The 54721-nt window shown below is 73.6% G+C and carries 55 protein-coding genes and 1 pseudogene (1 of these 56 running past the window's edge); 24 read left to right on the top strand and 32 right to left on the bottom strand.

Annotated features, from left to right (window positions below; translation table 11 throughout):
* Window positions 1–212: 212 nt before the first annotated feature.
* Together ACZ6EM_RS14370 and ACZ6EM_RS14365 are read left to right on the top strand one after the other, a co-directional pair.
* A complete protein-coding gene (locus ACZ6EM_RS14370) occupies window positions 213–1217 on the top strand; it encodes a 1-aminocyclopropane-1-carboxylate deaminase/D-cysteine desulfhydrase (protein ID WP_465772482.1) in 1005 nt (334 codons plus the stop codon).
* A 364-nt stretch (window positions 1218–1581) separates the two neighbouring features.
* On the top strand, window positions 1582–2730 hold the full coding sequence (locus ACZ6EM_RS14365) for a hypothetical protein (protein ID WP_465772481.1): 1149 nt from the start codon (window positions 1582–1584) through the stop codon (window positions 2728–2730).
* A 602-nt stretch (window positions 2731–3332) separates the two neighbouring features.
* On the opposite strand, the gene ACZ6EM_RS14360 is transcribed toward ACZ6EM_RS14365, so the two are convergent.
* Window positions 3333–3641 carry a hypothetical protein gene (locus tag ACZ6EM_RS14360; RefSeq protein ID WP_465772480.1) on the bottom strand — a complete coding sequence of 103 codons (309 nt, stop codon included), beginning with the start codon at window positions 3639–3641 and terminating at the stop codon, window positions 3333–3335.
* Window positions 3631–4395 carry an SPDY domain-containing protein gene (locus ACZ6EM_RS14355; protein WP_465772479.1) on the bottom strand — a complete coding sequence of 255 codons (765 nt, stop codon included), beginning with the start codon at window positions 4393–4395 and terminating at the stop codon, window positions 3631–3633. The genes ACZ6EM_RS14360 and ACZ6EM_RS14355 overlap by 11 nt, the downstream gene beginning before the upstream one ends.
* A 348-nt stretch (window positions 4396–4743) precedes the next feature.
* Here ACZ6EM_RS14355 and ACZ6EM_RS14350 point away from each other — a divergent pair, with 348 nt between their 5' ends.
* A complete protein-coding gene (locus tag ACZ6EM_RS14350; protein WP_452180474.1) occupies window positions 4744–5268 on the top strand; it encodes a P-loop nucleotide/nucleoside kinase family protein in 525 nt (174 codons plus the stop codon).
* Window positions 5269–5338: 70 nt separating this feature from the next.
* Here the strand turns inward: ACZ6EM_RS14350 and ACZ6EM_RS14345 are convergent, their stop codons facing one another.
* Both ACZ6EM_RS14345 and ACZ6EM_RS14340 read right to left on the bottom strand, forming a co-directional pair.
* Window positions 5339–5917: a hypothetical protein gene (locus ACZ6EM_RS14345; RefSeq protein WP_465772478.1), complete on the bottom strand. Its 579-nt coding sequence runs from the start codon at window positions 5915–5917 to the stop codon at window positions 5339–5341.
* Complete coding sequence (locus ACZ6EM_RS14340) at window positions 5914–6231, bottom strand: recombinase family protein (RefSeq protein WP_465772477.1); 318 nt, start codon at window positions 6229–6231, stop codon at window positions 5914–5916. Before ACZ6EM_RS14340 ends, ACZ6EM_RS14345 begins: the two co-directional genes overlap by 4 nt.
* A 41-nt stretch (window positions 6232–6272) precedes the next feature.
* Between ACZ6EM_RS14340 and ACZ6EM_RS14335 the strand changes: the two genes are divergently transcribed.
* Window positions 6273–6536, top strand: a complete 264-nt coding sequence (locus tag ACZ6EM_RS14335) for a hypothetical protein (protein WP_465772476.1) — start codon at window positions 6273–6275, stop codon at window positions 6534–6536.
* Between the two features lie 28 nt (window positions 6537–6564).
* Here the strand turns inward: ACZ6EM_RS14335 and ACZ6EM_RS14330 are convergent, their stop codons facing one another.
* Entirely contained in the window at window positions 6565–7086 is a 522-nt protein-coding gene (locus ACZ6EM_RS14330; RefSeq protein WP_401054671.1) for a hypothetical protein, read from the bottom strand.
* A gap of 208 nt (window positions 7087–7294) precedes the next feature.
* Window positions 7295–8518 (bottom strand): ROK family transcriptional regulator, encoded by a 1224-nt coding sequence (locus ACZ6EM_RS14325; protein ID WP_401054677.1) that lies wholly within the window; start codon window positions 8516–8518, stop codon window positions 7295–7297.
* 293 nt (window positions 8519–8811) lie between these two features.
* Between ACZ6EM_RS14325 and ACZ6EM_RS14320 the strand changes: the two genes are divergently transcribed.
* Window positions 8812–10569 (top strand): SpoIIE family protein phosphatase, encoded by a 1758-nt coding sequence (locus tag ACZ6EM_RS14320; RefSeq protein ID WP_465772475.1) that lies wholly within the window; start codon window positions 8812–8814, stop codon window positions 10567–10569.
* Window positions 10570–10687: 118 nt separating this feature from the next.
* On the opposite strand, the gene ACZ6EM_RS14315 is transcribed toward ACZ6EM_RS14320, so the two are convergent.
* Both ACZ6EM_RS14315 and ACZ6EM_RS14310 read right to left on the bottom strand, forming a co-directional pair.
* Complete coding sequence (locus tag ACZ6EM_RS14315; protein ID WP_465772474.1) at window positions 10688–11896, bottom strand: trans-sulfuration enzyme family protein; 1209 nt, start codon at window positions 11894–11896, stop codon at window positions 10688–10690.
* A gap of 200 nt (window positions 11897–12096) precedes the next feature.
* Window positions 12097–12504, bottom strand: coding sequence for a hypothetical protein (locus tag ACZ6EM_RS14310; protein ID WP_465772473.1), 408 nt, complete (start codon window positions 12502–12504; stop codon window positions 12097–12099).
* A gap of 224 nt (window positions 12505–12728) precedes the next feature.
* Between ACZ6EM_RS14310 and ACZ6EM_RS14305 the strand changes: the two genes are divergently transcribed.
* On the top strand, window positions 12729–14387 hold the full coding sequence (locus ACZ6EM_RS14305) for an LCP family protein (RefSeq protein WP_465772472.1): 1659 nt from the start codon (window positions 12729–12731) through the stop codon (window positions 14385–14387).
* An 82-nt stretch (window positions 14388–14469) separates the two neighbouring features.
* Here ACZ6EM_RS14305 and ACZ6EM_RS14300 read toward each other — a convergent pair whose 3' ends face one another.
* The 4 genes from ACZ6EM_RS14300 to ACZ6EM_RS14285 form a co-directional block, all read right to left on the bottom strand.
* Window positions 14470–15129, bottom strand: coding sequence for a double zinc ribbon domain-containing protein (locus ACZ6EM_RS14300; RefSeq protein ID WP_401052789.1), 660 nt, complete (start codon window positions 15127–15129; stop codon window positions 14470–14472).
* 93 nt (window positions 15130–15222) lie between these two features.
* Complete coding sequence (locus ACZ6EM_RS14295) at window positions 15223–15516, bottom strand: hypothetical protein (RefSeq protein WP_401052792.1); 294 nt, start codon at window positions 15514–15516, stop codon at window positions 15223–15225.
* 170 nt (window positions 15517–15686) lie between these two features.
* Window positions 15687–16676, bottom strand: coding sequence for a signal peptidase I (lepB, locus tag ACZ6EM_RS14290; RefSeq protein WP_401052795.1), 990 nt, complete (start codon window positions 16674–16676; stop codon window positions 15687–15689).
* A gap of 63 nt (window positions 16677–16739) precedes the next feature.
* Window positions 16740–17336 (bottom strand): helix-turn-helix domain-containing protein, encoded by a 597-nt coding sequence (locus tag ACZ6EM_RS14285; RefSeq protein WP_359900727.1) that lies wholly within the window; start codon window positions 17334–17336, stop codon window positions 16740–16742.
* Window positions 17337–17457: 121 nt separating this feature from the next.
* Here ACZ6EM_RS14285 and ACZ6EM_RS14280 point away from each other — a divergent pair, with 121 nt between their 5' ends.
* Window positions 17458–17814: a hypothetical protein gene (locus ACZ6EM_RS14280; RefSeq protein ID WP_359900724.1), complete on the top strand. Its 357-nt coding sequence runs from the start codon at window positions 17458–17460 to the stop codon at window positions 17812–17814.
* Between the two features lie 3 nt (window positions 17815–17817).
* Here the strand turns inward: ACZ6EM_RS14280 and ACZ6EM_RS14275 are convergent, their stop codons facing one another.
* Both ACZ6EM_RS14275 and ACZ6EM_RS14270 read right to left on the bottom strand, forming a co-directional pair.
* On the bottom strand, window positions 17818–17979 hold the full coding sequence (locus tag ACZ6EM_RS14275; RefSeq protein WP_452180789.1) for a hypothetical protein: 162 nt from the start codon (window positions 17977–17979) through the stop codon (window positions 17818–17820).
* A gap of 199 nt (window positions 17980–18178) precedes the next feature.
* Entirely contained in the window at window positions 18179–19342 is a 1164-nt protein-coding gene (locus ACZ6EM_RS14270; protein WP_401056163.1) for a magnesium and cobalt transport protein CorA, read from the bottom strand.
* Between the two features lie 540 nt (window positions 19343–19882).
* Between ACZ6EM_RS14270 and ACZ6EM_RS14265 the strand changes: the two genes are divergently transcribed.
* Window positions 19883–21217 (top strand): NAD(P)/FAD-dependent oxidoreductase, encoded by a 1335-nt coding sequence (locus ACZ6EM_RS14265; RefSeq protein ID WP_465772471.1) that lies wholly within the window; start codon window positions 19883–19885, stop codon window positions 21215–21217.
* 84 nt (window positions 21218–21301) lie between these two features.
* On the opposite strand, the gene ACZ6EM_RS14260 is transcribed toward ACZ6EM_RS14265, so the two are convergent.
* Window positions 21302–22222: an ATP-grasp domain-containing protein gene (locus tag ACZ6EM_RS14260; RefSeq protein ID WP_401053773.1), complete on the bottom strand. Its 921-nt coding sequence runs from the start codon at window positions 22220–22222 to the stop codon at window positions 21302–21304.
* 271 nt (window positions 22223–22493) lie between these two features.
* On the opposite strand from ACZ6EM_RS14260, the gene ACZ6EM_RS14255 reads away from it, so the two are divergent.
* Complete coding sequence (locus tag ACZ6EM_RS14255; protein WP_465772470.1) at window positions 22494–24095, top strand: ABC-F family ATP-binding cassette domain-containing protein; 1602 nt, start codon at window positions 22494–22496, stop codon at window positions 24093–24095.
* 57 nt (window positions 24096–24152) lie between these two features.
* Here the strand turns inward: ACZ6EM_RS14255 and ACZ6EM_RS14250 are convergent, their stop codons facing one another.
* The 4 genes from ACZ6EM_RS14250 to ACZ6EM_RS14235 all read right to left on the bottom strand — a co-directional run bounded on the left by ACZ6EM_RS14250 (window position 24153) and on the right by ACZ6EM_RS14235 (window position 28451).
* Window positions 24153–24914, bottom strand: coding sequence for a class I SAM-dependent methyltransferase (locus ACZ6EM_RS14250; RefSeq protein WP_465772469.1), 762 nt, complete (start codon window positions 24912–24914; stop codon window positions 24153–24155).
* Between the two features lie 163 nt (window positions 24915–25077).
* Window positions 25078–25809, bottom strand: a complete 732-nt coding sequence (locus ACZ6EM_RS14245) for a pyridoxamine 5'-phosphate oxidase family protein (protein WP_465772468.1) — start codon at window positions 25807–25809, stop codon at window positions 25078–25080.
* Window positions 25806–27218 (bottom strand): S10 family serine carboxypeptidase-like protein, encoded by a 1413-nt coding sequence (locus ACZ6EM_RS14240; protein WP_465772467.1) that lies wholly within the window; start codon window positions 27216–27218, stop codon window positions 25806–25808. The genes ACZ6EM_RS14245 and ACZ6EM_RS14240 overlap by 4 nt, the downstream gene beginning before the upstream one ends.
* 27 nt (window positions 27219–27245) lie before the next feature.
* Entirely contained in the window at window positions 27246–28451 is a 1206-nt protein-coding gene (locus ACZ6EM_RS14235) for a phosphatidylserine decarboxylase (protein ID WP_401052551.1), read from the bottom strand.
* Between the two features lie 1361 nt (window positions 28452–29812).
* On the opposite strand from ACZ6EM_RS14235, the gene ACZ6EM_RS14230 reads away from it, so the two are divergent.
* Window positions 29813–30586 carry a class I SAM-dependent methyltransferase gene (locus ACZ6EM_RS14230; protein WP_465772466.1) on the top strand — a complete coding sequence of 258 codons (774 nt, stop codon included), beginning with the start codon at window positions 29813–29815 and terminating at the stop codon, window positions 30584–30586.
* A 259-nt stretch (window positions 30587–30845) separates the two neighbouring features.
* Here the strand turns inward: ACZ6EM_RS14230 and ACZ6EM_RS14225 are convergent, their stop codons facing one another.
* The 4 genes and pseudogenes from ACZ6EM_RS14225 to ACZ6EM_RS14210 form a co-directional block, all read right to left on the bottom strand.
* Complete coding sequence (locus ACZ6EM_RS14225) at window positions 30846–32063, bottom strand: glycosyltransferase (RefSeq protein ID WP_465772465.1); 1218 nt, start codon at window positions 32061–32063, stop codon at window positions 30846–30848.
* 76 nt (window positions 32064–32139) lie between these two features.
* Window positions 32140–32910, bottom strand: a pseudogene (locus ACZ6EM_RS14220) (MerR family transcriptional regulator); the annotation flags it as partial.
* 114 nt (window positions 32911–33024) lie between these two features.
* A complete protein-coding gene (locus tag ACZ6EM_RS14215) occupies window positions 33025–34143 on the bottom strand; it encodes a DUF6745 domain-containing protein (protein ID WP_452180567.1) in 1119 nt (372 codons plus the stop codon).
* Between the two features lie 127 nt (window positions 34144–34270).
* Complete coding sequence (locus ACZ6EM_RS14210; RefSeq protein WP_401050442.1) at window positions 34271–34597, bottom strand: hypothetical protein; 327 nt, start codon at window positions 34595–34597, stop codon at window positions 34271–34273.
* 201 nt (window positions 34598–34798) lie between these two features.
* On the opposite strand from ACZ6EM_RS14210, the gene ACZ6EM_RS14205 reads away from it, so the two are divergent.
* The 7 genes from ACZ6EM_RS14205 to ACZ6EM_RS14175 all read left to right on the top strand — a co-directional run bounded on the left by ACZ6EM_RS14205 (window position 34799) and on the right by ACZ6EM_RS14175 (window position 41695).
* Complete coding sequence (locus tag ACZ6EM_RS14205; protein WP_401050436.1) at window positions 34799–35776, top strand: STM4015 family protein; 978 nt, start codon at window positions 34799–34801, stop codon at window positions 35774–35776.
* Window positions 35777–35872: 96 nt separating this feature from the next.
* Window positions 35873–36808, top strand: a complete 936-nt coding sequence (locus ACZ6EM_RS14200) for an STM4015 family protein (RefSeq protein ID WP_452180566.1) — start codon at window positions 35873–35875, stop codon at window positions 36806–36808.
* A 15-nt stretch (window positions 36809–36823) separates the two neighbouring features.
* Entirely contained in the window at window positions 36824–37948 is a 1125-nt protein-coding gene (locus ACZ6EM_RS14195; RefSeq protein WP_465772464.1) for an STM4014 family protein, read from the top strand.
* Between the two features lie 89 nt (window positions 37949–38037).
* Window positions 38038–38880 carry an STM4013/SEN3800 family hydrolase gene (locus ACZ6EM_RS14190; RefSeq protein ID WP_465772495.1) on the top strand — a complete coding sequence of 281 codons (843 nt, stop codon included), beginning with the start codon at window positions 38038–38040 and terminating at the stop codon, window positions 38878–38880.
* Window positions 38877–40211 carry an STM4012 family radical SAM protein gene (locus ACZ6EM_RS14185; protein ID WP_465772463.1) on the top strand — a complete coding sequence of 445 codons (1335 nt, stop codon included), beginning with the start codon at window positions 38877–38879 and terminating at the stop codon, window positions 40209–40211. Before ACZ6EM_RS14190 ends, ACZ6EM_RS14185 begins: the two co-directional genes overlap by 4 nt.
* On the top strand, window positions 40208–41122 hold the full coding sequence (locus ACZ6EM_RS14180) for an STM4011 family radical SAM protein (protein WP_380544834.1): 915 nt from the start codon (window positions 40208–40210) through the stop codon (window positions 41120–41122). The genes ACZ6EM_RS14185 and ACZ6EM_RS14180 overlap by 4 nt, the downstream gene beginning before the upstream one ends.
* 192 nt (window positions 41123–41314) lie before the next feature.
* Window positions 41315–41695 carry a VOC family protein gene (locus ACZ6EM_RS14175; RefSeq protein ID WP_401053424.1) on the top strand — a complete coding sequence of 127 codons (381 nt, stop codon included), beginning with the start codon at window positions 41315–41317 and terminating at the stop codon, window positions 41693–41695.
* A 75-nt stretch (window positions 41696–41770) separates the two neighbouring features.
* On the opposite strand, the gene ACZ6EM_RS14170 is transcribed toward ACZ6EM_RS14175, so the two are convergent.
* On the bottom strand, window positions 41771–42481 hold the full coding sequence (locus tag ACZ6EM_RS14170; RefSeq protein WP_465772462.1) for a rhomboid-like protein: 711 nt from the start codon (window positions 42479–42481) through the stop codon (window positions 41771–41773).
* A 289-nt stretch (window positions 42482–42770) separates the two neighbouring features.
* On the opposite strand from ACZ6EM_RS14170, the gene ACZ6EM_RS14165 reads away from it, so the two are divergent.
* The 3 genes from ACZ6EM_RS14165 (at window position 42771) to ACZ6EM_RS14155 (ending at window position 45961) form a co-directional block, all read left to right on the top strand.
* On the top strand, window positions 42771–43430 hold the full coding sequence (locus ACZ6EM_RS14165; RefSeq protein ID WP_465772461.1) for a rhomboid-like protein: 660 nt from the start codon (window positions 42771–42773) through the stop codon (window positions 43428–43430).
* A 211-nt stretch (window positions 43431–43641) separates the two neighbouring features.
* Window positions 43642–45054, top strand: coding sequence for an argininosuccinate synthase (gene argG, locus ACZ6EM_RS14160; RefSeq protein ID WP_401054475.1), 1413 nt, complete (start codon window positions 43642–43644; stop codon window positions 45052–45054).
* 238 nt (window positions 45055–45292) lie between these two features.
* Window positions 45293–45961: a GAP family protein gene (locus tag ACZ6EM_RS14155; protein ID WP_401054474.1), complete on the top strand. Its 669-nt coding sequence runs from the start codon at window positions 45293–45295 to the stop codon at window positions 45959–45961.
* 130 nt (window positions 45962–46091) lie between these two features.
* On the opposite strand, the gene ACZ6EM_RS14150 is transcribed toward ACZ6EM_RS14155, so the two are convergent.
* The 3 genes from ACZ6EM_RS14150 to ACZ6EM_RS14140 form a co-directional block, all read right to left on the bottom strand.
* On the bottom strand, window positions 46092–46895 hold the full coding sequence (locus ACZ6EM_RS14150) for a hypothetical protein (RefSeq protein ID WP_465772460.1): 804 nt from the start codon (window positions 46893–46895) through the stop codon (window positions 46092–46094).
* Complete coding sequence (locus tag ACZ6EM_RS14145) at window positions 46892–47464, bottom strand: RNA polymerase sigma factor (RefSeq protein WP_465772459.1); 573 nt, start codon at window positions 47462–47464, stop codon at window positions 46892–46894. Before ACZ6EM_RS14145 ends, ACZ6EM_RS14150 begins: the two co-directional genes overlap by 4 nt.
* Window positions 47465–47854: 390 nt before the next feature.
* Window positions 47855–48328, bottom strand: a complete 474-nt coding sequence (locus tag ACZ6EM_RS14140) for a MarR family winged helix-turn-helix transcriptional regulator (RefSeq protein ID WP_380630784.1) — start codon at window positions 48326–48328, stop codon at window positions 47855–47857.
* Between the two features lie 169 nt (window positions 48329–48497).
* Between ACZ6EM_RS14140 and ACZ6EM_RS14135 the strand changes: the two genes are divergently transcribed.
* Window positions 48498–48908 (top strand): organic hydroperoxide resistance protein, encoded by a 411-nt coding sequence (locus ACZ6EM_RS14135; RefSeq protein WP_380544811.1) that lies wholly within the window; start codon window positions 48498–48500, stop codon window positions 48906–48908.
* A gap of 153 nt (window positions 48909–49061) precedes the next feature.
* Here ACZ6EM_RS14135 and ACZ6EM_RS14130 read toward each other — a convergent pair whose 3' ends face one another.
* Window positions 49062–49415: an SHOCT domain-containing protein gene (locus ACZ6EM_RS14130; protein ID WP_465772458.1), complete on the bottom strand. Its 354-nt coding sequence runs from the start codon at window positions 49413–49415 to the stop codon at window positions 49062–49064.
* A gap of 172 nt (window positions 49416–49587) precedes the next feature.
* Between ACZ6EM_RS14130 and ACZ6EM_RS14125 the strand changes: the two genes are divergently transcribed.
* A complete protein-coding gene (locus ACZ6EM_RS14125; RefSeq protein WP_465772457.1) occupies window positions 49588–50133 on the top strand; it encodes a hypothetical protein in 546 nt (181 codons plus the stop codon).
* 99 nt (window positions 50134–50232) lie between these two features.
* On the opposite strand, the gene ACZ6EM_RS14120 is transcribed toward ACZ6EM_RS14125, so the two are convergent.
* From ACZ6EM_RS14120 to ACZ6EM_RS14105, 4 genes are all read right to left on the bottom strand, one after another.
* Window positions 50233–50883: a LamG domain-containing protein gene (locus tag ACZ6EM_RS14120; RefSeq protein ID WP_465772456.1), complete on the bottom strand. Its 651-nt coding sequence runs from the start codon at window positions 50881–50883 to the stop codon at window positions 50233–50235.
* A 140-nt stretch (window positions 50884–51023) separates the two neighbouring features.
* A complete protein-coding gene (locus ACZ6EM_RS14115) occupies window positions 51024–51650 on the bottom strand; it encodes a CBS domain-containing protein (RefSeq protein WP_465772494.1) in 627 nt (208 codons plus the stop codon).
* A 239-nt stretch (window positions 51651–51889) separates the two neighbouring features.
* Window positions 51890–52144 (bottom strand): hypothetical protein, encoded by a 255-nt coding sequence (locus tag ACZ6EM_RS14110; protein WP_401050857.1) that lies wholly within the window; start codon window positions 52142–52144, stop codon window positions 51890–51892.
* 178 nt (window positions 52145–52322) lie between these two features.
* A complete protein-coding gene (locus tag ACZ6EM_RS14105; protein ID WP_465772455.1) occupies window positions 52323–53522 on the bottom strand; it encodes an FAD-dependent monooxygenase in 1200 nt (399 codons plus the stop codon).
* A 121-nt stretch (window positions 53523–53643) separates the two neighbouring features.
* Between ACZ6EM_RS14105 and ACZ6EM_RS14100 the strand changes: the two genes are divergently transcribed.
* Both ACZ6EM_RS14100 and ACZ6EM_RS14095 read left to right on the top strand, forming a co-directional pair.
* Window positions 53644–54357, top strand: coding sequence for a TetR/AcrR family transcriptional regulator (locus ACZ6EM_RS14100; RefSeq protein ID WP_401050852.1), 714 nt, complete (start codon window positions 53644–53646; stop codon window positions 54355–54357).
* Window positions 54358–54458: 101 nt separating this feature from the next.
* Window positions 54459–54721, top strand: the 5' portion of a protein-coding gene (locus tag ACZ6EM_RS14095; RefSeq protein WP_465772454.1) for a HEAT repeat domain-containing protein. It continues 538 nt past the right edge of the window; 263 of the gene's 801 nt are visible here — the first part of the coding sequence; its start codon is at window positions 54459–54461; its stop codon lies beyond the right edge, outside the window.

Genomic DNA, 54721 nt, shown 5'->3' with positions numbered 1-54721 from the left:
GCCGCCCGAACACCGACACGGTCACCTCAGAAGCGGAGCGGTGGATCCGGGCTGGGTCGGTTCGACCTCGACATCACCGGGCTGAGAAGCGTCATCGGCGCGTTCACCCCGCAGTTGGTCAACGCTGCCGGTGCTCAACGTTGCCGGCGAACGTGGCGTGGCCGACTTGATCACCCTCCTCGGCGGGCCGCTGCTCCCGTATCGTCGGTCGTATGACGCGTCCGCTGCTGCACCAGCGTTGGCCTGAACTGGCCGAGTCGCTGCCGCACCTCCCGCTGGGCGACGTGCCGACGCCGGTGCGGCCTCTGGCCGGGCTCGGCTGCCAGTCTCCGCTCTGGCTGAAGGACGAGAGCGGCTACGGGCACAGCGGATGGGGCGGCAACAAAGTCCGCAAGCTGGAATGGCTGCTACCCGAAGCCCACCGGCGCGGTGCCCGGACGCTCCTCACCGTCGGCGGTCTCGGAACCAACTGGGGCCTGGCAGCGGCACTCTACGCCCCCGAACAGGGCCTCACCGTCGCCCTCGCCCTGATCGACCATCCGGTCGACGGTCACACCCGGGCCCAGCTCCGGCGCCTTCGTGCATCCGGCGCCACCTTGCACTTCCTACACACCAAGACCCGCCTGATCCTCGCCGCCCCCTGGCTCTTCGCACGCCATTCCTCGATGCGAGGCCCCACCCTCCCATACTTCCTCCCGGCCGGCGGATCCTCGCCGCTCGGCACGCTCGGGTACGTCGAAACCGCACTGGAGCTGGCCGCGCAGGTGTCGAACGGGCTGCTGCCCGAGCCCGGCTGGGTCGTGACCGCGGTCGGCTCGGGAGGCACCGCCGCCGGCCTGGCCCTGGGGCTGCGGTTGGCCGGCCTGCGCACCCGCGTCCTCGGGATCGTCGTCAACGACACCCTGCGCCTGGACAGCACAGTGCTCAACGCGCTGGCCCGCAAGTCCGAGGCGCTGCTCCGCAATCGGGGCGCCGCCCTGCCCCCACTCGGCCTCAGCTCGGACGACATCCGCCTCGACCGCGGCTGGCTCGGTCCCGGCTATGCCCACCCAACTGCCGAAGCCACCGCAGCACTCAACCGCGCCGCCTCCGACGCGGGGCTGGCACTCGAACACACCTACACCGCCAAGGCCCTCGCGGCGCTCCTCGACCTCGACGCCTCCGGGCGCTTCGGCGCCGAGCCGGTGCTCTTCCTCAACACCTTCGGCCCCAGATAGAAGGCATCAGACCGACCAACGCCCGCGAGTACGGGGCGCCGGCCGATCCGGCAAGCATCGGTGACGATGCCCCGGCAGGGAACGGATCGCCCAAGGAGTCATCCGAACCGGTTACGTCCCAGGATCACCGCGAGAAGTGGCGATCCAGGCTCTCACCGGCTGCATGTTCACGTGATCATCTCGCCGGTGAACGGCAACGGCAGGCAAGCGCCGGCCCCGCCGCCCCGCCGCCGACGCGGCCCCGCACATCAATCGGCACACACCGCGCGGGCCCTCCGACCCCCTCTTCGGATGGAAACCCGTGTCCGCGCCCACCCCGCCGATCACAGGTGATAGGACGTAGTCGAGCTGGAGGTGGTCCGTCATGACCCGCTACTGCGTCGACCCTGCTCGACACGAACTCATCGCCACCTGGGGAACCGGCCAAGGCGACCTTGCCTCACGGATCGCCACCGTCCCGGCCGGCACGGATCTCGCCGCGCTGTCCCGCCTGACTGCGGCCCTTACCCAACTGTCGGCGGCGGTCTGGCGCGCCTACACCCACCCGGCCGGCGCCGCCGACTCATTGGAGGTGAACAGCGAGGGCTGGCGTCGGGAAGAGGAACGCAAGGCGTTCGCCGGGGTCGCCGCAGCCGTGACCACGCCGAACCTTCCCCAGGGCGGCTCGGTGATCGTCGAGTACAGCCCGGTGCTGGAGAACGCGCACCGCGTCGGCCGCGCCCTCATCGCCCTGGACAACCCCGCGTTGACCGAGGCGATTCGCGCCGAGACCACGGTGGAGCTGGCCGCCGTCGAAGGCGCCGAGCTCGGCAACCTCACCGGACGGGCGCAGCAGGCCGTGCTGCTCAGCCGCGAAGGCGCCTCCCCCGTCCAGGTCGCCGCCGCCGACCAGCTGCTCCAGGCGGACCCGTTCGGCCCGGCCGCGCTCTACTCCGACATCGACCCCACCGCAGCGGCCGTGGCAGCCGCCCACTGGCTCTACGCCGCAGCCGAAGCCGTCTCGGAGGCGTCCGGGTACGCGCCCACCGAGGTGATCCGGGAGGCGGACAACATCGAGGCACTCCCCCACGCGACACCCACGCTCGTCCTGGAACTCCTTGAGGCCGGTGTGTCCCCCTACGACGCGGTCACCGGGCTCGTGCGCCACGCCATGCGGATCGGGGACGGCGTGCTGCCCGACCCGGCCGCTCTCCGCGAGCAGTTGGAGGAGGCCGAGGAGGTGATCACCGAGTACGCCGACGACGATTCGGAGGAGGCGGACGCCGCGCTCACCGGCATCCGCCTCACCCCGCTGGACCCACGACGCCCCGCCCGCGACCTCCTCGAAGACCTCCTCACCGGCATCAACGGCTGCTGGCTCCTCCACCAGGAATACGCCGAGGACGAGGATCGGGACGACGACGAGGAAGAATCGGACGACGAGACAGCCGAACGGCACCAGCACCACAGCCGCGCCCAATTCGCCGCACTCGTCCGCGCCATCGCCGCAGACAACCGCGACCGACTCGTCTGACACCGCATCCACCCGGCAGCCGACGGCGCTCATACCCGGACCAACCGCCGCGCCAGGGTCGACTCCACCCCGTGACAAGCAGCTCCGAGCCCACCCGACGGCTCGGCACAGCCGCGTCAGCAATCACAGAGCGCGACGAGGAGCGCGTCAGCCATCCAGCCTCTTCGGCAACTCAGCGCGACGACACTCAACCTGACGACTATCGAGCGGCAGCCCGCCCAGCCAATCGACACCCGCCCCCCGATCGGCCCGATATTACTCAGAGCAATCACCATAGCTCGCAGCCGACCCCAGCCCGAACCACCGCCAGCGCCACGCCCAGACCACCTCACACCCCAGAGCAGTCAACCCATCGCCTGTAGTGACGCTGCGCGCAAGAATCGGGCCGCTGGGCATGATCCACAAGGCTGCGAGCCGCTCAACGGAGCCGCAGGTGACTTGAGCACACGCCAAGGGATCAGCCCAGGTCAGAGCATCTCCAGGCCCCTTGGTGGTCGCATGGTGGTCCCGGGGACCGCTCCAGGGCGACTGGTGGGATACAGGCCGTTCCCCCAGCTCGATGAAGTGATCGCCATGCGCTCCTCAGCCAAGCGCGGCCGCGTCTACCGCCACTGCGGCTGCCGCTCGCCGACCGCGGATTCGTATCCGGCTACCATCCAGCGCGAGTTGCGGTCGCCCGGCTCGTGGTCGATCCGGATCCGGCCGGTGAGGCAGTCGCTGACGGCGACGCTGGTGTCTCCGCCGTCACAGGAGTGCCGGGACCAGCCCTGGTGTTCGGCGAGGAAGGCCTCGAAGGCCTCGAAGGCCGCGTTGGCGGTGTCCGAGTGGCCCGGCCCGGCGAGGTAGCCGGGGCGCGCCACGACGTGCTGCTCGCCCTGGGCGGTGCCGTGGCCGGGCTGGTCATCGGCCAAGGGCGGGCTCCGGGCATCGTCGGGCCACCGGGTGGGTGCGCAGGGCGGCGCGGTGGAGCATCGGGATCCGGGAGGCCCGGCGGGTGTAGCGGCCGGGGTCGGTGACGGTGCGCAGGGTGGCCATGGTGACGCTGGTCGGCACGGTGCGGCTGAACTCGGCCGTCCGCCAGGTTGCCTCGTGGCCGCGGGCGCCGGCGGTGAGCGTGCAGGCGAGGTCGCGGGCGTCGCCGTGGCCCTCGGCGGCGCGGTGGATCCGCAGGGTGGCGGTGCCGTCGGGCGCGTCGAGGGTGGGGGTGCAGCACCGGGTGCCGGCGCTCCAGCGGGCGCGGGCTGCCTCCGTGTGGAGGGCCTGGAAGGTGTCGGCGTGGCAGGTGTGGCTCCACAGGTGCTGTTCGCGTTCGGCGTGGGTGGGCTGGCCCGTGCCGTGGGCGAGGCGGCGGGCCGCGGCCATGACCACTTCGGCCGGTGTGGCCGCGTCGAACGTGGCGTGCCAGGCGAGGCCGCTCGGCCGGCCGCGGCCGGAGGCGACGGTCCACCGGGGGTGGGTGCTGTCCTCGGCCCGGTCGAGGATCACGATCCCGGTCGCGCTCTCGTGGCAGGCGACCAGGTTGTTGTCCTCCACGGTCAGCAGCCAGTCGTCTCGCCCCCTGGTGAAGGCGAAGAGCGTGTCGAGGTCCTCGCCGGGGCCGGCGAGGTAGCCCGGGAAGACCGCCATCGGCATGTCGTGGGCGTGGGATGGGTCGGTGTGCGTCATCGGGTGGTGGCTCCATCGGGTGGTGGGGCGGCCCCGGGGTGGTCCGGGGCCGCCGGGCCGGGTTCTGCCGAATCGGCCGGGCAGGCGGTCGAGGCCGTCAGGGGCCTCGGGTGGCTACGCCGGGTCCTGGTCGTCGGCAGCGGTGCGCTTGGCCTCGGCGAGGCGTTCCTCGACTGGTGCAGTGGGGTTTTTGAGCATGGGGAGTATTCCTTCGGCCAGGTTCTGTCCGGGCGGACCACGTGACGCATCACGTTGAGCCGCTGTTCGGGTCGTGGGGCGGGCGGTCTGACCGGCATCAGGCAGATAAAGCGGTGGTCGCCTGCCCGGCCTCCCTGCCACCATCTGGGTGTGACCACGTTGTTCCTGATGGTCGGCCTGCCAGGGGCCGGAAAGACCACGAGGGCTCGGCAGCTCGCCGATGAGCACGGCGCGCTGCGCCTGACACCCGACGACTGGATGATTCCCCTGTTCCGTGAGGCGGAGGCGAACGGGAAGCGCGACGTGTTGGAGGGGCGCATGCTCTGGCTCGCCTTGGAGGCGGTCAGGCTGGGCACCAACGTTGTGGTGGACTACGGCTGTTGGTCCCGTGACGAACGGTCTGCGATCCGGTGGCTGGCGCAGGCCGAGGGCGCGTCCTTCCGCATGCTCTACCTGCCGGTGGACGATGCGACCCAGCGCGCCCGGATCGCCCATCGCTGGGCGACTACCCCCGAGGAGACGTTCCCGATGACCGAGGCCGACATCCAGGATGGCCGGGCGCACTTCGAGGAGCCCGACGCGGCGGAGTTGGGAGGCGGCGAGGTCGCCGGCCCGCCCGCCGGCTGGGCGGGCTGGCGGGAGTGGGCCGCCTGCCGGTGGCCGTCGTTCGCGTGACTGTTCGGCCCGACATGGTTTGGGAAGGGCCCTTTGTGCATGTCCCGTGACGCTCCGAACCCAATGTGGTTCAGGGGATGACGCGACCGATGTCGTTGTCTCGCTGATGGATCTGTTCAATCTCACCCCAGGGTGGCGGACCACCCAAACGCCAGGGGACTTGCTTCGCGTCTGACGCGTGGATCGATCGCCTGGCGGCGGTGACGAACTCCCGTTGTGCAGCGTCGAGTTTCGTATGAATCTGACGAAGCATCGCCATGTCCTTTGGCTCCCCGAACGGGAAGGCACTGAACTCTCCTACGACTGAGGCGAGTTGCTCCGCAGCGATCCCCACATCGGTATCGGCTACCAGGCTGACCGACACCAAGGCGGCCTGCACAACCCGGAAGCCTCGCTCACGGCCGGTGAACGAGGCGAGGAGCAGTTGGCCGCCGCCTGCGGTGTCCTGGCCGAAGCGGCGGCGGCCGGGTCTTGTGGGGCGTGGGGGATCGCGACGTGGAATCCGCGCGTCGTCGCCACGCTCGATGCCCCGCTTCCGGTCGCGCCGGACGTCCTGATGGTCAGATCCGGGCTGCTCGTCGGCCCCGAGGTCCTGGCCACTGGTGAAGTCCTGGTCGGCCGTGGTGGTGCCGGAGGCGACAGCGATCACGCCGGCTCCAGAATCCTAAGCACGTCACCTGCACCCTTGCGGCTGTACCGCGACGAGTCATAGACCCACAAGCAGTCCGACTCGCCGTCGAGAAGCGCCTGTACCGCCTCGTCGAAATCCGGACGCTTGACCCCGGCCTTGTAAGCGGACAGGTTCTCGCGGAAGACGCGGCGGATCGTGTAACCGTGCCGCTTGCCCCAGGCCCGCCCCTGGCTCTCCTGCGACTTCAACGACAGGATGTCTCGCGTGGTGGTTCCCCGGACCACCTGGGACTTCCGAAGGAGAAGATCCAGGTACCTCACCCTGCTCGCCATGGCCCCACACTCCGATCAGCAGAGCGCGTCCGCATCCAGAGGTGGAACCTGACTACGCGCTCTGGGGCGGCTACTGCGCCACCATCGCGCAGGCGCTGCGCAGCCGGTACGGCTTCTCCGACGAGGCCTGCGCGTTCTTCGACTTCTTCGCCCAGCCCGCGCCCGAGCTGGAGCAGCAGGCCGCCGACGCCCTGGGCCCGGATCGACTGGACGGGCCGACCCTGGCCGCCGCACACGAGTACGGGCTGCTGCTCCAGGCCTACGAGCACCTGGTCTGGGACACCCTGGGCGTCATCGGCGCCTGAGCCCGGATCGCCCCGGGCCCGCGGGGCCTCAGGCCTGCCAGTGCGGCTTCCCGCTGACCATCCGGCAGTAGATCACCCGGCCGCCGGCCTCGTGGGTGCTCTTGCCCAGGTCCGCGGTGCGGCAGAACTGCCCGGCCTCGTAGCAGTTGCCCGCGGCCGAGCGGATGTCGCACCCGGCGCCGGCCGCCGCCGGAGGCTCCGGGTCGGTCGGCGGCTGGGCGGTGGTCACCTTCGGCTGCGGCGCCTTGGTGGCGGGTGGCTGCGCGGGGGCGCTCGGCTGGGCCGGAGGCGCGACCGGCGGGGGCGTGGCCACCGGCGCCGCGGGGGCCGGCTGGGCCGGCGGGCTGCTGACCGGGGCCGGGGCGGCGGGCGCCGCCGGCGGGGTGGTCACCGCGGTCGTGGTGGTGGCGACGGTCGGTGTGGCCGAGGCCGTGGCACCGCCGTCGGCCGCCGACGGGTCGCACCCGGTCAGTGCCAGACCGACGGTGAGGACGAGTCCGGCGAATCCGGCCAGGCCGGCCCGACGGCGACCGGCTATCCGTGAAGGCATGGGAGGAGAACGCTCCGTTCCGTATGGATGAGTCGTGCGATTCAAGCAGGAACCGCACACGCACCGTCCACCGAACCCCCACTCGTTGGCAGATCGAGACCTTCCGGCCACCGGCCGAGCGCAACGGGCGAAACACGGCAGCCGAAGACAGCAGCAGGAGAACCCGGCCGAACGCCGCGGCCGCCCGGCCGGCCCCGCCGATCGACCGTCAGCGCAGCCCCGCCGTCCGGCGCTCGAACACCTCGGGGCGGGCGGTCTCCAGCGCCGTGGAGACCGCGCCGAGGAGCACCGCCTCCTCCCCCAGCAGGCTCGGCGCGAGCGTCGGACGCATCGGGGCGAGCCGGTGCAGGGCCTGCTCCAGCGGTTCCAGGAGCAGGTCGGCGCTGCTGCCGATCCCGCCGCCCAGCACCACCAGGTCCGGGTCCAGGACGGCCGACAGCACGGCCACCGCGTAGGCGAGCCGCTCGGCCTCCCGCTCCACCGCCCGGACCGCCGCGGGCTCCCCGGCCCGGGCCCGCTCGAACACCTGCTTCGCCGTCAGCTGCCGCGCGGCGGACTCCCCGTCCAGCCCGAAGTCCCGGGCGGCACGCACCACGGCGTCCGCGGCGGCGTCCTGCTCGATGGTCGCGCCCGGCTCGCCGGACCGCCCGGGCAGCGGGACCAGGCCGATCTCGCCCAGCGCGCCGTGCGCGCCGAGCAGCAGCTCGCCGTCCTTCACCACGCCCAGCCCGAGGCCGGTGCCGACCAGGAGGTACGCGAACATCCGGCTGCCCCGGCCGGCACCCAGGGTGTACTCGCCGAGCGCCGCCAGGTTGGCGTCGTTGGCCACCGAGACGGCCGTTCCCAGGCCCTCCCCTATCCGGTCGAACAGTCCCGGCCTGCCCCAGCCGGGCAGGCTGCTGGCGTAGCGCACCCCGCGCCGCTGCTCGTCCCACACCCCCGGGGTGCCGATCACCGCGTGCACGATGTCCCCGGCGGCCAGGCCCGCCTCGGCGATCGCCTCGTGCGCGGCGGCGACCACGGCGTCCGCGACGGCGTTCGCCGAGCGGCCCCGGTTGGCGACGTCCCGGCGGGCGATCACCGTCCCGGCCAGGTCGGCCACCGCCACCCGCAGCCGGGCCCGGCCGATGTCCACGCCGAGCACGTGCCCGGCCGTCGGGTCGACCTCGTACAGCACGGCGGTGCGGCCCCGCTCGGGGGCCAGTCGCCCGGCCTCCCGGACCAGGCCCGCCCGCTCCAGCTCGGCCAGGGCGGCCGAGACCGTCGGCTTGGACAGCCCGGTGTCCCGGGCCAGCTGGGCGCGCGAGGAGCCGCCGCCCGTGCGCAGCAGCTCCAGCAGGAGCCACTCGTTGTTGCTGCGCAGCCGCTGCCGGTTCCACGGCACCCCGGGGGCCCCGGCCGCCGGGCGACTGGTCGGCTGGTGGGGGCTCATCGGGTTCCTCCGGTCTGGGTCTTCGGGCGCGGGCCGGGGCGGTACGGCCGGGTCGGTACGGCCGGGTGGGCCCGGCCCGGCCCGCGGCGTCCGGGGTCGGGCGCCGCCGCCCAAGTATGACCGGAGATCATCCGGCGTTCGCCTGCCGTATCCGTACGGCGGCGCGGATGTCCGCGCGGTCGGCCCCGCAGCCGTCCGAGCCGTCCGAGCGTTCCGTTACAGCACCGTCTCCGGCCGGTCAACGTTTCACCCACCTGTGGGCGTGCCGCGCGCGGGCGCGTGATCATGGGCGTATGCACTTCCGGCACGGCAACCGAGCAGAGGGTCCGCGGCCCGCGACACCGGACACCCGGTCCCTGGCGGCGACTGCGGCGGCCCTCGCCGCCCGGCTCGGCGCGATCACCGGCGGTGACAGCGGCGGTGACAGCGGCGGCGACGATCCGGAGCGGCTCCGCGAGGTCCTGGCCGCCGCCCCCGTCGGCGTCGCGCTGCTCGACGAGCGCCTGCGCTGGCAGTACCTGAACGCGGCGTTCACCACCGCCACCGGGCTGCGCCGCGCGGACCTGCTCGGCCGGGCCGCCGGGACCACCGCCTTCGCCGGGGCCCTCGGCATCCTGCGCCGGGTGCTCGCCGACGGCCTCGCCCGCGAGCACGCCACCGGAGGCCCGGACGGTGCGGGCGCCCCCGTGCCGCCCGGCCTGCGGGTGCGCTACCGGGCACTGCGACGCTCCGGGCGGACCACCGGAGTGGTCGTCGTCGTCCTGGACGACCCCGACCCCGCCCGCGACCAACTGCGCGAGCTGGAACGGGCCAGGGCCCGGCTCGCTCTGCTGGACGCCGCCACCGAACGGATCGGCACCACCCTCGACATCGCCACCACCGGCGCGGAGCTCGCCGCGTTCGCCGTGCCCCGGCTCGCCGAACTCGCCGTCGTGGACCTGCTGCCGCCCGAGGCCGAACCCGCCCGGGCCGGCCACGGCACGCCCCAGCGGCTGCGCCGCGCCGGCGCCCGGTCCGTGCCCGCGCTGGCCGCCGCCCTCGCCGAGCTGCCCCGGTCCGGAGAATCGATCCGCCACCGGGAGGGCTCGGCCGCCGCCCGCAGCCTGGCCGGCGGTGTCGCCGTGCTCACCGAGCCCGGCCCCGAGGACGGCTGTCCGGCGGGGACGGCCTCGCTGCTGGTCCTGCCGCTGGCCGCCCGGGGCCGCCTGATCGGGCTGCTCACCCTCGGCCGCACCGCCGCCGGCCCGGCCTTCACCCCCGACGAGGCCGCCCTGCTCGGCGACCTCGCCGCCCGCGCCGCCACCGCCCTCGACAACGCCCGGCGCTTCGCCCGCTCCCAGGACATCGCCCTCGAACTCCAGCGGGCGCTGCTGAGCGAACCCGGCAACCCGCACCAGAACCTCGTCCTCGCCTCCCGCTACCTGCCCTCCGGGAGCGCCTCGGTGGTCGGCGGCGACTGGTTCGAGACGGTCCGACTGCCGTTCGGGCGCACCCTGCTCGCCATGGGCGACGTCATGGGGCACGGCGTCGAGGCCGCCGTCGACATGAGCCACTACCGCTCGGCACTGCGGGACCTCGCCGGAATGGACCTGCCCCCGCACCGGATCCTGCGTCAGCTCGACAACATCATCTCCGCCGACGACTCCGCCCGCCCGGCCACCTGCCTACTGGCCCTCGCCGACCCGGGCCGCGGCCGCTGGACCCTCTCCAGCGCGGGCCACCTGCCGCCCGCCCTGATCACCCCCGGCCGGCCGACCGAGCTGCTGCGCGTCCCCACCGGCCCGCCGCTCGGCACCGGTCTCGGCGGCTACGAGCAGACCGCCCACCCGCTCCTGCCGGAGCAGGCCCTGCTGCTCTACACCGACGGCCTGGTCGAGCGCCGGGGCGAGGACATCGACGTCTCGCTGGAGCGGCTCGCGGCGCTGCGGCTGCCCGCCGCCGGAGACCTCGACGGCCTGCTCGACGCCGTCCTGCGCTCCCTCGCCCCGCCGCCGGCCCCGGCCGCCGAGGACGACATCGCGCTCCTGGTGGCCCGGCCCCGGCAGCGCTGACGGGCCGCGGGGCGGCCCCACCTCCACCGCGCTCCGGACCCGGGCTGCGCCCCGGACGTCGAGCACGGGGCCCGGGCCGGCCCGCACTCACCCGCGCCGGCGGCCGCAGCGCTCGGGCTCACACCTTCGCCAGCGCCCGCGCGACGTCCGCCCAGATGTCCTCCGGGTGCTCGATGCCCACCGACAGCCGCACCGTCCCCGGCCCGATGCCCACCGCCGCCAGTTCCTCGTCCGACAGCTGCCGGTGGGAGGTGCTGGCCGGGTGGAGCACCAGGGTGTGCACGTCGCCCAGGGACGGTGCCAGCGAGGCGAGCCGGACGGACTCGGTGAACCTGCCGGCCGCCTTCCGGCCCCCGGCCAGGTCGAAGGCCAGGACGCCGCCGTGGCCGTCGGGCAGCAGCCGGCGGGCGAGGTCGTGGTCGGGGTGGGTGGGCAGGCCCGGGTAGTGGACGGCGGTGACCGCGGGGTGGGCGGCGAGCCGGCCGGCCAGGTCGAGCGCGGTCTCGCACTGGCGGCGGACCCGCAGGGCGAGGGTCTGCATGCCGCGCAGGGTCAGCCAGGCGGCGAACGGGTCGGCGGAGGCGCCGAGTTCGAGCGAGCGCCGCCAGACCCGCCGGTGCAGCTCCGGGTCGGCGAAGACGGCGACCCCGCCGAGCACGTCCGAGTGCCCGCCCAGGTACTTGGTCACGGAGTGGATCACGATGTCCGCGCCGTGCTCGATCGGGCGGCACAGCAGCGGGGTCGCGAAGGTGTTGTCCACCACGCTCACCACCCCGGCGTGCCGGGCGACGGCGATCAGCCCGGCCAGGTCGGTGACCCGGGTGGTGGGGTTGGAGACGGTCTCCAGGAGCAGCACCCGGGTGCTGGGCCGCAGCGCGGCCGCCACCCCGGCGGGGTCGTCGCCGCTCACGTGGTCGACCTCGACGCCCCAGCGCTCGGTGAGGTCGGTCAGCGCGCCGACGGTGCCGCCGTACAGGCTGCGCTGGGCGATCACGTGGTCGCCGGCGCGCAGCAGGGAGAGCAGCGCGGTGTTGATCGCACCCATGCCGGAGGCGGTGGCGAGGGCTCCGATGCCGCCCTCCAGTCCGGCGACGGCCTGCTCCAGCGAGCGGACGGTGGGGTTGCCGAAGCGGTTGTAGAGGAAGGCGCCGTCCGGTCCGTCGTGGGCCCCGGCGAGTGCGTCGCCGGTGTCGAAGGCGAACAGGTGGCCCTGGTGCAGCGGGACGCCGAGCGGACGGCTGCCGGTGACCTCGGCGAGCGGCGGGTGGACGACCCGGCTCTCGGGGCGCAGCCCTTCGGGGCTCTCGTGGATGTGGAAGTCGCTCATGGCGCCCATCCTCGGGCGGCCCCGGCACCCCGGCCAGGGCCAATCGGCGTCAAGTGGCCCGCCCCGGGCGGTCGTTCCGGCTCCACCGCCCGGCGGGCGGCGGCGAACGCCCGGGTCGCGGCCGTGCGCGCTGCACGGTGTACTCGGCCGGTAAGCGGCCGGTGCACGACCGGTGCACGACCGACGGTGGCGGTGCGCGGCTACTTGCGGCGGCCGAAGATCCGCTTGGCGGCGTAGACGATCCCGACGATCAGCAGGATGACGAGCAGGATCAGCAGGATGACCACGACCAGCAGGAACTTGCCCAGTTTGGCGAAGAAGCCCTTTTTCTTCTTCTTCTCCTCCTTGGCCGCGAGGTGCGCGACGTCGGCGGCGGAGGAGGTGGCGGAGGTGGCGGCGACCGCGGAGGCGGCGCGCGCCTCCGTGCCGATCTGCGCGCCGCCGTCCGCGGCGGCGGCACCCCCGGGGGCCCCCGGATGCGCGGCGGCGGCCGCGACGGTTCGGGGTGCGGCGACCGCCGCCGCGCCCGAGGCCGCGGCGGTGAGGCCGGCGGCGGCCAGCAGGGCCACCAGGGCGCCGGCTATCGAACGTGCTATCCGATCAGTCATCGTGCTCCTCGTACGGGTCCGGAGCAGCGCGGAACAGCCGCTCTGACCAATTTCTCATGGTCTGACCAGCTGGTTTTCCCATCCGCGCCTAGTATGCTCCACTGAAGTTCTACAGCGGTGTAAAAGTTTAGCGACGGGTCACGCCCGGATCGGCTCCGGCCCCGGGCCACGCGAACCCGCCGCTTTCGACGGGGGCTCGCGTGGCAACTGTGGAGGATGACGACGTGTCTGGCCGAAAGGGTTCCCCCGAAGCCGAGAATTCGCCGCACCGGGCGGGCGGACGCCGGGCCACCGGCCGGAGAACCGGCCAGAAGAACGACCGGAACCCGGACAGCGCGAGCATATCGGACGGCCGTTCAGCGGCCCGGGCGCGCAAGAAGCCCAAGCGCAGCACCAAGGAGAAGGTGCTCTGGGCGACCGCCGGCTGCACCGCGCTCGCCGTCCTCGGCGGCGCCGGCCTCTACTACCGGCTGAACAGCAACATCAACACCTTCGACGGCGACGCGCTCAGCAAGGACCGCCCGGAGGCCGCGACCCCGGACGCCCAGGGCCGCACCCCGGTCAACGTGCTGATGATCGGCTCGGACAGCCGCGGCAACGGCAACAGCGACCTGGGCGGCGGCGGGGACGGCGGCGCCCGCTCGGACACGGCGATCCTGCTGCACGTCTACGCCGACCACAAGCACGCCGTCGGCATCTCCATCCCCCGCGACTCCCTGGTCACCATTCCGTCGTGCAAGCTCCCCAACGGCAAGTGGACCAAGGAGCAGACCAATGTCATGTTCAACAGCGCCTTCTCGGTCGGCGACAGCGACCAGGGCAACCCGGCCTGCACCCAGAACGCCGTCGAGAAGCTGACCAACCTGCGCGTCGACCACACCATCGTGGTCGACTTCAACGGCTTCGCCGCGATGACCAACGCGGTCGGCGGCGTCGAGGTCTGCCTGCCGAACGACATCCACGAGGGGGACCTCAACCCCAACCTCGGCCACAAGGGGAAGCTGCTCTTCCCCAAGGGCAAACAGAAGGTCGAGGGCCAGGCCGCGCTGGACTACGTCCGGGTCCGGCACGGCATCGGCGACGGCTCCGACATCGGCCGCACCAAGCGCCAGCAGGCCTTCATGTCCTCCCTCATCAAGGAGGTCAAGTCCCGCGGCATGGACCCGACCACGCTGCTGCCGCTGGCCGACGCGGCCACCAGGTCACTGACCGTCGACCCCGGCCTCGGCTCGGCCGCCAAGCTGCTCTCCTTCGCCATGGAACTCAAGGACGTGAACCTGCACGACATCAAGTTCCTCACCGTGCCCTGGCGCTACGAGGGCCCGCGGGTCGCCCTGGTGCACCCCGACGTGGACCAGCTGTGGGCCGCGCTCAAGGCCGACCGCACCATCGACGGCCAGGACGCGAGCGCCCCGGCCGACGCCGCCACCCCCTCCGCCCCACCCGCCGCCGAGGCCGCGCCCGCGCCGACCCCGGCCCCGGACGCCAAGGCCGCCGAGGTGAAGGTCTCCGTGCTCAACAGCACCGGCGAGTCCGGGCTCGGCGGCCGGGCCGCGGAGACCGTCAAGGGCGCCGGCTACACCGTCGCCGGCGTCGGCAACGCGGTCGGCAAGCCGCGCAGCACCACCGTCGTCGAGTACGGCACCGGCGAGCGCACCGCCGCCGAGGCGGTCGCCAAGCTGTTCCCCGGCGCGACCGTGCAGCCCGGCGGCCGGGGCGTCAGCGTCGTCCTCGGCCACGACTTCGCCGCCGCCAACCCCGCCGGCCCCGCCACCGCGGCCCCCGGCGGCGCCCCCACCGCCCCGGCCCCGCTGCCCACCAGCGTCAGCGGCGCCGCCCGCTCGGCCGACGACGATCCCTGCGCCAGCCTCTCGTACGGCTGAGCCGGTCCGTCCCGCGCGCACGACGGCGGGGCGCCTCCGGCCCGTCGCTCCGGGGGCGCCCCGCCGTCCTGCGGACGAGGTGTCAGCGTCTCGTCCCGCAGGACGGACAGAACGCGGCGCCGTCCGGGACGTCCTTGTGGCAGCTCGGGCACTGGACGGGCTGCGCCAGTCGGAAGCCGCAGCCGGGGCAGAACGGCGTGCCGTGGGTCTCGGTGTGGCACTGCGGGCAGACCAGCTGACGCGGCGCGTTGACGTCGAACTCGGCCCCGGACTGCTGACCGGACTTGTACGCGCGCTCGGTGACCGTGTCGTTGAGGCCGCGGTGCTGCGCCGCCACCGCCTCGGCCGCGGTGTCCGGGGCACAGGTGTGGCACAGACCCTGGGCCGGGTCGAAGCAGCGGCCGCAGACGTAATGGGTGCACCGGGCGCACCGGTTGAAATGGGACTGGGCGTTGGTGATGGCCCGTTGGAAGGCCGCGTCCCGCGAGGTGCCCCAGGTCTGGCCGGCCAGACCGTCGGCGGCGTTGCTGATGGTGTTGGCGTTGCCGCCGATGAGGTTCCAGGCCGCGCTGACGCCCTTGCCTATCCAGCCCGCCATCTGACCGGTCCGGAACGGCTCGAACGCCGAACGCCAGGTGTCCGAGCAGCGGTAGCAGGAGAACTCGAACTGGAAGCCCGCGCCGGTGCCGTGCTGCTCGCACAGGTCGCGGTAGTTGCTGCTGAAGTAGATCTCCGAAGTCACGTCGTCCCCGGTCGCTAAGTGGCCTGTCGGCGGTCGATCCCAGGGACGACGGGGCCCGCCGAACGGTTCCACCGGAATGTCCGACCGGCCTGCTCAGAGCCCGGACACCGGCAGCAGCAGCACCCGCGCCGGGTCGAACGGCTGCCAGAGCGCGGGCTGTCCGCCGCGGCCGATGCGCAGCCGGCACCAGCGCTGCCCGGCCGCGTCCTGCCACCACGCGCTGATCCGGCCGAGCGCCCAGCCACCGTCCCCGAGGTCCACCTCGACCGGCTGGTAGACCCAGCGGACGTCCCGGGCCGCCGTTTCCGGTCCTGCCCGATCCGTTCCCGCCGGTTCCGGCCCCGCCGGACCTCCGGCGTCCCCGGGGCTGCACTGATTCTCCATCACGGCTCCGCCTCCCGACCCGGACCCGGCCGCCGGGCGCCCCGCTCGGGGCGGCCGGCGGCCGGGCGTTCAGCTCACCTCCTGAACTCTACAGGCGTGTAGATGTCGGTGGGAGGAGTTCCGTCGAAGCCGATCGAAGCCGGTCGACCGGGTTCCGGGAAGGCGAGCCGGCCTCAGCGGTCCTTCCGCGCCGAGCGCCGCCGCTGCCACAGGGCGAGCGGCACGATGCCGGCCAGTGCGGCGGCCTCCGGCGCCGGCGGCGTCTCGAACGGCGCGCCGGCCGCGCCCGCCGCCCCGGCCGGCACCTTGTCGAAGGTGTCCGGGACCGGCAGCGTGGACCAGTCGGACAACGGCCAGGCGACCACGAAGGCCCGGCCGACCACGTTGTCCACCGGCACGAAGCCGTCGCCGGTCTCGTTGTGGTGCCACCGGGAGTCCCGCGAGTTGTTGCGGTGGTCGCCCATCACCCACAGCTTGTCCTTGGGCACGGTGACGGTGCCGACCGGGTCGTTGTCGCAGGGCGTCGCACCCGGGAACAGGTACGGCTCGTCCAGCGCCACGCCGTTCACCCTCAGCGGCGAGCCCGCCTCGCACTCGACGGTGTCACCGCCGACCGCGATCACCCGCTTGATCAGGTCCTTCTCGTCCGCCGAGGGCATCAGGCCGACGGTGCTGAGCGCCTTCTGGACGGTCCCCATCACGGAGTCGCCCGAGACCGTCGGCGTGCCCTCCAGCCAGCCGCCCGGATCGCGGAACACCACCACCTCGCCACGCTCGGGCTTGGCGCCGAACCATGGGGTGAACTTGTCGACCAGCACCCGGTCGCCGATCGCGAGGGTCTGCTCCATCGAACCGGAGGGGATGGAGAAGGCCTGTACGAAGAAGGTCTTGATGCCGAGCGAGAGCAGCAGCGCGACCACCAGCAGGATCGGCAGCTCCTGCCAGAACGGGCGCTTCTTCCGGGGGCGCTCGGCCTCCTCGTCGGCCGCCCCGGGAGCACCCGCGCTCCCGGGTGCGCCGATCCCGCCGGGAGCACCGGCGCCCGCGTCCGCACCCTCCGCCACCGCGCTGTCCGTCCCCGGCTCCGCCCGGCCGTCCCCGGCCTCCGCACGCTCCCCGGCTCCGCCGCTCTCGCCGGACTCCGCGCTCTGCTGCACAGTCATTTCCTCGGCCCCTCCCGATGGCCTGGCGGGAGCCGGTAGGAAGACCCCCTGTCAGGAACGAACCTACCGAACAGAGGTTCCCGGGCGCGCCCTGACGTGGATGCGCTCCCCCTGCGGCCCGAACAGGCTGAGGAACTCCACCGGCTGCTGCCCCGCGTTGCCGAAGGCGTGCGGGGTGCGGGTGTCGAACTCGGCGGCCTCACCGGCCGTCAGCACCAGGTCGTGGGTGCCGAGGACCAGCCGCAGCCGTCCGGACAGCACGTACAGCCACTCGTACCCCTCGTGGACCTTCAGCTCCAGCTCGGGTCCGGCGTTCCGGCCCGGCGGGACGATGTGCTTGTACGCGTGCAGGCCGCCCAGGTGGCGGGTGAGCGGGACGATGGTCTGGCCGTTCCTGGTCACCGGGCGCGGGTGGATCCGCGGGTCGCCGGTGGCCGGAGCGCCGACCAGTTCGTCCAGCGGCACCCGGTACTCCCGGGCCAGCGGCAGCAGCAGCTCCAGCGTCGGCTTGCGCTGCCCGGACTCCAGCCGGGACAGCGTGCTGAGCGAGATGCCGGTGACGGCGGCCAGTTTGGCGAGCGTGGTGCCGCGCTCCCGCCGCAGCGCCCGCAGCCGCGGGCCCACCGTGGTGAGGACGTTCTCGAAGTCTTCGTCGGCCATGCCTGCTATTTGCCGGTACGGCAATGCCCCTTGTCAATCCGGCACACGGGTGAGGCCCCGCCGCCACCCCTGCGGGTCACACCCCGGGCGCTCGCCCGCGGCTCCGGCCTATCCTCCCGCCATGCGCATCCTCCTCACCCGGGACAGCGTCGCGGCCGGCGACGACGCCGACGCCCCGCACGCCGAGACCCTCACTCTCCCCGACCACCTGGACACCCCGGCGGCGCTCACCGCCCTCGGCCTCCCCCGGCCCCGGCTCCCGCTGATCGGCGGCGGCCGCGCCACCTGGGTGGTCCGCACCGCCGACGGCACCCCGCTGGCCGTCCTCGCACAGCAGTGGCCGCAGCCCCACCCGCTCCCGGCCGGCGCCGGCCCGCTCGACCGCCTGGCCGGAACGGACGGCACCGTCCGGCTGCACGTCGAGTACCGGCGCCAACTGGATCCGGAGGCCGAGTACGAGCGACTGCTGCCCGGCTGATGTCTAGGGTGTGCCGTGGGCCCAGAGGAAGAAGCCGTGCACGTGCACCCACCGCGCGATCGGGTCGAACCAGTCCGTGAAGGCGAACAGCAGCATGCTCACCGCCCCGCCCAGCAGCAACCCCATCACCACGGCCGCCGTCATCATCCCCGCGATCGCCCGCATCCGGACCCCCTCCCCGCTCCCGGGGAAGGGTCCCCCTCCGATCCCGCGTCGGCACCGAACGTCCTTGGAACGAGGCCGAGTTGTCACCGTCCGGTGAGGAAAGCGGAGTGCCGGGTCCACGCACAGAAGCGGCCCCGGGCCCCGGGGGCGCGGGGCCCGGGGGCGCGGGGCCCGGGTCAGCGGGGCCCGGGGCTCCGGCCTACAGCCAGTCCCGCTTCTTGAACACCAGGTACAGCCCGGTGCACACCAGCGCCATCAGCCCGATCGCGAACGGGTAGCCGAAGACCCACTTGAGCTCCGGCATCGTCTCGAAGTTCATCCCGTACACCGTGCCGATCAGTGTCGGCGCGAAGAGGATGGCCGCCCAGGAGGAGATCTTCTTGATCTCGTCGTTCTGCGCGTGCCCCGCCTCGGCGAGCTGCTTCATCTCCTCGTTCTGCCGCTGCGAGACCAGTGTCGCGTTGACGGTCAGGATGTTCTGGAGCATCTGCCGGAAGCCGTCCACCCGCTCGGCGGCGTAGGTGGCGTGGTCGGCGACGTCGCGCAGGTAGCGCTGGAGCTCGTCGTCGGTGCCGTACTTGCCGAAGCCCGCCTCCAGGCTCTTCATGATCTCCAGCAGCGGGCGGGTGGCCCGCTGGAACTCGATCACCTCGCGGGAGAGCTCGTAGATGCGGCGGGAGACCTGCGGGTCGCCGCCGAACACCTCGGTCTCGATCTCGTCGATGTCGTGCTGGAGGCCGGCGATCACCGGCGCGTAGCCGTCGACCACGGCGTCCAGCACCGCGTACAGCACCGCTTCCGGGCCGAGCGCCAGCAGCTCCGGGTCGGCCTCCAGCCGGCGCCGCACCGCCGACAGGTCCGGGGCCTGGGAGTGCCGGACGGTGAGCACGAAGTCGGGACCGACGAAGAGGTGGATCTCGCCGAAGTCGACCTCCTCCGCCTCGTCCAGGTAGCGGGCGGCGCGCAGCACCACGAACAGGGTGTCGCCGTAGCGCTCCAGCTTCGGCCGCTGATGGGCGACGATGGCGTCCTCGACGGCCAGCTCGTGCAGGCCGAACCGGTCGGCGGCCTCCAGCAGTTGCGCCTCGGCGGGGCGGAAGAGGCCGATCCAGGCCATCGTGCCGGGCCGGTCGGGCAGCGTGCGGTAGATGTCGGCGAGGTCGGTGGGCGCCTCCGTCCGGCGGCCGTCCCGGTAGACGGCCGCGTCCACCACGGAACGTTCCAGCGTCACCGGCTCGACGGGCTGGTCGGGCCGGGGGTCCATCGAGTGCTCGGGCGCGGGCTGGGTGTCCGTGGGCCGGACGACGGAACGGGAGAACGGACGCTTGCTCGCGCGCACGGCGCGCACACGCCAGTCGGACATGGCGGGACCTCCACGGTGGATGCCCGGCCGCCGCAAGGGGACACGGCGGACCGGAGGCGCCCGGCCGGCCGCCACGCGCACGGCGCGACCGGCGGCGCCTCGTCGGGAGGACGAGGTCAGTGCCGCGCGGGAGCCGTACGGGAGGAGGTGTGCCGGGGGCCGCGAGTGGTGCGGGACAACCGGGGGCGGGGCCGACTTCGACCCGTACTACTGCACTCCACGGCCCTCACCTCCTCGCCTCCGCGCGCCTGCGCACCGGGAGGGGCGCCAGCACAATCCCGTCGAGTCTAGTACCCGCACGACCCGGGCCCCGACCGGGGTTACGGCCGAGGCCCCGGCCGGGGCTCCGGCCGGGGCCCGCCGTGGCCTGCGCCCCCGGACCGTGTCCGCCGCCCGCGCCTGCCACCCCCGCGCACGCCCCACGCACGCCCCACGGACCGTCCGGTGCCGCCGTGCGCCGTCAACGGCCCTACTGGGCAGGGCTGTTCGTCGGCAGCGAAGTGATCACGGGGAGGCGAGCACGCCACTACGCTACGTGTCATGACTTCTTCGGAGAGGGCCCCGGGGCGGGGTACGGCAGTGGTGATCGGCGGCGGGCTCGCGGGAATGGCGGCCGCGTGGGCGCTGCGCGGGTTCGCCGAGCGGATCGTGGTGGTGGAGCGGGACCGGTACCCGGCGGGGGCGGAGTTCCGGGCGGGGGTGCCGCAGGGCCGGCACGCGCACCTGGTGCTGGAGGCCGGGCACCGGCTGCTGGAGGAGATGATGCCCGGCATCAAACAGGAGCTGGTGGCCGCGGGCGCGCAGCGGGTGGCCGCCTCGGACGTCAAGTGGCTCTGCTCCGCCGGGTGGCTGGCCGAGTACCCCGCGCAGGTGGGCTTCCTCTCCTGCACCCGGTCGCTGCTGGACTCGTTCGTGCTGGACCGGGTCCGCGCCCATCCCGCGATCGAGTTCCTGGAGGGCACGGACGCGATCGGACTGCTCGGCACGGCGACCACGGTGACCGGGGTGAAGGTCCGCGAGCGCGGTCAGGAGCGCGGCGAAGTCCGGGAGATACCCGCCGAGTTGGTGGTGGACGCGACGGGCCGCTCGACCTCGGTGCCGAAGTGGCTCGCCGAGCTGGGCTGCCCGCCGGTGCCCGAGGAGCGGGTGGACGCGGGCGTCGCGTACGTCTCCCGGATGTTCCACCGCCCGGACGGGTCCGAGACCGTCGGCCGGGCGGCCTACCTCCAGACCAAGGCGCCGGACGCGCAGCGCATGGGCGTGCTGCTGCCGGTCGAGGGCGACCGCTGGATCGTCAGCCTCGCCGGGATGCGCGGCGCCGAGCCGGCGGCCGGCGAGGAGGGCTTCACCGAACACCTGCGTCTGCTGCGCGACCCGTTCCTGCACGAGATGCTGCGGGACGCCGAACCCGCGGGCGAGGTCCGCGGCTTCCACCCCGGCCCGGGCGTGCGCCGGCACTACGAGCGCAGCTGCCCGGACGGGCTGGTGGTGGTCGGCGACGCCGCGAGCACCTTCAACCCGGTGTACGGGCAGGGCGTCACCGTCGCACTGTTCTGCGCCCGGGAGCTCCGCCGCACCGCGAAGCGCCACGGCGGCATCGGACACTCCACCGCCCGGGCCGCACGGCGCGCCGTCGCCGTGGCGTCCAAGATCCCCTGGGTGATCTCCTGCGCCGAGGACGCCCGTTTCCCCGCCACCACCGGCGCGCCCTCCGGCGCCCTGATCGGGCTCCAGCACAGCTTCTTCGACAAGGTGCTGGCGGCCAGCACCTCGGACACGGCGGTCACCGCGGTGTTCCACGAGGTGATGTCGCTGGTGGCGCCACCGTCGGCGCTGTTCCGGCCGTCGGTGCTCGCGGCGGTCCTGCGGGCCTGAGGCGGAGCCGGGGCCTTCCGGGCACCGGCGGGGCGTTCCGGGCACCACCGGTGCGCTCCGGGCACCGGCGGGATGCTCCCGGCGCTACTCACCGAGGTGCGCGGCGACGTACGGCAGCGCCACCTGTTCCAGGCCGCGCCGGCCGAAGGCGGGGTGGACGTTGACCTCGAAGACCACGCCGCCGCTCTCGGCGGCGAGGTCCACCCCGGCGAGGTCGAGGCCCGTGGAGGCGGCTGCCGCGATGGCCGACTCCGCGAGTCCGTCCGGCAGTTCGGTGTAGTCGAGCAGCGTGGAGACGGCCCCCCGGCTCTCGTTGCAGGGCGCGTCCGGGTCCGCCTGGACGTGCTCGACGACCCGGACCACGCGCCCCTGCAGCACCACCACCCGGTACTGGTGGCGGCGCCCGTCCGGGAGGACGTTCCGGGCGTCGCGGGCGATCAACCAGTCCGCGCCCGCCCGGGCGTAGTGCCGCGCGGCGGCGTCGAGCTGCGCGCGGGTGGTGAGGTGGAAGACGTCGTCGCCGCCCATCCCGATGCAGGGCCTGGCCCAGACGTCGCCGCCGAGGGCCGCGAAGGCGTCGGCGGCGGCCTCCGGGCTCGGCCCGGAGAGCGCGATGCTGGGCATGTGCGGCACGCCGTCCCGGACGAAGCTCGCGACCGTGGCGTCCTTCTCGGTGGCCGCCCGCCACGCCTCGGCGTCGGTGCCGAGCGAGCGGGCGCCGAAGCCGCGCAGCCGCCGTTGGCAGCCCTCGAACGCGCGGCGCCGGTGCGGCGGGATCTCGTAGACGATCACCGTGTCGGCGGTCACCGCCCGGCCGCCCGCCTCCAGCCGGATTCCGCCCGCGTCGTCGGCCTCGATCAGACCGCTGCCGCCGGTCATGAAGTGCCGGGCGTCCAGCTGGACGGGCTCCCGGCCGGTCAGCGTCCGCGCGGCGGCGGCGAGCACCTGCCGGCTGCCTTCGGTCGAGCTGTGGTCGGTCAGGAGTACGAGATCGCGTCGGCCCATGCGGACATGCAAGCGATTGCGCCGCGACCATGACAAGGAGGCCCCGCGCGCCATCCGCCTCCGGCATGGCCGAAACCGCACCGCCCCGGACGGACGGAGTGGCACCCGGGGCCCCGCCGCGGCCGACCACCCCGCGCCGACCGGTTAATTCGGATGCGTCCGGTCCACCCCTCCCGCTACCGTGGCCCCATGTCAACGCCCCGAATTTCCTAGCCGACGGACCGCTTCCACGCCACCCGTCTGTTCGCTAGCCTTTTCGGAGCGTTATCCCGTGATCACCACCCGTGGTGTCGACGTGCGCGTCGCCGCCCGTCTCCTGCTGTCCGACGTCACCCTGCACATCGCCCCCGGCGACCGGATCGGCCTGGTCGGCCGCAACGGTGCCGGCAAGACCACGCTGCTCGCCACCCTGGCCGGGCAGCTGGCACCCGCCGCCGGCACCGTCACCCGAACCGGAGCCGTCGGCTATCTCCCGCAGGACTCCCGCGCCGCCGACCCGTCGGTCACCGTCACCGACCGCATCCTGTCCGCCCGCGGCCTGGACACCGCCGTCCGCACGCTGCGCGCCGCCGAGGCGGCGATGGCCCGCGCCGGGTCGCCGGCCGAGGAACGCCGGGCGATGGACGCGTACGTCCGGGCCGAGGCCGGGTTCCAGTCCCGCGGCGGCTACGCCGCCGAGGCCGAGGCGGCCCGGGTCGCGGCCGGGCTCGGCCTGCCCACCCACCTGATGGGCTCGCCCGTCGGCACGCTCTCCGGCGGCCAGCGCCGCCGGGTCGAGCTGGCCCGCATCCTGTTCGCCGACCACGGCACCCTGCTGCTGGACGAGCCGACCAACCACCTGGACGCCGACTCCGTCGCCTGGCTGCGCGGCTTCCTCGCCACCCACCAGGGCGGGCTGGTACTGATCAGCCACGACCTGCGCCTGCTCGCGGAGACCGTCAACCGGGTCTTCCACCTGGACCCGCAGCGCGCCACGATCGACGTCCACAACACCGGCTGGGAGACCTATCTGACCCAGCGCGCCGCCGACGAGCGCCGTCGCACCCGGGAACGGGCCAACGCCGAACGCAAGGCCGCCTCCCTGCACGCGCAGGCCGACCGGATGCGGGCCAACGTCGCCACCGCGACCACCGCCCGCAGCATGGCCCGCCGGGCCGACCGGATGCTCGCCGAACTCGAACCCGTCCGGCAGGCCGAGCGCACCGCCCGGATCCGGCTGCCCGAGCCCGCCCCGTGCGGCCGGACGCCGCTCGGGGCGATCGGCCTCGCCAAGTCCTACGGCGGCCGGCCGGTGCTGACCGGACTGGACCTGGCCGTGGACCGCGGCAGCCGGCTGGTCGTGCTCGGCCTGAACGGGGCCGGAAAGACCACCCTGTTGCGCATCCTGGCCGGGCGGGAGACACCGGACGCCGGCCGCGTCGTCCCCGGCTCCGGTCTGCGACTCGGCTACTTCGCCCAGGAGCACGACACCCTCGACCCGGCACTCAGCGTGCGCGACAACCTCGCCGCGGCCGCACCCGGCCTCACCGACGGCGAACTGCGGCACGTGCTCGGCGCGTTCCTCTTCCGGGGAGACGACGCCGACAAGCCGGCCAGGGTGCTGTCCGGCGGTGAGAAGACCCGGCTCGCCCTGGCCGGCCTGGTGCACTCCGGCGCCAACGTCCTGCTGCTGGACGAGCCGACCAACAACCTCGACCCGGCCTCCCGCACGGAGGTCCTGACGGCGGTGGGCAGCTACCCGGGCGCGATCGTGATGGTCACCCACGACCCCGGCGCCATCGAGGCCCTCCGGCCCGACCGCGTGCTGCTCCTGCCGGACGGCGACGAGGACCTCTGGCACGACGCGTACCTGGACCTGGTCGCACCGTGCTGAGCTCCGGCGCCGGCCCGCCGGGGCCCCTGCCCGGCGGGCCGGCGTCCGGCAGGCCGGCTACGGCTTGCGCGCCTCGATCAGGAACCGCGCCGAGTGGGCCACGAACGGGCCCTCGGCCCGGATCCGGGCGTCCAGCTCGCGCAGCCGGTCGCAGTACCCCGCCACGGTGAAGCCCGGGACCATCCAGATCACCTTGCGCAGGAAGTACACCACCGCACCGATGTCCCGGAACTCCATCCGCAGCCGCTCGGACCGCAGGTCCACCACCTCCAGCCCGGCCGCCCGCGCCTCGGCGCTCTCCCGCTCGGGGCGGCGGCCCTCGCGCGCCTCCGGCTGCGGCCCGAGGAAGTACTCGACCAGCTCGAAGGCCGACGCCGGGCCCACGTGCTGGGCGAAGTACGTGCCGCCGGGGCACAGCACCCGGGCGATCTCCGTCCACCAGGCCCGCACCGGGTGCCGGCTGCTGACCAGGTCGAAGGCCCCGTCGGCGAACGGCAGCGGCGGCTCGTCGGGGTCCGCGACCACCACCGCGCCCAGCGGGTGCAGCAGGTCGGTGGCGCGGGCCACGTTGGGCGGCCAGGACTCGGTGGCCGCGAGCACGGGCGGGCGCCCGCCCAGCCGTACAGCGCCCGCGAGCACCTCGCCGCCACCCGTCTGGACGTCCAGGGCCGCGGTCGCCGTGCCCAGCCGCCCGGCCAGCAGCCGCTGGTAGCCCCAGGAGGGCCGCTCCTCGGTGGCCCGGCCGTCCAGCCAGGAGAAGTCCCAGCCGTCCACGGACACGGCCTCGGCCTCGGCGATCAGCTCTTCGAAGGTGCGCATGTCCGCATCATCGCGGCGACGATGCCCTCCGGCCAGCGGATTTCGCGCCCGGGCCGTCCCCCGACCAGTTGATCACTTTGCTCAAGGCCGCAGCCTGAACCGGAATATGAAGATCCTCTTCTTTCGGATCACGCCGGGCGGGCGTCGCCGGAACGAAGAGAACCTAGGTGGTCCTGCCGATGACCCGCTGGACGGGGTCCGGCGGGTCGGCGTCCTTGTCCTTGACGTGCGAGTCGGGGATCGCCGGCCCGTAGACCTGGCGCATCGGGAGCACACCGCCCCAGGCGTTGCCGTGGTCCCAGTCCCAGTCCTGCTGGTTCTCGTGCTCCGGCTCGGCGGCGTGGTGCCGCTTGACGTTCACCGTCGCGTCCTCCGTCAGGCTGACGGAGAGGACCCCGGTGGTGGGGGTGTGCTCCCCGTCCGAGTCCAGTTCGCCGCCCTTGCCGTCCTTGATCGGGCGCAGCTCGGGCCACCGGCCCGGGATGACCTGGTTGCTGAGCGCCTCGAACGCCTTCGCCCGGTCCGCCGGATCGACCTTCCGCGCGATGCCGTCCACCACCACGGAGCGGTAGTTGAGGGAGGTGCTGATCGCCGCCCGCCCGACGATGAGGCCGTCGAGCAGGGTGACGGCCAGGCAGACGTGGACCCCGGCGTCGCTCCACAGCTGCCGCAGCGAGGGCGCCAGCGCCGTCTGCGGCGGCCAGTAGATGGAGCCGTGCAGATAGAGGCGCCGCTCGTCCCCCTCCTCGTGGTACGCGTAGACCATGGGCACGCACCTCGGCCTGCCCGTCTCTGGGTCGACGTGGGCGAGGGTGCAGACGTAGCCCTGCTTGAGGACGGCTGTGGCCGCCGCCAGGTCGGCCGTCTCCTTCGTCCTCTTGAAGTGACCGCTCATCCTGTCTCCTCGTCGGCGTCCTCCAGGGCCTTGGCCAGGATGGCCCGGGCCACGCTCTCGGGGTCCTGGCCGTGAAAGGGGCGGTCGAACAGCCAGTTGTAGAGCATCTCCCGGGAGATCCGCGGCTGGTAGGCCGGTACCTCGTGCCCGGCGTCGGGCACCGCGACCTGGGTGACGTTGTTGAGGCTGCGGACGAAGCCCTTCGGGTTGCCCTGCGCCTGCTTCCAGATCAACCGCGGGACCTCCTGCCAGCCGTCCTTCATGATCTCGTCGAGGATCTCCTCGGTGCTCTGGTAGCCGCAGGCGGTGTCGAAGTCCCCGGTGTAGAGCAGGACCCTGTAGTTCTCCTTCGCGTGGATGAGCTCGGCGTACAGCGACGAGGCATCCGCCATGTTGTCGGCCTTCAGTGCGGTGGCCACCGGACCCGAGTTGTCCGCGGACTCCCACGCGTGGTCGACGTGCAGGGCCTCCTTGACGGCGGCGGTGTTGAGGTAGACGGGCAGCGCACCCGCGGACAGGTCCTCCCAGCGCCGTACGTCGTAGACGTCGAAGTCGCCTCCGTAGGCCAGGATCGCGTTGACCAGGCCGTTGCCGAGATCGGTGGCCTTCTTCATCTCGCCGGCCTTGAGGACGTCCTGGAAGTGCTTGTACGAGGAGTCCAGGACGTCCTTCTGGCCCTTGCCGAGGAATCCGGACGCGTAGGCGTAGTCGATCATGACGCGGATCGAGAGTTCCGGTCTGATCCAGCCGTTTCCTACGGCGATCCCCTGCAGATTGAGGTGCGTCCTGGGCCTCTTGAGGTTCTCCTGGTGGATCTTCCGGGCGATGTACGGCACGTACTTGCCCGCATAGCTCTCACCGCAGACGTAGAGGGGGCACTTCTGGTACTCCGGGTACGTTTCGAAGAACTGAACCAGCGCCCGGTGGAACATCTCGCTGAGTTCGTCCTCGTCCTTGACGTACGTTTCCGACGTCTTGCAGTAGCTGTATCCCGCGCCGACCGGCTGGTCCCAGTAGAGGACGTGTGCTTCCTGGTTCCAGGTGTCGGGGCTGACCGAAATGGTCCCGGCGGCGTCGTCACCGACGCGCAGCGGCCCGTTCTCCAGGAACAGACCCAGGAGCGACGAGGCGCCGGGACCGCCGTTGAGCCAGATCAACAGAGGCGTCTTCTCGATCAGGTCCTTCTGCTTGTCGGCGTCGACGTGGGGATCGCAGGTCTGGCTCTCGAAGAACCAGTGGAACAAGCGGCTCCTTTCGGTGCCGGGACCGTCGACGTCCGCGTACCCGGCGTAGGACCGGACCGTCTTCGGGGCTCCTTCCTCCTCCTTCTTCCCGGGGTCGGGACAGAAGTGGATCGTCTGCGTGTTGAAGGCGTTCGCCGGGATCGCGTAAACGGGCTGACGGGGCATGGTTCACCTTCCGTTTCGGGAGGGAGGTCAGGACGTCGGCGTAACGCGCCCGGGCAGCGGGCGGACGTAGCGCTCGATGTAGCGCTCGGTGTGCGCGACCTCCTGGAGGACTCCGATGCGCTGGCCCAGGAGGAGCTGGAGTGCGGGGAACCGCTTCTCTTCGAACAGCAGGATGTTCAGTGAACCGCCGTACTGGAAGTAGCCGATCTCGTCGCCCTTCTTCACCTCGACCGGGGTCGACTCCTCCGTGATCCTCCGGAACGGATCGAGGAACCTCACGGAGCCGATCGAGTTGAGGCCGACGGGCACCAGGGCGACAAAGCCTTCGCCGTCCGGATCCCCGTTGTGGTCCACGTACGGCGTCTTGATGATGACGTATCCGCGGCGGAAGTCCTCGAACAGGCTGTAGTCGTACCCGTAGCCGACGTTTCCCTTGTTGAGCAGGTCGGGGAAGTCCCGGATCCCGTAGTAGACGCCGCCGATGTCGTCGCGGGCCTCGACCACCCGGCCGCCGACCGGGGCGTGGTAGCGGTGGTAGGTGTCGGGCATGAGGATGCACGACACGGCCGTGCCACCGATGAACTTCTCGGCATACTTGGAGCCGTCGAGCAGCCTGCTGACACTCATGGTCACGGCCGCCTTGATCGGGAGCGGCGTGTCGGGCGCCAGGTTGTCGACGATCATGTTGATGATGCAGTCGGTCGGGGCGGTCACGACGCTGGGGTCGTCGGGGTAGTCGATCGGCCGCTTACCGGGCTTCAGTTCCCTGATGAAGAACTTGTTGAGGGTCGACCAGTCCCCCTTCTTGAAATCGGCCATCCGCTTCGGGCCGAGTTCATCGATCCACTGCTGGACCAGCTTCTCGGAATCCGTGGAATCCATCTGCCGACCCTGCAGCTGCGTGAAGTCCGCCAGCACCTCACGTCCTGATTCGCTGGTCACGAACGCGAGCCCCGCGGCGTTCTCGTAGCTGATCCAGCTGAATTTACGGATGTACTTCAACCCGTCGGAGATGGGCTGCTTCCAGCCCCAGTCGTACCATTCGACGAAGAATTCTGCCAGGGTCTTTCCGGTCGCCCCTCGCCAGTCCTTGTAAACGTCGGAGTCCGGGTACACCGTGGGCGGCGTCAAACCCCTGATCGCCGCGTCGAACTTTCGCCTGAAATCGCCTTCCTCGTCATCGTAGAGCTTCTCGACCTTCTCCTTGAGCTCCTTGATGTTCTGTGAGGCCATGTCTCGCTTCCTTCCGTGCGATGGGATCCCCCGGGCGCTGCGCCCTCACCAGTACGTCCCGATCCGCGAAGAACCGCGCCCGCAGCTACGCCGTTCGCCTAGAAACCACCTCCGCCCGGCGGTACGCCGCATGTCGCTCCCGGCCGCGGACGGCCCTGAAGCAGCAGATCCACAGGGGCACTTCGGCACGGAAGGCCGGCACCGGTGGTGGACGCGCCCGGCCCGTCTCGGGCGCCCACGGTCACCCCGACGGCCCACCAAAGCACCTGATGATGAGCGACCGTGATCCGCGCCGCCAAGCCGGACGCCACTGTGGCAGCGCGGGCCCTGACCGTCCCCGCCCCCTCCTCGCCGGCCCGTCGCCCGCCGGACCACCTGCACACCAGCGTCACCGTGGACAGGCCCGACCTCGAACTCCAGACCCTGACCGTGGACGGGAACGTCCAGGTCTCCGGGCAGACCAACGCCCAGGGCCTGCACTGCGCGCAGACCGCGCCGATCCTGCTCCAGTCCGGTACCTCCGGCCAGCGCCACCCTATGAGCGTCCTCGTCCGCAAGGGCAGACGGTCTCCGGCACGTTGGCGAATGTCGACGGCGACGTGGACACGGACACGAGCACGGACAAAATGACGACAACACTGCACTGGTTCCCGATCGGCAAGTCCCTCGAACTTGCCGACGGCTGAGCGCCCTTGACGCAGTGACCGTGCGGCCGGTGTCACGGCCGCGCGGTCGGGCTGGGCGAAGACCTCTCCCGACCTGCGGCAAGGACCCGGATCGCGGACTTCCCCTGGCGGGGCCCTGCGCTGTGGGCCCCGCCGGGCCGCACCGCCCCTCCACCAGCCGACGCTCCTCGGGCGTGGGCGGGCGGAACGCCGGGTCCTGGAAGAACCCCGGGCACCGGACGTACAACGGGTCGGCGAAGATCAGCTCCAGGCCGTGGTGGTAGTCGAGGTCCTACCCGGCGGCCAACCGCAGCTCGCCGGGTCGCCAGGGCCACACGTCCCAGTCCCACCAACTGCCCTCCGGCAGCTCGATCGCTCCGGCGACCGGCCCGGCCGGCTCGTGCTCGCCGGGCAGGTCGCCGCCGTCGCAGCGGAGCAGCGGGACCAGCGGGACCAGCGGGACCAGCGGGACCAGCGGGACCAGCGGGACCAGCGGGACCGGCGGCGGTCCGTCCGACCGGACGTCACCGTCCGGTGTCCGTACCCTGCCCGCCCCTCGGTAGCCCCGGAAAACCGGTACTCCGTGCCAGTGTGCCCGGGCGAGGATAGCGCCGTGGCGGACGTACCGGTCGCCGCGCCCGCGCCCCGCCCGCCTCCCGCCTCCCGCCTCCCGCCTCCCATGGAGACCCTGACGCCATGACCGACTCCACCCTCGGCCGCTTCTACGACGCGTTCGCCGACGATTACCACCTCCTCTACGCCGACTGGAACGCCTCCGTCGCCCGCCAGGGCGCCGCGCTGGACGCCCTGATCCGCCGGCACCTCGGTGACCGCCCGGCCGAGGTGCTGGACTGCGCCTGCGGCATCGGAACCCAGGCGATCGGCCTGGCCGCGCTCGGCCACCGCGTCACCGGCAGCGACCTCAGCCCGGTCTCCGCCGCCCGCGCCACCGCCGAGGCCGCCGAGCGCGGCCTCCGGCTGCCCACCGCCGCCGCCGACATGCGGAAGCTCCCCTTCCCGGACGGGCGGTTCGACGTCGTCGTCTGCGCCGACAACGCGCTGCCCCACCTGCTGACGGCCGAGGACGTCCGCGCCGCGCTCGGTGAGATGCGACGGGTCCTGCGTCCCGGCGGACTGGTGCTGGTCACCACCCGCCCGTACGACGAGCTGCGCCGCACCCGGCCCGCCTCCACGTCGCCGCAGACCGCCGACCACGAGGGCCGACGGTCGGTCCTCTTCCAGCTCTGGCAGTGGCGGGAGGACGGCGAGCGGTACGACCTGGAGCTCTTCCGCCTCCTTCCGGACGACGCCGGCGAGTGGCAGGTCTCGGTTCGCCGCTCCACCTACTGGGCGCTCACCCAGGACCAGCTGAGCGCCTTCGCCGCCGAGGCGGGCCTGTCCGGCATCCGCTGGGAGCTGCCCGTCGACACCGGCTTCTTCCAGCCCGTCCTGATCGCCCGGGCACCCTGACCTCCCGAAAGGCTCCGGCATGGTCGTCCGCACTCACCTCCTCGGCTCTCCGCTCGCCTCGCCCTCCCCATCGCTGACCGGACCGCAATGACTGGACCGCCATGACCGGCCGCGACACAAGCGTGTCCTGGCCGTCCGCGCCGCTCAGCTGTCGAACCCCGTCTCACCGCAGTGGTCGCGGGTCCGGGCGCCGGTCCGGGGGCACCAGTCCGGTCGCCGGGGACCGCCGAGCCCCGGCGACGGCCCGTCCGCTCCTCCCCTACCGGCCCAATGCCGCCACCGCCTCCGCGACCCGGGCCGCGCCGTCCTCCTCCGCCATCGCGCGGGCCGCCTCCTGCGCCCCTTCCCTCAGCCGCTGCTCCTCGACGGCCTGCCGGACGGCCTCCGCCAGCCGGTCGGCGGTCAGGTCGGCGAACCGCACCGGCGTGGTGGCGGCACCGAGCCGGGCGAGCCGACCGGCCCAGAACGGCTGGTCCGCCGTCACCGGGACGGGGACGCTCGGCACGCCCGCGCGCAGGGCCGCGGCCGCCGTGCCCGCGCCCGCATGGTGCACGACCGCCGCCATGTGCGGGAACAGCCGGGCGTGCGGGAGCTCGCCGACGGTCAGCACGTCGTCGCCCTCCCCGGCGATCCCGGCCCAGCCGGCCTGCACCACGCCCCGGACGCCCGCCCGCCGCAGGGCCTCCACCGCGAGGGTGCTCAGCCGCTCGCCTTGCCCGGCCGCCATGCTGCCGAAGCCGATGAACACCGGTGGCGGTCCCTCCCGCAGGAAGTCCTCGACCTCGGCCGGGAGACGGTGGTCGTCCGGCACGTACGGCCACCAGTTGCCGACCACCCGCAACCCCTCCCGCCAGTCGGCCGGGCGCGGTACGACGGTCGGACTGAAGCCGTGCAACACCGGCCAGCGCTCCCGTTCCACGGCCCGCCGGCGCGCGGTCTGGGAGAGCGCCGGGAGTCCGAGCCGCCACCGCATCCGGCGGGCGGCCTCGGCGTGCAGACGATCGACGACCCGCTGGCCGAGCGCCCCCGCCGCCCGGTTGCCCCAGCTCCCCAACGAGCGGCCGCCCCCGACGACCGGAGGGAACTCCCGTGTCGGCAGCGTGGGTTGCAGGTAGACCCCCAGGCTGGGAACGTCCATCGCCTCCGCGAGGTGCCAGCCCAGCGGCGCGGTGGTGGTGCTCAGCAGGAGCAGATCGGCGCCGGGTGCGGTGGCGTCCGCGAGCCCGTCGCCCAGCTGCCCGATGAACGCCGCGGCCCGCGCGAGCAGTTCGGAGCGCCCGCGTGCGGGCCCGGCGCCCGCGCCGCGTGGATCGACCGGGAGCGGCCGGAAGTCGAGGCCGCTGCCGGCCACCAGCTCGCGGAAGGCCTCGGGCGCCGCGAGCGCGACCTCGTGCCCCGCACCGCGCAGGTACGCCCCGAGCCCGGTGTAGGGGGCGACGTCGCCGTACGATCCGGCGGCCATGACGAGGATCCTCATCGGGCCGCCCCGTCGACATCGTTGCCGTCGACGTCGTTGCCGTCGACGTCGTTGCCGTCGAGTCGTCGAGGTCGTTCGCGTCGCGCCGCTCGGCGTTGGCGCCGATGGCCGCACGGAGGTAGCCGGCCAGGCCCGGGCGCTGGTCGGCCGGCGGGACGACCAGGGCGAAGGCCCGGGCGTCCGCCTCGTAGTCGTCGGCGATCCGGCAGTGCATCTCCGGCGGGCAGGGTGTGAACCACCGGGTGATGTGCTGCCGGTGCCGCTCCGCGAGGTCCAGCACCGTCCGGTGGTCGACCGGCAGCCCCGCGTCGAAGGCCTCCAGCAGCCGGCCGCGCCACTCGGCGGCCTCCGCCATCAGCTGCTGCCAGTCCTCCTTGGAGTGGGTGGCGGCGCGGGCCAGGGCCTCCTGGTGGCTGTCCCGCTCGCCCCACCTGAGGTGGGCGTCGGCCGCGTAGCTGAGGTCGAAGACCACGTCCCCGAAGACCTCGAAGCGCTCCTGCGGCGTCAGCTCGACCCCGGTGCGCTGGACCTCGATGGCCCGCTCGGCGACGTCGACCAGCTTCTGCAGGCGGCCGATCTGGTCGGTGAGGGCCTGCCGCCTCGCCAGCAGGTGGTCGAGCGCGTTGGCCTGCGGGTCCGCCAGGATGTCGGCGATCTCGTCGAGCGGAAAGCCGAGCTCCCGGTAGAAGAGGATCTGCTGGAGCCTGGCGAGGTCCGCGCCGCTGTAGAGCCGGTAGCCGGCCGGGCTGCGCTCACTGGGCGCGAGCAGCCCGGACCGGTCGTAGTAGTGCAAGGTCCGGATCGTGACACCGGCGAAGCCGGAGACCTGGCCCACCGACCAGCTCATGCGTCCCTCCGATCATCCGTTCGTTCGCTGCGCCCCACCGTGCGGCCTGACGTGGGGTGAGGGTCAACACGCGCAGCTCAGGGGCCCGCTCCGGATGGCTGGAGGCAGCCTGGATCAGGTCTCGCGCTGCGGGTGGTAGGCCCTCTCGGGTATGCCGAAGGTCCAGGCGACCCCGGCTCGCGCGGTGCGGGTGCTCGGGGGGACGCGCAGCCAGTAGGTGCGGTGGGTGCCGTCCGGTTCGGGGGTGGAGTTGACCACCTCGACCATCACCACCGGCTCGTCGTCGGGCAGGACGATCCGCCAGAGCACCCCGGTCTCGTCCCGGTGGACGGGCTCGGCGCCGGAGTCGGCCAGGTAGCGCTCGTAGCCGTAGTGCTCCAGCAGGACCCGGCGCAGCTCGGCGTTCTCCTCGGCGCAGATCCGCTCGACGGTCACCTCGGCCAGGCCTGCCAGGAACTCCGGCGGGACGGGCATGCCGCGCCAGGCGTACAGGGCGAAGCCGTCGGCGTACTCCAGGGCGGGCCCGTCCGCCCGGTCGAGCCGTCCGGCCTCGTCGCGGTGCAGGACGGCCGGCCGCTCGCTGAGCAGGGCCACCTCCCGGTACGGCCACCACCAGCCGGCCTCCCGGGCCAGTTCGGCGAGCGGTGCGACGGCGTCGGCGCTCGACCCGGCGGCCTCGAAGGCGGCGAACCACGGCGCGTCGTGCTGACCGCGCACGGCGTCCAGCAGGGCGAGCCGGACGGTGGTGCGACGGTCCCGTGCCTCCTCGGCCACGGCGGCGTCGGCCTCCCGGTCGGCCTCGGGGGCGAGCCGGTCGAGCACGGCGTTGCGCAGTCGGTCGGCGAGCGGGGTGGTGACCGGTCCGAGCTCGCCACCGGTGAGCGCCCAGTGGCCCGCCCACCCTCTGGTGCCGACCTGCTCGACGGCCCGTCGGCGGGCCTCCTCCCAGGGCCGGGTGCGCACGGCCTCACGCACGCTCTGCGCGCCGGCGGCCCGCAGCTCCAGGGCCGCCCCGGTCGCGGCGAGCGGCGAGCCGAACCAGCGGACGGCCGCGGGCTCGGGCAGTCCGGCCGCCCGGTAGGCGGCCCGGACGGCACGCTCGGCCGCCGCCCTGTCCCCCGGCCCGGTGGCCGCCCCGGCCGCCCGCCAACGGGCCGTCGCCTCGGCCGGCCCGGGCAGCTCCCGCGCCTGCGCCCGGTCGCCGTGGGCCTCGTCGTGGATCACCGTTTCCATCCCTGCTCCGTTCCCGGCCGGGCTCCCCGCCCGGCCGTCCGTTCCCGTTCCCGTGCCGCGGCCCCGGCCGCGCCCTGCCCTCGTGCCCTGCCCTCGTGCCGCCCCCGTACGGCGGGCGGAGCGGTCGTCAGTCCGCGACCACCCGCACCGCGCCGGGCGCGTACTCGCGTTGGCGGACCACCCGGTACCAGCTCTTGGGCAGCGGTATCGCCGCGTGCTCCTCGTGCACCACCCGGCCGCCCTCGGGCAGGTGCAGCCAGCCCGCGCCGAACGGCCCGGTTTCGCGGCGCAGCTCGCCGGGGCCGACCACGGCGTGGGCGTGCCCGGTGACCTCGCCGAGCGCCAGCACCATCCGGCCCCGCCCGTCCCGGGGCTGCACGGCCAGCCCCGCCACCCGCGGCGGCACCGCGCTCTCCTCGACCGGCACGATCAGCACATCGCCCTGGCGGTACATCAGTCCTCCCTCGCCGTACGGCCGGACCCCGGCGGACGCCGGAACCCACGGCTCCACCGCGTCTGCCGCGGTCACTCTCCGGAGCCAGGAACCGAACATAGAGCAAGGGTCTGACAACGCGCCCGGGCGGCGACCCGGCCGCCGGATTGTCAGTCCCGGCTGGTAGACAGTTGTTCGGCCCAGATCCCGGAGGAGCAGCGCATGACTGTCAACGACCACATCGAGCGGTTCCACGGTCTCCCCGTCTTCGACTTCGTGGAGGCCTTGGAGGAGGCCGAGGAGAAGGGCGGATCCGGCGCCGTCGAGCTGCCGGACGCGGCCTCGGCCGCCTGGAGGGTCAAGCTCGACTACGAGTCCGAGGCGACGTTCGCCGAGCGCTGGGAGCAGTTCCTCGGCGCCGTCGACACCGAGCGGGTCACCGCCCTGGTGATCGGCCAGTGGGCCCCGGACGAGCCGGACGGCTTCCAGGAGCCGATGGAGGCGATCGTCGCCGCCGCCGACCGGCTGCCCGCCCTGCGCGCGCTGTTCGTCGGCGACATCACCTACGAGGAGTGCGAGATCTCCTGGATCCAGCAGTGCGACATCACGCCGCTGCTGACGGCCTTCCCGCGGCTGGCCGAGCTGGTGGTGCGCGGCGCCTCGCAGGACTGGGACGGCAAGGGCGGTCTGGCCCTGCGGCCGCTGCGGCACGAGGCGCTCAAGGCGCTGCGCTTCGAGGCCGGCGGCCTGCCGGGCTCGGTCGTGCGCTCGGTGGCCGGCTGCGACTTCCCGGCCCTGGAGCGGCTGGAGCTCTGGCTGGGCGTGGACAACTACGGCGGCGACGCGACGATGGCCGACGTCGCGCTGTTCCTGGACGGCACCCGCTTCCCCTCGCTGCGCCACCTCGGCCTCCAGAACAGCGAGTTCCAGGACGACATCGCGGCCGCCGTGGCGCACGCGCCCGTCGTCGCCGGGCTGGAGTCGCTCAACCTCTCCATGGGCGTGCTGACCGATCAGGGCGCCACCGCCCTGCTGGAGGGCCAGCCCCTCACCCACCTGCGCTCCCTCGACCTGCACCACCACTACCTGACCGAGGAGATGCAGCAGCGCCTGCGCCAGGCCCTCACCGGGGTCGAGGTCGACCTCTCCGAGCCCGGCAAGCCCGACGACCGGTGGCGCTACGTGGCCGTGGCCGAGTAACCGTCACCTCCCGCACGCACCCGCCCGTCCGTCCACTCGACCACTCGACCACTCGACCACTCGACCACTCGACCACTCGACCCACCAGGATCCTCCATGACCGTCTCCCGCCACATCGAACGCTTCCACGAGTTGCCGGTCCACGAGTTCACGCCCGACGACGCCCGGCCGCGGCCCGCCGCGGGCGCCGTCGCCTGGCGGCTGTCCCTCGAGTACGGCTCCACGCAGGACTTCGTCCAGCTCTGGCAGTCCTTCCTGGAGGAGGTCGACCCGGCGGGCGTCCGCGCCGTGGTGATCGGCGCCTGGTGGCAGGACGGCTACACGTCCGTACGCTCCGCCGTCGAGGCCGTCACGGCCGAGGCGCGGCGCCTGCCCGCCCTGGAGGCGCTGTTCCTCGGCGAGGTGACCTTCGACGAGTGCGAGATCTCCTGGCTGGAGATGGACGACGTCACCCCCTTGCTGAACGCCTTCCCCGGGCTGCGGTCGCTGGCCGTGCGCGGCGGCACGGACCTCGCCCTGGAGCCGGTGCGGCACGACCGGCTGACCAGCCTGCGCTTCGAGTCCGGCGGCCTTCCGGCCACCGTGGTGCGCGCGGTGGCCGGCTCCGAACTGCCCGCGCTGGAGCGCCTGACCCTCTGGCTCGGCGTGGACGAGTACGGCGGTGACGCGACGATGGACGACCTGGCACCGTTCCTGGACGGTTCCCGGCTGCCGAAGCTGCGCCACCTCGGGCTGGCCAACAGCGAACTCCAGGACGAGATCGCCGCCGCCCTCGCCCACGCCCCCGTGGTGGCCCGGCTGGAGTCGCTCGACATCTCCATGGGCGTGCTCTCCGACGAGGGCGCCACCACCCTGCTGGAGGGCCAGCCGCTCACCCACCTGCGTTCCCTCGACCTGCACCACCACTACCTGAGCGACGCGATGCAGGAACGTCTGCACGAGGCCCTGCCCGGGGTCGAGCTCGACCTCGGCGACGCCGAGGCGGACGAGATGGACGACGAGGACGACCGCTACGTCTCGGTCTCCGAGTAGCCGGACACGGAGGCGATGACCGTGCGACTGACCGTCCTCGGCAACCCGGGGCACCGACGGGTGACGCTGTTCGCGGCCGCCGCCCGGGCCGCCGGACTGCCCGAGCCCGCCGTCCTGCCCTGGCTGGACGTGCTGCGCGGCCGGTACCGGCTGCCCGAGGACGGCCTGCTGCGCATCGAGTCGCCCGGCGAGGAGCCCGAGGTCGACCGGCTGCTGCGCGGCCCGGCGCTCAGCCCCGGCTACGCGCCGACCAGGGTCGAGGGCACGGCCGTCTGGTACGCGGGCGTCATCGCCGCGCTGCGCGGGCTGGCCGCCCGGCCCGGCGTACGGCTGCTCGGCGATCCGGAGGAGATCGCCGTGATGTTCGACAAGCGCCGGGCACACGCGCTGCTCACCGCGGCCGGGGTGCCGGTGCCCAGGGCGCTCGGCGGCGAGGTCACCGGCTGGGAGCACCTGCGCGAGCGCCTCGCCGCGGCCGGCCTGCACCGGGTCTTCGTCAAGCCGGCGCACGGCTCCTCCGCCTCCGGGGTGATGGCCCTGGAGTTCGGGCCGCGCGGGCAAGTGCAGGCCACCACCTCGGTGGAGCTCACCGACGGCGGCCTGCACAACTCGCTGCGGGTGCGCCGCTACCGCGGCGAGCGGGAGGTCGCCGCGATCGTCGACGGCCTGGCACCGGACGGCCTGCACGTCGAGCAGTGGATCCCGAAGGCCTCGCAGTCGGGGCGCTCGGCGGACCTGCGGGTCGTGGTGGTCGCCGGCCGGGCCACCCACGCCGTGGTGCGCACCAGCACCCAGCCGATGACCAACCTGCACCTCGGCGGCGCCCGGGGCAGCATCGACCAGGTCCGGGAGGCCGCGGGGCCTGCCTGGCCGGCCCTGCTGGAGACGGCCGAGCGCGCGGCGGCCTGCTTCCCCGGCTCGCCGATGGTCGGCGTCGACGTGCTGCCCACGGCCGGCTGGCGGCGCGCCCTGGTCGGCGAGGTGAACGCCTTCGGCGACCTACTCCCCCGCCTCACCGGCCTGCCCGGCGGCCCCGCCGAGGGCCTGGACACCTACGGCGCCCAGCTGGCCGCCCTCACCGCCCCCTCCCCGTCGTCGCCCGCGACGACGGACCACCAGATCACGGAACCCGCTCGATGAACCACCTGACCACCACCCCGACCCCGGCCCAAACCCCGGCCCACACCCCGGCCCCGGACCACACCCCGGCCCCCGCTCCCACCCCCGACATGAACGCCGTCGTGGGCAGCCACGACCTGCTGCTCGTCACCCTCGACACGCTCCGCTTCGACGTCGCCGAGGAACTGGCCGCCGCCGGCCGCATCCCGCACCTCGCCGCCGTCCTCCCCGGCGGCCGCTGGGAGCGCCGGCACGCGCCCGGCAGCTTCACCTACGCCTCCCACCAGGCGATCCTGGCCGGCTTCCTGCCGACCCCGGCCTCCCCGGACGGACCGCACCCGCGCCTGTTCGCGGCCCGCTTCGCCGGATCCGAGAGCACCGCCCCGCGCACCTGGGTCTTCGACGCCCCCGACCTGCCGACGGCCCTGGCCGCGGCGGGGTACCGCACGGTGTGCATCGGCGGCGTGGGGTTCTTCAACAAGCAGGGTGCCCTGGGGTCGGTGCTCCCCGGCCTCTTCCAGGAGAGCCACTGGGCACCCGAGTCCGGCGTGGCCTCGCCGACGTCCTTCGAGGTGCAGGTCGCCCGGGCCGAGCGGGTCGCCGCCGAACAGCCCGCCGACCAGCCGCTGTTCCTCTTCCTGAACGTCTCGGCGCTGCACCAGCCGAACTGGTTCCACCTGCCCGGCGCCACCCGCGAGCACGGGGACTCGCGGGCCAGCCACGCCGCCGCCCTGGAGTACGTGGACGCGCACATCGGCCGGCTGTTCGCCGCGATGAGCGCCCGCCGCCCCTGCTTCGCGATCGTCTGCTCCGACCACGGCACCGCCTACGGCGAGGACGGCTACACCGGGCACCGGATCGGCCACGAGGTGGTCTGGACGGTCCCGTACGCGCACTTCACCCTCCCCGCCCGACCGGCGGGCGCCGCCGCGACCTCCGAGGAGCCCGCATGACCACCGCGCCCCCGCGCCCGGACTCGCCGTACCAGTCGTACGTCTACGCGTACCCGCACAAGACGGCCTACCGCCCGTTGCCCGAACGTCCGCCGCTGCGCGAACTGTGGGCCGGCGAGCCGCAGCACGCGCTCTCGCTCTACCTGCACATCCCGTTCTGCGAGGTCCGCTGCGGGTTCTGCAACCTGTTCACCCGGATCGGCAGCCCGGAGGGCCTGACCACGGCCTACCTGGACGCCCTGGAGCGCCAGGCCGCGGCGGTGCGCGCCGCGCTGGACGACGGGGCCCGGTTCGCGCTGGCCGCGTTCGGCGGCGGCACTCCCACCTATCTGACGGCCGGCGAGCTGGAACGGCTGTGCGACATCACGGAGCGGCGGATGGGCGCCGACCTGCGGGCGGTACCGCTCTCGGTGGAGGCCTCGCCCGCCACCGCGACCGCCGACCGGCTGGAGGTGCTGGCCGCCCGGGGCACCACCCGGCTGAGCCTGGGCGTGCAGTCCTTCGACGACGCCGAGGCGCGCTCCGCCGTCCGCCCGCAGAAGCGGGCCGAGGTGGAGGCCGCCCTCGGCCGGATCCGTGCGGCCGGGTTCCCGGTGCTCAACATCGACCTCATCTACGGCATCGACGGCCAGACCGAGGCGAGCTGGCTCCGCTCGCTGGACACCGCGCTCGCCTGGCGGCCCGAGGAGCTGTACCTCTACCCGCTGTACGTCCGTCCGCTGACCGGCCTGGCCCGGCGCGGGGAGCAGGAGAGCCGGTCCGCCTGGGACACCCGGCGGCTCGCGCTCTACCGGGCCGGCCGCGACCACCTGCTCGCCCACGGCTACCAGCAGGTGTCGATGCGGATGTTCCGCCGGGCCGCCTCCCCGCAGGCCGGGGCGGGCGAGTACGCCTGCCAGACCGACGGCATGGTCGGCCTGGGCTGCGGCGCCCGCTCCTACACCTCGCGGCTGCACTACTCCTTCGACTACGCGGTGAACGCCACCGAGGTGCGCGGCATCATCGACGACTACGTCGCCACCGAGGACTTCCACCGTGCCGAGGTGGGTCACTGGATGGGCGGGGCGGAGCCACGCCGACGGCACCTGGTGCAGTCCCTGCTCCAGGCCGAGGGCATGCCGCTGGCGGACTACCGTGCCCGGTTCGGCGGGTCCCCGGCCGAGGACTTCCCGGCGGAGCTGGCCCGGTTCGCCCAGCGTGGCTGGCTCGCCGCCGGCGACCCGGCGTTCCTGCGGCTCAGCCCGGAGGGCCTGGCGCACTCGGACGCCGTCGGGCCGATGCTGTTCTCGCCCGGGGTCCGGGCCCTGATGGCGGCGTACGAGGCGAAATGACCTTCCTCGGCATGCCCTCCGCCTCGCCGCCGGAGGAGGACGGCGCGCGGGACCTCACCCTGCTCTACCGCGGTCCGCTCTCCTCCTGCGACTACGACTGCCCGTACTGTCCGTTCGCCAAGCGGCGCGACAGCCCCGGACAACTGCGGGCCGACCGGGCCGCGTTGGAGCGCTTCACCGGCTGGGCCGCCGGGCGCGCGGGCACCGGCGACACCCTGTCGCTGCTGTTCACGCCCTGGGGCGAGGGGCTGGTGCGGTCCTGGTACCGCCGCGCGCTGGTCGAGCTGAGCCGCCTGCCGCACGTCCGCCGCGTCGCGATCCAGACCAACCTCAGCTGTCGCACGGGCTGGCTCGCCGAGGCCGACCTCGACGCCCTCGCCCTCTGGGTCACCTTCCATCCCGGCCAGGTCACCCGTGACCGCTTCCTCGCCAAGTGCCGCGAGCTGGACGCACTCGGTGTGCGGTACAGCGTCGGCGTCGTCGGCCAACCCGAGCACCTCGACGAGGCCGGCCGGCTGCGCGCCGAGCTCTCCGAGGACGTCTACCTGTGGGTCAACGCCGCCGAGGGCCTCGACTACACCGACGCCGAGGCCGCCCGATGGGCCGCTCTCGACCCGCACTTCGGCTACAGCCGGCACGCCCATCCCAGCGCCGGGCTGCCGTGCCGCACCGGCGAGTCCGTGCTGTCGGTGGACGGCGACGGCACGGTGCGCCGCTGCCACTTCGTCCGGGACGTCCTCGGCAACCTGTACGACGGCAGCTACCGCACCCGACTGCGGGCGCGGGCCTGTCCGTTGCCGGTCTGCGACTGTCACATCGGCTACGTCCACCTGGAGGCCCTGCCGCTGTACGAGCTGTTCGGTGCGGGAGTACTGGAACGTGTGCCGCACGGCTGGCCACGGGGCCGGTGACACCTCCGCGGCCGGCCGGCCACCCCGGGTGAAGGCCTCACTTCGCCCGCGCCGCCGAGGTCACCTCGCTCCGGAGGCCGGCCCCGCATGACGTCCGGCAACCTCCCGCGCACAGTCCGAAGCCGTTCCGCGCCCACCGGGCGGTACCGCCCGCACATCCCTAGCCTGGTGACAGGGAGGAGGCGAAACATCATGCTTGGAGACGCTCCGCTGCAAGCAGTCATCCCCGCCGCCGATCTCGCCCGCGCCAAGGCCTTCTACACCGACACCCTCGGTCTCAAGCTCGCCGAGGAGAGTGAGGAGGAGTTCGTCTGCGACACCGGCGGCACCCAGGTCACCGTCTACCACACCCCCAGCGGGGGTCAGGCCGCCCACACCCTGGCCAGCTTCAAGGTCGCCGACCTCGACACCGAGATGGCCGGCCTCCGCGACCGCGGCATCACCTTCGAGGAGTACGACTTCCCCGGTCTGAAGACCGTCAACGGCGTCGCCGAGGGCGAGGGCATGCGCGCGGCCTGGTTCAAGGACAGCGAAGGCAACATCCTCTGCGTGTCCCAGCGATTCGGCCGGTAGTCGTCCCGCCACCCGCCCGGTCGGCGGGCGGCCCCGCAAAACCGCCCGCCGACCCGTCCCATCGGCCGCCGTCGGTCACCGTCGGCGCGCCCGCCGCCAGACCGTGCGGGCCGAGGCGACCGGGTCGAAGGAACCCGGGCGGTCGCGGGTCAGCGGGTAGCAGGCGAAGCCGATCAGGGCCGCGCTGAAGTGGCCGATGCTGGTGTAGTCCCGGCTCTGCAGCACGCCCAGTCCGTAGACCACCAACACCCCGGCCGCGTACAGGTACCGCCAGGGCCGGACGATCAGATAGGTGAGTACCGCGACCACTCCGGCCAGCGCATAGCTGACGCCGTAGTCCAGGGTGTAGACGGCGCTCGGCGAGGCCAGCCCGTGGTGGATCGCCCAGCCGAGCACGCCCTCGCTGAGGTACGTGGCGCCGACGTGCGCGAGCGCCGCCACCGAGATCCAGCGCAGCGTGCCGAGCCATCGTTCGGCGGGCACGTGGAAGAGGTTGTACAGCAGGAAGTAGGACAGCCAGCCGCCGCCCGCGATCCACAGGGCACTGGTCACCAGGACACGGACCGGCGAGACCTGGAGGTGGTGGAGGTTGGTCGAACGCCGCTCCAGGATGCGGTCGGCGGTCGCCGGATCGACGTGCCGGATCACCTGCGTGGTGACGAGCAGGATCGCGAGCCAGATGTAGGTCCCCGGCGCGCGCCGGACGTAGGCCCACACCGCGTGGGCGGCACGCGCCCACCGGGGCCGCCGGTGTGCCTCGGGGCCCTTGGCGGTGCTGCCGGCCATCGACGCCTCCTCGCGACACTCCTCACCATCCCCCTCACCCTCGCCCCCGCCCGGCCCCGCCGCCACCCACCACCGGTCGCCGGGTCGCCGGGTCGCCCGCCACCCGCAACGACCTGCCACCACGGCGTGGCCGCACGAGAGAACCGCACCTCCCGGCACCCCGCCTCCGGCCCCGGCGCCTTCCGGCCGTTCGCGTACGCTGACGCTCGGACCGTCCCGGCCGCCGCCTTCCCCGCCGCGCACCGGGCGAGCCGGTTCCGGGAACCGCCGAACAAGGGCACCAGGCACGATGAGCGATCGCCTCGCCACGAGGACACCGACCGGCCCCGCGGCTTCCCGGCACCCGGCGCTGAGAGCCGCCGTCCGGCTGCGCCTCACCACGGCGTACGTCCTGCTGCTGACCGTGACGGCCTCCTGGCTGGCGAGCCAGGGCCATGCCGAGCGGGCCCGGTTCGTGCGGCACAACAGCAGCAACGTCCATCACATGGAAGTGGGCAAGTGGTGGACCCTGTTCACCAGTGGCCTCGTGGTCGACGGGGTTCCGTCCTGGGCGGGGATCGCGGCGGTCGCCGTCGTCCTGGGCCTGGCCGAGTGGCGCTGGGGCCCGGCCCGGGCCGGTGCGGTCTTCGTCTTCGGGCACCTGGGCGCCACCCTGATCACCGAGGGCGCCATGTGGGTGATGGTGACGGCCCGCATCCCGGGCGCGCTCTCCCGCGCCCGGGACGTGGGCATCAGTTACGGCCTGGTCGCCACCGGTGCCTGCCTCCTCGCGCTCGGCCCGCGTCCGCTGCGTCGCTTCGGACTGTCGGCGCTCGCCGTGGCCCTGGCCGCCGCCTGGGCGCTGGATCAGCAGCTGGCCGACGCCGGCCACCTGGTCGCCCTCGGGCTGGGCGCACTCGCCTCCCGTACCGCCTGGCTGCGCACCCGGGCACCCGCCCCGACCCCCTGATCGGCCCCAACTACCCGTCCGGCCAAGCAAGTCGGCCGGATCACCGCCCGATGCGCGGCGGCCGAACAGCCCCCTGCAGCCATCCAGGCTTTCGTATGCTCTTGCATTACTCTGCAAATCTATGCCAGAGTTCGGGCATCGGATCGATTACGCCGAATCCCGTCACACATCGCTAGATCAGGGGCCTGCTATGCGGGTCAAGGGTGCATCCATGTCGAAGGTCTTGAGCAAGCTGCCGGTCGGTGAACGGATCGGCATCGCATTCTCCGGTGGGTTGGACACCTCCGTCGCCGTCGCGTGGATGCGCGAGCACGGTGCGTTCCCCTACGCCTACACGGCCGACATCGGCCAGTACGACGAGCCGAACCTCGCCGACGTCCCGGCCCGTGGCCGCGCGTACGGCGCTGAGCAGGCCCGGCTGGTCGACTGCCGAGCCGCGCTGGTCGAGGAGGGCCTGGCCGCCCTCGCCTGCGGCGCCTTCCACATCCGCTCCGCCGGGCAGACGTACTTCAACACCACCCCGCTCGGCCGCGCGGTGACCGGCACCCTGCTGGTGCGCGCCATGCAGGAGGACGGCGTCTCCATCTGGGGCGACGGCTCCACCTACAAGGGCAACGACATCGAGCGGTTCTACCGCTACGGCCTGCTGGCCAACCCCAGCCTGCGGATCTACAAGCCGTGGCTGGACCAGGCGTTCGTCGACCAGCTCGGCGGCCGCAAGGAGATGTCCGAGTGGCTCGCCGAGCGCGACCTGCCCTACCGGGACTCCGCCGCGAAGGCCTACTCCACCGACGCCAACATCTGGGGCGCCACCCACGAGGCCAAGCGGCTGGAGTACCTGGACACCTCCCTGGAGATCGTCAGCCCGATCATGGGCGTGGCCTTCTGGGACCCCGAGGTCGAGATCCTGACCGAGGACGTCACCGTCGAGTTCGAGTTCGGCCGCCCGGTCCGGATCAACGGCCAGGAGTTCGCCAGCGCCGTCGACCTGGTCCACGAGGCCAACACCATCGGCGGCCGGCACGGTCTGGGCATGTCGGACCAGATCGAGAACCGCATCATCGAGGCCAAGAGCCGGGGCGTCTACGAGGCCCCCGGCATGGCGCTGCTGCACATCGCCTACGAGCGGCTGCTCAACGCCATCCACAACGAGGACACCATCGCCACGTACCACACCCAGGGTCGGCGGCTCGGCCGGCTGCTGTACGAGGGCCGCTGGTTCGACCCGCAGTCGCTGATGCTCCGGGACAGCATCCAGCGCTGGATCGGCCACCCGGTCACCGGCAGCGTCACCCTGCGGCTGCGGCGCGGCCAGGACTACTCGGTCCTCGACACCCAGGGCCCCCACTTCAGCTACCACCCGGAGAAGCTGTCGATGGAGCGCAGCGTCGACGCCGCGTTCGTCCCGGACGACCGCATCGGCCAGCTGACCATGCGCAACCTCGACATCGCCGACTCGCGCAGCAAGCTGGAGCAGTACGCGGTGCACGGCCAGCTGGCGCCGTGGAGCGGCCTGATCGGCGAGCTCGCCCCGGGCGGCGCGGCTCCCATCGCCGCCGGCACCGGTGACGAGAAGGACCCCACCGCGCTCGACCACGCGGCGATCGAGTCCGGCACCGACTGACGCAGCCCGTGCCCGCGGAGGGCCGTCGCACCCCGGTGGTGCGGCGGCCCTCCGTCGCTCTCCGCCTCACGCTCCGCCCGCACCCGCCCGTCGGCACCCTTCGGTGCCCATCCCCGCACCCGCTCGAACCCGCGCTCCGCTCCACCCTCACCCGAACGGCGGCACCGGCCGTGCGCCGCCCGCCCGTCGGTAGCTGAATGGCGGACGGCGCCCGGCGGCGGGAAGGGCAGGTGCGGGGATGGGCGAGGCGATCGGCCCGATGCTGGCCTCCGCGGTGGCGGTCGCGCTCTCCCCGCTGCCGCTGATCGCCCTGCTCCTGATCCTCGCCTCACCGCGCGGCCGGGCCAACGGGGTCGCCTTCACGGCCGGCTGGCTGCTCGGCCTGACCGCGGTGGTGGCCGCCGTCGTGGCGGCGGGAACCGCGTGGAACCCCACCCGCACCGCGCCGACCTGGCCGTCCTGGCTGAAGCTCGCCCTCGGTGTCGTGCTCCTCCTGCTGGCCGCCCGGCAGTGGCGCGAGCGGCCGCGCCCCGGCCGGGTCACCGCGCCGCCGGTCTGGCTGCTCTCGATCGACCGGCTGTCCGCCGCCCGGTCCGCCGGTCTCGCCGTGGTCCTGGTCGTGACCCGTCCGAACACCCTCGTCCCGGCCGTCGGCGGGGCCGCCTCCATCGCCGCCGCCCCGACCGGTGGCTGGGAAGCGGCGATGGCGGCCGCCGTGCTGGTGCTGCTCGGTTCGCTGGGCACCCTGGTGCCCTTCGCGGTCCACCTGCGGGCCGACGGCCGCGCGCGGCGCTCCCTCGGCGAGTTGCGGGCCTGGACGGCCACCCACAACGCGGCGATCATGGTCGTCGTCCCGCTGCTGCTCGGCGCGGAGTACCTGGGCGCCGCCGTTTCCGGGCTCACCTGACCCCCTGCCCTCCCCCGGCCCCCGGCCCCCGGCCCGCCCCCAGCCTCCGGCCCCGCCCCTCGGCACGCGTGCTCCCCTGCCCCAGCCCGGCACGCGCCCCCACACCGGCCGCTCCGGCAGCCGCACCCGGTCACCGGATCCGCACCACTCCCCGCCCCCGTACCGCCCGGACCGCCAGCCGCCCGGGGTCGGCCCCCGGCCGCGCCGTGACCGCTTCCCGCACCGTCAGCAGGATCTCGCCGTCGTAGCGCTCCGCGAGCACCCGCGCCAGCTCCGCCGCCCCGCCCGGCCGGACGTCCGGCGCCAGCTCCGGCAGCCGGCCCGGGGCGCTGAGGTCCTGGGCCTGGGCCGCCCAGTGGGCCGCGTCGCACCGCTCGCCCTCGGCCGTGTAGTGCACCGCCAGGCAGTGCACGGCCAGCTGGTCCCCGTACTGGGCTGCTATCCGCCACCAGAAGACGCCGTCCGCCGTGCGGCCCATGCCGTACAGCAGGCAGCCCAGGGTGCGGAAGGCGGTCTTCTCGGCGAGTTCGAGATCCAGGGCCAGCTCGCCCGGCTCCACCGCGCCCGCCACCCCCGCGCACAGGTGCCGCAGGTCGCGCCGCAGCTCCGCCCGCCCTCCGGCCCACCGGGTCTGCCCGGGGAGCGCCCCGGGACCGGGTCCCGCCCCCGGACCGGAGCCGGCGCCCGCCCCGGCGCCCGTGCCCAGCCCGGCGCCCGTCCCCGCCGCCGGTCCCGGGCTCGGCCCCGAGGCCGGCGCGTGCGGCGGCCGGGCACCGGCGGGCGGCCTGGCGGGGCGTTCGCGCGCGGCCGGGGCGGGCCGTCGAACGGCGGCGAGCCGCTCGGCCAGCCGGCGCGTGAAGTCCACCGGATCGTGGTCGTCGAACTCCCGGGCCAGCTCACCGGCGTGCACGCGCAGCAGGTCCACGACCTTCATGTCCGCGCCCCGTCGTCGTCCGGGTGCTCCAACAGGTACTCCAGGTGGCGCCGTCCGAGGCTGTAGTAGGTGCGGGCGGTGGTGTGCGCGATGCCGAGGGACCGTCCGATGTCGTGGTAGGACAGTCCCGCCTGGCGCAGCCGGACCACATCGGCCTGGACCGGGGCGGCCCGCGCGAGCTCCTCCATCGCCCAGTCCAGGGCGTCCAGTTCGGCGAGCTCGTTCAGCTCGTCCTGGCTGGTGTCGGGACGGCGCTGGGCGATCACCCGCAGTCGCTTGCGTTCGGTGCGGCGGCGCTCGCGCAGCACGTCCACGACCGCGTCCTTGACGATCTTGAAGGCGAAGGCCTTCGGATCGGGGCTGGCCAGGGCCCGGCGCCAGTTCTTGTAGAGCGTGGCGCCCGCGTTCTGGACGGCGTCCTGGGCGTCCTCACGGTGCCGCAGGCGCTGCTGGGCGTAACGGAGGTACCCGGAGTTCTCGCGAGTGAAGAAGGCCTCGAAGTCGTTCGGCAGGTCGCCGAGCGGGTCGGCTCGCAGGCCCCGCTCCTCGCCCGGCCCGGGAGTGCTCACGCGGCCCCCCTTTCATCGGTCGGCTGGCCGGCCCACCGGGTGGCACGCCGACGGCCCCTTGGGGGCTCGTGGTGTAACCGTCCGGGAGCTCCGGGTTGTTGACCGGATCGGGCGGACAATTGCCGAACGTTTCCGTTCACTTCCGAACAGCGTGGCTGACCTGCCGCTTCGCCCTCACGAGCCCGGCCCGAGGGGCAACAATGTGACCCAGATCACAGGGCGTGGGAGGGTGGCTTGACAAGCCCCACGACCGCACCCCCGACTCCCACGCCCCACCGGCCCGGCCCACCAGCCCGGCCCACCGGCCCACCCCACTGGCCCACCGATCCACCGGCCCACCCGGCGAGCCGCCGCACCGCCGCCGCGCACGGACACCGGCCACTTCACCCCCTACGGAGCCGGCTCCACCTCCGCCGCGTCCAGCGCGGCGGTGACCCGGTCCAGCAGTCCGCGCAGCGCGGCCAGGTCCTCGACCGGCAGCCCGGTCGCCGCGAGCAGCCGGCGCGGGACCTGCCCGGCCCGCTCACGCAGCGCCGACCCCTCGGGGGTCGGCCGGACGGTGACCGACCGCTCGTCCTCCGCACTCCGCTCGCGGCACACCAGTCCGGCCGCCTCCAGTCGCTTGAGCAGCGGGGAGAGCGTCCCGGAGTCCAGTCGCAGCCGCTCGCCGATCCGCTTGACGGGCAGCTCGCCCTCCTCCCACAGCACCAGCATCACCAGGTACTGCGGGTAGGTCAGCCCGAGGTCCCGCAGCAGCACCCGGTACACGCCTCCGAAGGCGCGGGAGGCCGCGTTGAGCGAGAAGCAGATCTGCCGGTCGAGGCGGAGCAGCTCCTCGTCGGCCATGCCGGAATGGGTGGTCATGGACCCATGGTACCGATCACCATCACGCCATTGAGTTGTGCGCAATTGAATTGCGTGCTCTACTGGTCGTGACGCAGCGCCGACCCAGCGGCCGCCGCGAAGCACGCCGGACCGGCAACCGCCCGGACCACCGGCCGCAGGAACACCCAGGACCTGAAGGGACGCCACCATGGACGCGCTCTACACCGCAGCCGCCACCGCCAACGGCCGGGAGGGCCGTGCCGTCAGCTCCGACGGACAGCTGGACCTCGCCCTCGCCATGCCGCCCGCGCTCGGCGGCAGCGGCCAGGGCACCAACCCCGAGCAGCTCTTCGCCGCCGGCTACGCCGCCTGCTTCGCCAGCGCCCTCGGCCTGGTCGGCCGGCAGGCCCGGGTGGACACCAGCGAGGTCTCGGTGACCGCCGAGGTGTCCATCGGCAAGGACGGGGCCGGCTTCGGCCTCTCCGTGGTGCTGCGCGTCGAGCTGCCCGAGTCCCTCGCGGGCGAGACCGGCGAGCTGCTGGTCAAGCAGGCGCACGAGGTCTGCCCGTACTCCCGCGCCACCCGGGGCAACATCCCGGTCGAGCTGGTCGTCGAGTAGGCACCCGGCCGTCGGCCGGTCACCGAGACCCCCCGACCGGCCGACCACGGCCCCGCCCCCCGGCGACGGAGCGGGCCCGCCGCACCCGCAGTGCGGCAGGCCCGCTCCGTGTCGTCCCGGGGGCGATCGCCGCCGGACCGATCGGCACCGGGGTCAATCGCCGCCCGGCCCGTTCGCCGAACGCAGCGTCTCCAGTCGGTGCCGGTACTCCTCCGCGTCGATCTCACCCCGCGCGAACCGCTCCGCGAGCACCTGCTCCGGTGGCGTCCCCCAGCCCCCTTGGCTCCCCCGCCCCGCCTGGCCCCAGCCCTGCGGGCCTCCCGCCCCGGATCCGCCCGTGCCCGGAGCCGCCCGACCGGGTGGGATCGGCTGCCGCGAGCGCGAGAAGTAGCGGAACAGGGCCACGGCCAGGAGCACGACGATCACCAGGAGCAGCAGCGTCCCGAACGCCATCAGCCCCATGCCCCAGCCACCCACGACGTGGCCGTGTCCGTGCCAGTACCTCATCAGGACCTCCTCCTCCGGCCCCGTCGGGGCCCGCCGAGGTGAGCAGCGCCTACCACCATCGTGCGCCCGCCACCGGTGAAAGCGGCATGAGGGAAGCCTGAGAAAACGGTCCGGCGCCCGGCGCGGCGCCCACCGGGGTAGCGTGCCGCTCGTGACCCACCATCCGCCGCCCGTGTCCCACCCCCAGTGGCCCACGGCTCACCAGCCACCCACGGCCTTCCGACCGCCGGACGACGACCGCTCCCCCGAGCAGCTCGTCGCCGCCGGGGTGCTGCGGCGCCACCCGGACCCGCGCCCCGTCCCGGCGCTCGGCCACTCCCCGATCGGCTACGTCACCACCGCGCTCTGGGTCGAGCTCACCGCCCTCGCCATCGCGCCGGCCGCCGCCGAGACCACCGCCGCCGCGCTGCTGCGCGCGATCGCCGACCGCGCCGTGGACGCGGCGCTCGCCCCGGGCAACGAGCGAGCCCCGCGCGACGACCTGTACGTGACCGACCCCGCCCACATCGGCCCGCACCGCCGGGCGGTCTGGTTCCAGCGTTCCGGCCGGCCCGGCCCACCGGGCGCGAACGGCCTGTACGGCCACAACGGCCACAACGGTCCGCAGGGCCTGTACGGCCCACGCGATCCGCACACCCTGCTCACCCCGCTCGACCCGCGCGGCGGGTACGCCCCGCGCGGCCCGATCACCGCCGCCTTCGCACCCCGCGAACCGTAGGCACCCCACGAGCCGTAGGAGCCCCACGGAGCGCCGTCACCTCGGGCACCCGTGAGCCCGCCCGCCCGCTCAGCGCCCGCCCGCTCAGCGCTCGACCGCTCAGCGCTCGACCCGGAGGCCGCGGCAGACCCAGCTGAGCCGGTCCGGCCCGCCGTAGGGCGGCCGGTCGTGGTACGTCCCGTCCGCCACCGACATGTTGACGATCAGGTACGCGTGCCACCCGGACCCGACGCCGTGCAGGTCCGCGTAGACCAGCTCGTCCTCCACGTACCAGTCCACCGAGTTCGCGCCGAGCACCACCCGCAGATCGAAGGTCGCCCCCGGCCCGATCCCGGAGCCCGCGCCGTGCCAGTACCGGTAGCCGCCCCGAACGTGATTGGAGATCTCCAGCAGGTCGGGGTTGTCCGGGTGGTACTCGAAGACGTCCACCTCGTTGCCGCCGTCCCGCCAGGTCCAGATCGCCGGCCAGGCACCCAGTTCGACGGGCAGTGTCACGCTCGCCGACAGCACGTCCCCGACACGGAGCTGGAAGCCGTCCGGACTGCCCTCGGTGGTCAGCAGGTTGCAGCTCCACAGCCCGCCGCTGTGCCGCCGGACCGCCGCGAACACGCCGTCGGGGCAGTAGTCGCGGTTGAGGTAGTCGAGTTTGTGGTCGCTCCGGTTGGTCGGCCCCATCCGGGGATAGGCGCTGCTGCGCCCGGCGATCCACTGACTGGTCGAAGTGAAGTCCGCGTCGAACACGACTGCCACGGCCGCCTCCCCGAAACTCCGCCGTCCCGGCAGTCCGCACTGACGGGCACACAGGGTGAGTTACCCGATACCCTCCGCAGTATGCGAAGCGGATCGTTCGGGTCCGGGACGAACGTGCGAATCGGGGACGGCGCGGCCGGTCAGCCGACCGGCGCCGCCCCTTCGGCCCCGAGCCGGTCGGTCACCGAGACCACCCCGTCCACCGAGCGGCACAGGTTGAGCACGATCGACACCAGGTGCTGCTCGGGCACGGTGCCGCTGAGCACCACCCGCCCCTGGTTGACCTCCACCCCGACCTGCGCCGGGCTGACCCCGTCGATCCGGCCGAGCACCTCCTCGACGATCTCGCGCCGGATCACCACGTCCTCGCGCAGGAACACCCGCAGCAGGTCGCCGCGGCTGACCATGCCGATGACCCGCCCCTCCTCGTCCAGCACCGGCAGCCGCTTCAGGCCGTGCCGGCTCATCAGCCGCGCCGCCGCGACGATGCTGGTGTCCGGTGTGGTGCAGACCGGTTGCGCCGTCATCAGATCGGCCGCGGTCACCTCGCCGTTCGGGCCGGCCTGCGCCGACTCGGGCGCGGGCAGCAGGCTGGCCGGGTCCTCCTGCGCGGCCAGGGTCCGCAGCAGGTCGGCCTCCGAGACCACGCCGAGCGGGCGCGCCTCCGGGTCCACCACCGGCACGCCGGTGATGTCGTACTCGCTCAGCAGCGTCACGATCTCCCGGAATCCGGTCTCGGGGGAGACCAGGACGACGGGGCTGGTCATCACGGATTCGACGGTGGCATGCCGCACGCCGGTTCACCTCGTCCAACGATCCTGCTCCGACCGGACGCGGATCGTCCCGGCCGGTACCGGCAGCATCGCTCGCGGCGGCCCCGATCGCCAGGGGCCAAGGGGCCGAACGGGTGGGACCTTGGGCCCCGGCCCGCGAACACGTTCCCGACACCGGGTCCGCCGGACCGCACCCCGGCCGCGCATCCCCCGGCACCACGCCCCCGACGGGATCACGCGTGCACGGTCGTCCCGCAGGCGAAGGAGACCATCGGCAGGAAGCCGTGGCTCCGGACGTCCGCCTCGGCGACCGGGGAGGTGCAGAACCAGCCCTCCTGGCCGAACACGTTCCGCGGGACGATCGCGTTCGGATCGTGCAGGACCGCGTCCTCGCCCTGGTCGTCCGCGACACCGGAGGTCACGCACGGGCCCGCGTAGAAGGCACCCGGATCGCCGCCGTTCACAGCGCCGGACGCGAAGGCGGTCATCTCGTCGGAGGGTCGGCGGGGGCGGGGGCGGCCGCCGCTCGTAGAACGTTCTTCCAGCGGTGGCCCGCCGCATGTCCGTCCTACGTCCGCCGGCCACCCGGGAGGGCGCGGCCGTCGCACGATCGACTCGCGGGACCGTCCGGGTGGAGGCTCCTGGTGCCGCACCGGGTGTCCCCGGTCAGCCGGCGAGTTCCCTCGGACGGCGCGAGTCGCGCTCGTAGTCCGGCAGTTCCACGCTGCTGACCCGCTTTCCCAGCTCCAGCATCCGCTCCAGCGCCCAGCGCCGGTTGAGCAGCGCGTTGCGGAACCGCAGGCCCGCGGCCGTGCGCGGGGCGAGGAACGGCCCGGTCCGGTCCCCGCCCTTCTGGCAGCCCTGCGCGTAGCCGCGCAGCAGCTGCTCGTACCGCCCGAAGGCGGCCCGGTGGTCGCCGCGCGCCCGGGCCAGCTCGCCCGCCAGGACGTACGCGGCCACCACCGCCGTGCCGGTGCCCATGCCGCCGATGGTCGCCCCGCAGGCGGCGTCGCCGATCAGGGCGATCCGGCCGGTCGACCAGGCGGGCACGTCGGCGCGGCTGATCGAGTCGAAGTACAGCTCGGGGGCGGCGTCCAGGCTCTCCAGCAGCTGCGGCACCCGCCAGCCGAGGCCCGTGAAGGCGGCCCGGACCAGCGCCTTCTGCCGCGCCGGGTCGTGGCGGTCGTGGCGCAGCTCGGGCGAGGCGAAGAGGCAGAACGCGCCGGCCCGGCCCGGGTCGCGGTGGGCGGCACCGACGGACATCAGCCGGCCGGGGACGTTGAGGCCGACCGCGCCCGTCGGCAGCCCGAGGTCGTTGGGCAGCTGCCAGGTGGCCGCGTAGTAGCCGAGGTGGCGGACGTAGCGACGCTCGGGGCCGAAGGCGAGCCGGCGGACGGTGGAGTGCAGCCCGTCGGCGCCGATCACCAGGTCGAACTCGCGTGGCGCCGCGTGCCGGAAGGTGACCCGGACTCCGCTCGGGCTCTCCTCCAGTGCGGTGACCGAGTCGCCGAAGACGTACTCGGCCCGGGCGCTGCTGTGCCGGTGGAGCAGTTGGGCGAGTTCCCCGCGCGGGACCTCCAGGTCGCCGCCGGCGAATTCGGCGGGCAGGTGCAGCAGCCGGCGCCCGTCGGGGCCCACGAAGGTCATCGGGCTGCCGCCGGTGCCGAGCGTGCGCAGTTCCTCCAGGACTCCCATCCGCTCCAGCACGGTCAGGTGGGTGCGGCCGCGGAAGTCGACGTCCTGGCCGCCGTCGCGCAGTGCGGGGGCCAGCTCGACGACGGTCACCTCGAAGCCGTACCGGCCCAGCCAGTGGGCCAGCGCGGGGCCGGCGATGCTCGCGCCCGAGATCAGGACCTTGGTGCTCATGGAAACCACTCCGTCCGGGAATCAGAAAACTGTGTCTAGCGGACACTGTTTGTTGCTGTGTACGGTAGACACAGTTGGCCTGGAAGGACAACCCCCCAGGCCGCGGCCCAGGACGGAGCGGATGATGGCCGAGGCGGCGAACGACACGGTGCGACTGCTCTGGGGGCCGCCGGCCAGACCCACCCGGGGGCCGAAGCCGGCCCTGAGCCTGGAGCGGATCGCCGCGGCCGGGGTCGAGGTCGCCGACGCGGAGGGGCTCGCCGCGGTCTCCATGCAGAAGGTGGCCGGACTGCTCGACTTCACCAAGATGTCGCTCTACCGCTACGTCCCCGGCAAGGCCGAACTGATCGCCCTGATGGTCGAGTCGGCCGTCGAAGCGCCCCCGCACGCCTCGGAGGGTGCCGACTGGCGGGATCAACTCACCGCCTGGGCACATCACTTGGCCGAGTCCTTCGCCCGCCACCCGTGGCTGCTGGACGCCACCGTCGGCGCGCGGGTCATCGGCCCGAAGGAACTCGCCTGGCTGGAAAGGGTGGTGACGGCACTCGACGGCCACGGGCTGACCGGCCCCGAACGGATGGACGCCGCCGTCCTGCTCACCGGGCACGTGCGCGGGATCGCCGCGCAGGCCCGCGCCGCCGGGCCGGCCGCCACCCCCGAGGCCGAACTCCTCGCCGCCCTCGGCACCGTGGTCCAGGAGCACGCCGACCGCTTCCCCGCGGTCGCCGCCGCCATGGCCGACCCGGGCGGCCGCGACCAGGCGCTGGAGTTCGGCCTGGAGCGCATCCTGGACGGACTGGCCGCCCTGATCGAGCGCCGCGCGGACACCGCCTGACCCGCGGGGCCTCCCCGGACCGCCGGGCCGCCTCCCCGCCCGGCGGTGGCACCCGGAAAATCGCTCGGAGCGCCGACGGTCGCTCGCTGGGATCGCGCCCCATGGCGATGTTCGTGCACCTGACCGCCGCGGCGAACGCGCCGCGCATCCGCCGCGCCGGGATCCGCGCCGACAGCCGGGGCCAGGGCGGCGCGCGCGGGGTGTACTGCTTCCCCGTGCTGCCCCCGTACACACTGACCCACCAGTGGCTGCGCGAGCTGGCCCGGTTCGGCCCCAAGGGCGCACTGGTCGCGGTGCACCTCCGGCTGGACGACGAGCAGGAGGTCCTGGCCGGCCACTACCGCGACCGGGCCCGGGGCGTCCA

Source organism: Kitasatospora sp. NPDC041917 (assembly GCF_055589745.1).
This window is presented reverse-complemented; position numbering and strand designations above follow the sequence as displayed.

Coding starts and splice junctions, on each gene's coding strand:
- ACZ6EM_RS14370 (WP_465772482.1), top strand. CDS start 213: ATGACGCGTCCGCTGCTGCACCAGCGTTGGCCTGAACTGGCCGAGTCG.
- ACZ6EM_RS14365 (WP_465772481.1), top strand. CDS start 1,582: ATGACCCGCTACTGCGTCGACCCTGCTCGACACGAACTCATCGCCACC.
- ACZ6EM_RS14355 (WP_465772479.1), bottom strand. CDS start 4,395: ATGACGCACACCGACCCATCCCACGCCCACGACATGCCGATGGCGGTC.
- ACZ6EM_RS14340 (WP_465772477.1), bottom strand. CDS start 6,231: ATGGCGAGCAGGGTGAGGTACCTGGATCTTCTCCTTCGGAAGTCCCAG.
- ACZ6EM_RS14330 (WP_401054671.1), bottom strand. CDS start 7,086: ATGCCTTCACGGATAGCCGGTCGCCGTCGGGCCGGCCTGGCCGGATTC.
- ACZ6EM_RS14325 (WP_401054677.1), bottom strand. CDS start 8,518: ATGAGCCCCCACCAGCCGACCAGTCGCCCGGCGGCCGGGGCCCCCGGG.
- ACZ6EM_RS14320 (WP_465772475.1), top strand. CDS start 8,812: ATGCACTTCCGGCACGGCAACCGAGCAGAGGGTCCGCGGCCCGCGACA.
- ACZ6EM_RS14315 (WP_465772474.1), bottom strand. CDS start 11,896: ATGAGCGACTTCCACATCCACGAGAGCCCCGAAGGGCTGCGCCCCGAG.
- ACZ6EM_RS14310 (WP_465772473.1), bottom strand. CDS start 12,504: ATGACTGATCGGATAGCACGTTCGATAGCCGGCGCCCTGGTGGCCCTG.
- lepB (WP_401052795.1), bottom strand. CDS start 16,676: ATGACTGTGCAGCAGAGCGCGGAGTCCGGCGAGAGCGGCGGAGCCGGG.
- ACZ6EM_RS14285 (WP_359900727.1), bottom strand. CDS start 17,336: ATGGCCGACGAAGACTTCGAGAACGTCCTCACCACGGTGGGCCCGCGG.
- ACZ6EM_RS14280 (WP_359900724.1), top strand. CDS start 17,458: ATGCGCATCCTCCTCACCCGGGACAGCGTCGCGGCCGGCGACGACGCC.
- ACZ6EM_RS14275 (WP_452180789.1), bottom strand. CDS start 17,979: ATGCGGGCGATCGCGGGGATGATGACGGCGGCCGTGGTGATGGGGTTG.
- ACZ6EM_RS14270 (WP_401056163.1), bottom strand. CDS start 19,342: ATGTCCGACTGGCGTGTGCGCGCCGTGCGCGCGAGCAAGCGTCCGTTC.
- ACZ6EM_RS14265 (WP_465772471.1), top strand. CDS start 19,883: ATGACTTCTTCGGAGAGGGCCCCGGGGCGGGGTACGGCAGTGGTGATC.
- ACZ6EM_RS14260 (WP_401053773.1), bottom strand. CDS start 22,222: ATGGGCCGACGCGATCTCGTACTCCTGACCGACCACAGCTCGACCGAA.
- ACZ6EM_RS14250 (WP_465772469.1), bottom strand. CDS start 24,914: ATGCGCACCTTCGAAGAGCTGATCGCCGAGGCCGAGGCCGTGTCCGTG.
- ACZ6EM_RS14245 (WP_465772468.1), bottom strand. CDS start 25,809: ATGAGCGGTCACTTCAAGAGGACGAAGGAGACGGCCGACCTGGCGGCG.
- ACZ6EM_RS14240 (WP_465772467.1), bottom strand. CDS start 27,218: ATGCCCCGTCAGCCCGTTTACGCGATCCCGGCGAACGCCTTCAACACG.
- ACZ6EM_RS14235 (WP_401052551.1), bottom strand. CDS start 28,451: ATGGCCTCACAGAACATCAAGGAGCTCAAGGAGAAGGTCGAGAAGCTC.
- ACZ6EM_RS14230 (WP_465772466.1), top strand. CDS start 29,813: ATGACCGACTCCACCCTCGGCCGCTTCTACGACGCGTTCGCCGACGAT.
- ACZ6EM_RS14225 (WP_465772465.1), bottom strand. CDS start 32,063: ATGAGGATCCTCGTCATGGCCGCCGGATCGTACGGCGACGTCGCCCCC.
- ACZ6EM_RS14215 (WP_452180567.1), bottom strand. CDS start 34,143: ATGGAAACGGTGATCCACGACGAGGCCCACGGCGACCGGGCGCAGGCG.
- ACZ6EM_RS14210 (WP_401050442.1), bottom strand. CDS start 34,597: ATGTACCGCCAGGGCGATGTGCTGATCGTGCCGGTCGAGGAGAGCGCG.
- ACZ6EM_RS14205 (WP_401050436.1), top strand. CDS start 34,799: ATGACTGTCAACGACCACATCGAGCGGTTCCACGGTCTCCCCGTCTTC.
- ACZ6EM_RS14200 (WP_452180566.1), top strand. CDS start 35,873: ATGACCGTCTCCCGCCACATCGAACGCTTCCACGAGTTGCCGGTCCAC.
- ACZ6EM_RS14195 (WP_465772464.1), top strand. CDS start 36,824: ATGACCGTGCGACTGACCGTCCTCGGCAACCCGGGGCACCGACGGGTG.
- ACZ6EM_RS14190 (WP_465772495.1), top strand. CDS start 38,038: ATGAACGCCGTCGTGGGCAGCCACGACCTGCTGCTCGTCACCCTCGAC.
- ACZ6EM_RS14185 (WP_465772463.1), top strand. CDS start 38,877: ATGACCACCGCGCCCCCGCGCCCGGACTCGCCGTACCAGTCGTACGTC.
- ACZ6EM_RS14180 (WP_380544834.1), top strand. CDS start 40,208: ATGACCTTCCTCGGCATGCCCTCCGCCTCGCCGCCGGAGGAGGACGGC.
- ACZ6EM_RS14175 (WP_401053424.1), top strand. CDS start 41,315: ATGCTTGGAGACGCTCCGCTGCAAGCAGTCATCCCCGCCGCCGATCTC.
- ACZ6EM_RS14170 (WP_465772462.1), bottom strand. CDS start 42,481: ATGGCCGGCAGCACCGCCAAGGGCCCCGAGGCACACCGGCGGCCCCGG.
- ACZ6EM_RS14165 (WP_465772461.1), top strand. CDS start 42,771: ATGAGCGATCGCCTCGCCACGAGGACACCGACCGGCCCCGCGGCTTCC.
- argG (WP_401054475.1), top strand. CDS start 43,642: ATGTCGAAGGTCTTGAGCAAGCTGCCGGTCGGTGAACGGATCGGCATC.
- ACZ6EM_RS14155 (WP_401054474.1), top strand. CDS start 45,293: ATGGGCGAGGCGATCGGCCCGATGCTGGCCTCCGCGGTGGCGGTCGCG.
- ACZ6EM_RS14150 (WP_465772460.1), bottom strand. CDS start 46,895: ATGAAGGTCGTGGACCTGCTGCGCGTGCACGCCGGTGAGCTGGCCCGG.
- ACZ6EM_RS14140 (WP_380630784.1), bottom strand. CDS start 48,328: ATGACCACCCATTCCGGCATGGCCGACGAGGAGCTGCTCCGCCTCGAC.
- ACZ6EM_RS14135 (WP_380544811.1), top strand. CDS start 48,498: ATGGACGCGCTCTACACCGCAGCCGCCACCGCCAACGGCCGGGAGGGC.
- ACZ6EM_RS14130 (WP_465772458.1), bottom strand. CDS start 49,415: ATGAGGTACTGGCACGGACACGGCCACGTCGTGGGTGGCTGGGGCATG.
- ACZ6EM_RS14115 (WP_465772494.1), bottom strand. CDS start 51,650: ATGACCAGCCCCGTCGTCCTGGTCTCCCCCGAGACCGGATTCCGGGAG.
- ACZ6EM_RS14110 (WP_401050857.1), bottom strand. CDS start 52,144: ATGACCGCCTTCGCGTCCGGCGCTGTGAACGGCGGCGATCCGGGTGCC.
- ACZ6EM_RS14105 (WP_465772455.1), bottom strand. CDS start 53,522: ATGAGCACCAAGGTCCTGATCTCGGGCGCGAGCATCGCCGGCCCCGCG.
- ACZ6EM_RS14100 (WP_401050852.1), top strand. CDS start 53,644: ATGATGGCCGAGGCGGCGAACGACACGGTGCGACTGCTCTGGGGGCCG.